This window comes from Wolbachia endosymbiont of Tettigetta isshikii (assembly GCF_041154185.1).
In the GTDB taxonomy this organism is placed as follows: domain Bacteria; phylum Pseudomonadota; class Alphaproteobacteria; order Rickettsiales; family Anaplasmataceae; genus Wolbachia.
This window is the reverse complement of the sequence record NZ_JBFTEN010000009.1, coordinates 1-40,763: the sequence shown is the minus strand read 5'-3', so window position 1 is coordinate 40,763 and position 40,763 is coordinate 1. Positions and strand designations below refer to the sequence as shown.

At 35.2% G+C, this 40,763-nt stretch carries 35 protein-coding genes, 1 tRNA gene, 2 other RNA genes and 7 pseudogenes; 15 read left to right on the top strand and 30 right to left on the bottom strand.

The window, feature by feature from the left end; translation table 11 throughout:
• The first annotated feature begins 136 nt into the window (after positions 1-136).
• The gene (locus AB6N09_RS02715; protein WP_411131416.1) at positions 137-1,540 is read left to right on the top strand and encodes an NAD(P)H-dependent flavin oxidoreductase; all 1,404 of its coding nucleotides are present in this window, start codon (positions 137-139) and stop codon (positions 1,538-1,540) included.
• Between the two features lie 240 nt (positions 1,541-1,780).
• Entirely contained in the window at positions 1,781-3,286 is a 1,506-nt protein-coding gene (locus AB6N09_RS02710; RefSeq protein WP_411131414.1) for a hypothetical protein, read from the top strand.
• Positions 3,287-3,352: 66 nt separating this feature from the next.
• On the opposite strand, the gene mnmA is transcribed toward AB6N09_RS02710, so the two are convergent.
• On the bottom strand, positions 3,353-4,459 hold the full coding sequence (gene mnmA, locus AB6N09_RS02705) for a tRNA 2-thiouridine(34) synthase MnmA (RefSeq protein WP_411131413.1): 1,107 nt from the start codon (positions 4,457-4,459) through the stop codon (positions 3,353-3,355).
• 954 nt (positions 4,460-5,413) lie between these two features.
• Here mnmA and AB6N09_RS02700 point away from each other — a divergent pair.
• Both AB6N09_RS02700 and AB6N09_RS02695 read left to right on the top strand, forming a co-directional pair.
• Positions 5,414-5,596 carry a hypothetical protein gene (locus AB6N09_RS02700; protein WP_411131412.1) on the top strand — a complete coding sequence of 61 codons (183 nt, stop codon included), beginning with the start codon at positions 5,414-5,416 and terminating at the stop codon, positions 5,594-5,596.
• Between the two features lie 258 nt (positions 5,597-5,854).
• The gene (locus AB6N09_RS02695; protein WP_411131410.1) at positions 5,855-6,418 is read left to right on the top strand and encodes a hypothetical protein; all 564 of its coding nucleotides are present in this window, start codon (positions 5,855-5,857) and stop codon (positions 6,416-6,418) included.
• Positions 6,419-6,638: 220 nt separating this feature from the next.
• Here AB6N09_RS02695 and AB6N09_RS02690 read toward each other — a convergent pair whose 3' ends face one another.
• Entirely contained in the window at positions 6,639-6,761 is a 123-nt protein-coding gene (locus tag AB6N09_RS02690; RefSeq protein ID WP_411131409.1) for a hypothetical protein, read from the bottom strand.
• Positions 6,762-7,014: 253 nt separating this feature from the next.
• On the opposite strand from AB6N09_RS02690, the gene AB6N09_RS02685 reads away from it, so the two are divergent.
• Positions 7,015-9,306: a coiled-coil domain-containing protein gene (locus AB6N09_RS02685; RefSeq protein ID WP_411131408.1), complete on the top strand. Its 2,292-nt coding sequence runs from the start codon at positions 7,015-7,017 to the stop codon at positions 9,304-9,306.
• Here the strand turns inward: AB6N09_RS02685 and AB6N09_RS02680 are convergent.
• Together AB6N09_RS02680 and gltX are read right to left on the bottom strand one after the other, a co-directional pair.
• A pseudogene (locus AB6N09_RS02680) lies at positions 9,205-9,927 on the bottom strand (16S rRNA (uracil(1498)-N(3))-methyltransferase). The gene AB6N09_RS02685 and the pseudogene AB6N09_RS02680 overlap by 102 nt on opposite strands.
• A 602-nt stretch (positions 9,928-10,529) precedes the next feature.
• Complete coding sequence (gene gltX / locus AB6N09_RS02675; protein WP_411131407.1) at positions 10,530-11,891, bottom strand: glutamate--tRNA ligase; 1,362 nt, start codon at positions 11,889-11,891, stop codon at positions 10,530-10,532.
• A 160-nt stretch (positions 11,892-12,051) separates the two neighbouring features.
• On the opposite strand from gltX, the gene AB6N09_RS02670 reads away from it, so the two are divergent.
• Positions 12,052-12,777, top strand: coding sequence for a hypothetical protein (locus AB6N09_RS02670; protein WP_411131406.1), 726 nt, complete (start codon positions 12,052-12,054; stop codon positions 12,775-12,777).
• An 80-nt stretch (positions 12,778-12,857) separates the two neighbouring features.
• Positions 12,858-14,846 (top strand): ATP-binding protein, encoded by a 1,989-nt coding sequence (locus AB6N09_RS02665; RefSeq protein WP_411131405.1) that lies wholly within the window; start codon positions 12,858-12,860, stop codon positions 14,844-14,846.
• On the opposite strand, the gene AB6N09_RS02660 is transcribed toward AB6N09_RS02665, so the two are convergent.
• From AB6N09_RS02660 to rsmA, 10 genes are all read right to left on the bottom strand, one after another.
• Positions 14,820-15,836 carry a COX15/CtaA family protein gene (locus AB6N09_RS02660; protein ID WP_411131403.1) on the bottom strand — a complete coding sequence of 339 codons (1,017 nt, stop codon included), beginning with the start codon at positions 15,834-15,836 and terminating at the stop codon, positions 14,820-14,822. The genes AB6N09_RS02665 and AB6N09_RS02660 overlap by 27 nt on opposite strands.
• Positions 15,809-16,114, bottom strand: coding sequence for a hypothetical protein (locus tag AB6N09_RS02655; RefSeq protein WP_411131402.1), 306 nt, complete (start codon positions 16,112-16,114; stop codon positions 15,809-15,811). The genes AB6N09_RS02660 and AB6N09_RS02655 overlap by 28 nt, the downstream gene beginning before the upstream one ends.
• 165 nt (positions 16,115-16,279) lie before the next feature.
• Complete coding sequence (locus tag AB6N09_RS02650) at positions 16,280-16,855, bottom strand: glycosyltransferase family 2 protein (RefSeq protein WP_411131401.1); 576 nt, start codon at positions 16,853-16,855, stop codon at positions 16,280-16,282.
• Between the two features lie 71 nt (positions 16,856-16,926).
• Positions 16,927-17,424: a hypothetical protein gene (locus tag AB6N09_RS02645; protein ID WP_411131400.1), complete on the bottom strand. Its 498-nt coding sequence runs from the start codon at positions 17,422-17,424 to the stop codon at positions 16,927-16,929.
• Between the two features lie 5 nt (positions 17,425-17,429).
• Positions 17,430-17,906, bottom strand: coding sequence for a hypothetical protein (locus AB6N09_RS02640; protein WP_411131399.1), 477 nt, complete (start codon positions 17,904-17,906; stop codon positions 17,430-17,432).
• Between the two features lie 7 nt (positions 17,907-17,913).
• The gene (locus AB6N09_RS02635; RefSeq protein ID WP_411131398.1) at positions 17,914-18,393 is read right to left on the bottom strand and encodes a F0F1 ATP synthase subunit B family protein; all 480 of its coding nucleotides are present in this window, start codon (positions 18,391-18,393) and stop codon (positions 17,914-17,916) included.
• Between the two features lie 3 nt (positions 18,394-18,396).
• Positions 18,397-18,624, bottom strand: a complete 228-nt coding sequence (locus tag AB6N09_RS02630) for a F0F1 ATP synthase subunit C (protein WP_411131397.1) — start codon at positions 18,622-18,624, stop codon at positions 18,397-18,399.
• 59 nt (positions 18,625-18,683) lie between these two features.
• A complete protein-coding gene (locus AB6N09_RS02625; RefSeq protein ID WP_411131396.1) occupies positions 18,684-19,409 on the bottom strand; it encodes a F0F1 ATP synthase subunit A in 726 nt (241 codons plus the stop codon).
• Between the two features lie 108 nt (positions 19,410-19,517).
• On the bottom strand, positions 19,518-19,754 hold the full coding sequence (locus AB6N09_RS02620; RefSeq protein WP_411131395.1) for a hypothetical protein: 237 nt from the start codon (positions 19,752-19,754) through the stop codon (positions 19,518-19,520).
• 253 nt (positions 19,755-20,007) lie between these two features.
• A complete protein-coding gene (gene rsmA, locus AB6N09_RS02615; protein ID WP_411131394.1) occupies positions 20,008-20,814 on the bottom strand; it encodes a 16S rRNA (adenine(1518)-N(6)/adenine(1519)-N(6))-dimethyltransferase RsmA in 807 nt (268 codons plus the stop codon).
• An 86-nt stretch (positions 20,815-20,900) separates the two neighbouring features.
• Between rsmA and AB6N09_RS02610 the strand changes: the two genes are divergently transcribed.
• Positions 20,901-20,973, top strand: a tRNA-Thr gene (locus AB6N09_RS02610).
• Between the two features lie 198 nt (positions 20,974-21,171).
• Here the strand turns inward: AB6N09_RS02610 and AB6N09_RS02605 are convergent.
• From AB6N09_RS02605 to ffs, 7 genes and pseudogenes are all read right to left on the bottom strand, one after another.
• Positions 21,172-22,012, bottom strand: a pseudogene (locus tag AB6N09_RS02605) (IS982 family transposase).
• 178 nt (positions 22,013-22,190) lie between these two features.
• A complete protein-coding gene (locus AB6N09_RS02600) occupies positions 22,191-22,688 on the bottom strand; it encodes an invasion associated locus B family protein (RefSeq protein ID WP_411131393.1) in 498 nt (165 codons plus the stop codon).
• Positions 22,681-23,574 (bottom strand): RNA polymerase factor sigma-32, encoded by an 894-nt coding sequence (locus AB6N09_RS02595; protein WP_411131392.1) that lies wholly within the window; start codon positions 23,572-23,574, stop codon positions 22,681-22,683. The genes AB6N09_RS02600 and AB6N09_RS02595 overlap by 8 nt, the downstream gene beginning before the upstream one ends.
• Before the next feature lie 273 nt (positions 23,575-23,847).
• Positions 23,848-24,558, bottom strand: coding sequence for a P44/Msp2 family outer membrane protein (locus AB6N09_RS02590; RefSeq protein ID WP_411131391.1), 711 nt, complete (start codon positions 24,556-24,558; stop codon positions 23,848-23,850).
• A gap of 325 nt (positions 24,559-24,883) precedes the next feature.
• Complete coding sequence (locus tag AB6N09_RS02585) at positions 24,884-25,198, bottom strand: YbaB/EbfC family nucleoid-associated protein (RefSeq protein WP_411131415.1); 315 nt, start codon at positions 25,196-25,198, stop codon at positions 24,884-24,886.
• Between the two features lie 21 nt (positions 25,199-25,219).
• A complete protein-coding gene (dnaX, locus tag AB6N09_RS02580; protein WP_411131390.1) occupies positions 25,220-26,704 on the bottom strand; it encodes a DNA polymerase III subunit gamma/tau in 1,485 nt (494 codons plus the stop codon).
• Positions 26,705-26,719: 15 nt separating this feature from the next.
• Positions 26,720-26,817, bottom strand: an RNA gene (gene ffs, locus AB6N09_RS02575) — signal recognition particle sRNA small type.
• Between the two features lie 89 nt (positions 26,818-26,906).
• Here ffs and AB6N09_RS02570 point away from each other — a divergent pair.
• Positions 26,907-27,560, top strand: coding sequence for a glutathione S-transferase family protein (locus AB6N09_RS02570; protein WP_411131389.1), 654 nt, complete (start codon positions 26,907-26,909; stop codon positions 27,558-27,560).
• A gap of 1 nt (position 27,561) precedes the next feature.
• On the opposite strand, the gene AB6N09_RS02565 is transcribed toward AB6N09_RS02570, so the two are convergent.
• The gene (locus AB6N09_RS02565; protein WP_411131388.1) at positions 27,562-28,212 is read right to left on the bottom strand and encodes an O-methyltransferase; all 651 of its coding nucleotides are present in this window, start codon (positions 28,210-28,212) and stop codon (positions 27,562-27,564) included.
• Between the two features lie 244 nt (positions 28,213-28,456).
• Between AB6N09_RS02565 and AB6N09_RS02560 the strand changes: the two genes are divergently transcribed.
• The gene (locus AB6N09_RS02560; RefSeq protein ID WP_411131387.1) at positions 28,457-28,735 is read left to right on the top strand and encodes a DUF2671 domain-containing protein; all 279 of its coding nucleotides are present in this window, start codon (positions 28,457-28,459) and stop codon (positions 28,733-28,735) included.
• 28 nt (positions 28,736-28,763) lie between these two features.
• Here AB6N09_RS02560 and AB6N09_RS02555 read toward each other — a convergent pair whose 3' ends face one another.
• The 3 genes from AB6N09_RS02555 to ssrS all read right to left on the bottom strand — a co-directional run bounded on the left by AB6N09_RS02555 (position 28,764) and on the right by ssrS (position 30,169).
• A complete protein-coding gene (locus AB6N09_RS02555; protein ID WP_411131386.1) occupies positions 28,764-29,474 on the bottom strand; it encodes a thioredoxin domain-containing protein in 711 nt (236 codons plus the stop codon).
• A 65-nt stretch (positions 29,475-29,539) separates the two neighbouring features.
• Entirely contained in the window at positions 29,540-29,989 is a 450-nt protein-coding gene (locus AB6N09_RS02550) for a type II toxin-antitoxin system RatA family toxin (RefSeq protein ID WP_411131385.1), read from the bottom strand.
• Between the two features lie 18 nt (positions 29,990-30,007).
• A non-coding RNA gene (gene ssrS / locus AB6N09_RS02545) (6S RNA) lies at positions 30,008-30,169 on the bottom strand.
• Between the two features lie 114 nt (positions 30,170-30,283).
• On the opposite strand from ssrS, the gene AB6N09_RS02540 reads away from it, so the two are divergent.
• From AB6N09_RS02540 to AB6N09_RS02525, 4 genes and pseudogenes are all read left to right on the top strand, one after another.
• Positions 30,284-30,874: an MlaC/ttg2D family ABC transporter substrate-binding protein gene (locus tag AB6N09_RS02540; RefSeq protein WP_411131384.1), complete on the top strand. Its 591-nt coding sequence runs from the start codon at positions 30,284-30,286 to the stop codon at positions 30,872-30,874.
• Entirely contained in the window at positions 30,871-32,229 is a 1,359-nt protein-coding gene (locus tag AB6N09_RS02535) for a bifunctional folylpolyglutamate synthase/dihydrofolate synthase (RefSeq protein WP_411131383.1), read from the top strand. The genes AB6N09_RS02540 and AB6N09_RS02535 overlap by 4 nt, the downstream gene beginning before the upstream one ends.
• Before the next feature lie 127 nt (positions 32,230-32,356).
• Positions 32,357-33,460, top strand: a pseudogene (locus AB6N09_RS02530) (aspartate kinase).
• 888 nt (positions 33,461-34,348) lie between these two features.
• Entirely contained in the window at positions 34,349-35,782 is a 1,434-nt protein-coding gene (locus AB6N09_RS02525; protein ID WP_411131382.1) for a TomO hydrophobic C-terminal domain-containing protein, read from the top strand.
• A gap of 40 nt (positions 35,783-35,822) precedes the next feature.
• On the opposite strand, the pseudogene AB6N09_RS02520 reads toward AB6N09_RS02525, so the two are convergent.
• The 5 genes and pseudogenes from AB6N09_RS02520 to AB6N09_RS02500 all read right to left on the bottom strand — a co-directional run.
• Positions 35,823-36,138: pseudogene (locus AB6N09_RS02520) on the bottom strand (IS982 family transposase); the annotation flags it as partial.
• 487 nt (positions 36,139-36,625) lie between these two features.
• Positions 36,626-36,997: a holo-[acyl-carrier-protein] synthase gene (locus tag AB6N09_RS02515; RefSeq protein WP_411131381.1), complete on the bottom strand. Its 372-nt coding sequence runs from the start codon at positions 36,995-36,997 to the stop codon at positions 36,626-36,628.
• Entirely contained in the window at positions 36,994-38,271 is a 1,278-nt protein-coding gene (gene proS, locus AB6N09_RS02510) for a proline--tRNA ligase (protein WP_411131380.1), read from the bottom strand. The genes AB6N09_RS02515 and proS overlap by 4 nt, the downstream gene beginning before the upstream one ends.
• Positions 38,238-39,299 (bottom strand): annotated as a pseudogene (locus tag AB6N09_RS02505) (penicillin-binding transpeptidase domain-containing protein). The gene proS and the pseudogene AB6N09_RS02505 overlap by 34 nt, the downstream one beginning before the upstream one ends.
• A gap of 87 nt (positions 39,300-39,386) precedes the next feature.
• Positions 39,387-39,648, bottom strand: a pseudogene (locus AB6N09_RS02500) (hypothetical protein).
• 990 nt (positions 39,649-40,638) lie between these two features.
• Between AB6N09_RS02500 and AB6N09_RS02495 the strand changes: the two are divergent.
• Positions 40,639-40,763 (top strand): annotated as a pseudogene (locus AB6N09_RS02495) (PD-(D/E)XK nuclease family transposase); the annotation flags it as partial.

Sequence of the window (40,763 nt, the reverse complement as noted above, 5' to 3'; positions counted from 1 at the left end):
GGTCGCACACGCCCATGATAACTCTATTCCTATAGTGAGTAGGGTTATCTTTCTCTCTTATCTCTTTTATATCACGTTTTTAACTTACAATTTTTTAGTAATTAAGTAAAATAGAATGAAAGATTATGAGGAAGCTTTGAAAAATAAGATAAAAAAAATAATGATTTCAGAAAAGGAAGTGTGGCCAATTATCGAGGGCGGTAAGGGTATTGCAATTAGTGACGGAAGATCAAGTGGAGCATTTGCTGCAGCAGATGCTGTGGGTACATTTTCTGGTGCAAATGCTAAGCTTATCGATGATAACGGCGAGTTAGTAACACTGATTTACAAAGGCAAAACAAGAAATGAAAAACATGAGGAATTGATTGAGTATAGTATCAAGGCTGGAGTTAGTCAGGCAAGAATAGCGAATGAAATATCACAAGGCCGTGGAAGAGTACATATGAATGTGCTTTGGGAGATGGGAGCAGCAGAACGTGTACTTCATGGTATATTAGAAAAGGCAAAAGGCTTAGTTCATGGTATTACCTGCGGTGCTGGCATGCCTTACAGGCTCGGAGAAATTGCAGCCAAATACCAGGTTTATTATTACCCTATTATTTCATCAGTACGCGCTTTTAAAGCATTATGGAAGCGTGCTTATCAAAAAGTATCTTCTTTTTTGCTTGGTGGAGTAGTGTATGAAGATCCATGGCTTGCTGGAGGACATAATGGACTCAGTAATAGTGAGGACCCAAAACTTCCACAAGCTCCATTTGAGAGGGTTGTAGAGCTTAGATCTTTCATGAACGAGATCGGTCTTTCGGAAACATCAATTGTTATGGCTGGGGGATTGTGGCATTTAAAAGATTGGGAACGTTGGTTTGACAATCCGCAAGTTGGACCAATAGCTTTTCAGTTTGGCACTCGTCCACTTTTGACGAAGGAAAGTCCAATTTCTACGGAATGGAAAAAGAAGCTACTCACTTTAGAAGAAGGTGACGTATTTTTGAATAAATTCAGTCCAACAGGATTTTACTCATCTGCAGTAAGAAATAACTTCATACGTGAATTACAGGAACGGAACTCACGTCAAGTAAAATTTTCAGAGAGTGCCAGCGAAGAATTCAATAGTGAATTTGCAATGGGTAGTAGAGGTAGAAAGATTTACCTTACTGCAAAAGATAAAGAACTTGCAAATACGTGGACTAGGACAGGATATACAGAAGCAATGAAAACTCCAGATACAACTGTGATTTTTGTGACACCAGACAAATTTGCGGAGATAAGACAAGATCAGATCAATTGCATGGGATGTTTGAGCCATTGTCTGTTTAGCAATTGGAAAGATCATGGTAGCCATTCAACAGGGCGAAAGCCAGATCCACGGAGTTTCTGTATACAAAAGACACTACAAAACATTATACACGATGGCGATATTGAGAATGACCTCATGTTTTCCGGACACAATGTGTATAAATTCAAGCAGGATCCGTTTTATGAGAATGGCTATGTGCCGACGGTAAAAGAGTTGGTGGAAAGAATATTGACTGGATATTAAGTCAGTGGCTATTGTAGAAATTTTCACCTTATAAAATTTCACTACCTGCTTTAACAAGTTTCTCTGTCATACCCTGATTTGGATTAGGTCCAAGCTGACAAGAAGGCATAAAACTACACAGAAAAATAAGCATCAGCGGTAGAGAACTGTTAAATTTCTATTGACTTGTTTATAGATTATGGTAACCCCTTAGGGATTAGTGAGTAATGATTATATAATACGCTAGGTGAGGTTAAACTAATGAATAAAGAAGTAAAACAGAATAGCTCGCCAAGTTCAGAGTGGCTAGAAGCTGATAACTACACAGGCGGAAGTTGTGATCAGGAACTAGGTAGCACAAATGCGTATAGTACAAAAATTAAGGAGAGTGGTGGATGGGGTTCATGTAACGTTAATCAAGAAACTAATTGGCTAACTAGTAGGCCAGGCGAAGATGGTGAGGCGACAGATGCTAGTTCTAATTCTGAAGGTCGTAGCCCGTCACCAAATACTGATCCTAGTGGTTTGAGGTTCGCTGCAGATGAAAATTCAATGAGCAGCTGGTCAAACGAAAGTACTGATCCAAGAAATTCTGGCTCAGAGGGAGACTCGAGTGGTAGCTCAGTTGATTCCTTTCTTTTAGAAGAAGACTCACCACTAGCAGAAATACCATTAACTGCTAAAGAAAAGAGGCTGGTCGAAAGGTTTTGTACAGAGATGGAAGGTGTACACAACGAAAATACCGAAGAGCATCAAAAAAGTTCAGGCAACTTTAGTTCAAATTATATAGAAAACGCCTCAAAACGCGTAGGGAACTTATTAGAACAATATTTGTCACAAGGAATAAGGTTAAATTTACCCTATAATGACGTGTCAAATTTAGTATTGGATGAAATAAAGGATATTCTGTACTACGCTGTAGACTTAACATCGGGACTCCGCAGGAGAGACTATCGTATAGATAAGGATCCAGGTAAAGGCGAGTTAGATAACCCAAATAATATAAAAGCTGTAGTTAATGTTGCTCGCGAGTTGTTTTTCAAAGGTGGAAAAGTAGAGCTGAATGACTACAATGATGAACCTGACTATGAAAGGTTTCATAAGATGGTGCGAAAGCCCATGCGTAAGTTTGTTAAAGAGCGTGAACAAATCTATGGTGTCCTCAAAAGTGCAGCATATGAGGGTATAATAAATAAGGATGCACAAGTTCAAAAAGGCGATTTAGTAGTAGATATAGACAATTGTTATTTTTATACGAAATATCCACAAGATAGCACCATTGAGGTTGCAAAAGTTGTAGATGGTCTAAAAAAAGTTACAAATGATCTCAAAATAGAAGGATTAAATTTTAAATACTATATATTTCGTATTGGAGAAAGTATAGTAAGGTTTGAAGAAGACAAAGATGAAAAAAGAAACTATACAGATGTCTTACAAGGTAGCACTGAAATGTCTTTTGCTACCAAGGTAGGAAAGATCAGTATCCATTTATACCCCAGCAGTACAGAAACAGAGAATAGGGGAATAAAAGTAGAGATTGATGAGGAGAGTAAAACAAGATTTTTCCAGTTAGAAGATGAAGAGAAAGAAAGCTTAGGCAAAAACTGTCTCCTCGAAGGAAAAAGCGTTGCGGATGTCATAGTCAAGAGTCTTGAGAAAAATGTCGATGTACCTACAAGTTCTGCAAAAGCATTAAGTAATTCCATTACCTATATGAAACAAATTTCCTTGGGCCGACCACCAGAAGCAGGTATAAGGTCTATGTGATGATGTTAGTGTTTATTCTTAGAAAGAATCTACAGCAAGCATTCTAACGCTAATGGGACCTTTGAGTTAAGAACATATCCACCCACCGCCGATAACTTGGTCATCTTTGTATGCTACGCAGGCTTGTCCGGGGCTGATGCCAAAGTAATCATTGTTTAAAATAATACAAGCTTTATTTTGTTCTGCGTCTGGGTATATTGTTGCTAAACTTCCCAAGTGTGATGACCGGAGCTTCACAGTGACTTCCATGCCTTCCTTTGGTTGCTCTAGCCAGTTCAGCTCCTTGACCAACACTTTTCTTTGCATTAGTGCGCTAACTGGACCTACTATGACCTCATTATTTTCTGTACTGATTTTTATCACATAGAGAGGTTCGCTGTGTGCAATGCCCAGACCTTTCCTTTGCCCCACTGTGAAATTTACTATGCCATTGTGCTCGCCCAGCACTTTTCCATGTGCATCCACAATTTTGCCTTTCTGCACAGATTGTGGAGCTAACTTAGCTATTGTTTCACTATAGCTTTCAGAAACGAAGCATATATCTTGACTGTCTGGCTTTTCAGAGATTAGTAAACCAAAATGCTTTGCTAATTTTCTTACATCACTTTTATAGAACTTACCAAGTGGAAATCTCAAAAGCTTCAACTGCTCCCTTGTTGTGGCAAACAGAAAATAACTTTGATCTTTACTTTTATCGATGCCCGTGCACAGTTTTACCTCGCCATTCTGTTCCAATCTTCTCACGTAATGTCCTGTAACCAGGACATCTGCACTGAGATTTTTTGCAACCTGCAATAGATCCCGAAATTTTACCGTTTGGTTACATTTTATACATGGTATAGGAGTTTCCCCACGCATATAGGTATTCGCAAAATCCTCTATCACTTCCTTTTTGAATATTTCTTCATAGTTTAAGATATAATGAGGAAAGCCAGTACTCTTAGCTACGCGCTTGGCATCATAAATATCCTGTCCGGCACAACATGCACCTTTTCTCGCGTTAGCATCACTACCATATAGCTGAAGAGTCACACCAATTACTTGGTACCCAAGGTGATGTAGCAATACTGCTGCAATAGAGCTATCAACTCCACCAGACATTGCAATCACAGCTTTGGTTTGATGTGGAGGTTTATCTTTTAGCAGAGGTTCAATTTCAAATTCTTTTAGCATAATCAACTTAATTTATAAACGCAAACCTTGTGTCATTCCAACATGTTACTGCGCAGATGTTTTAATTTAGTGGCAATTTACATAGCAGACAATGTTATGCAAGTAAATGACACTGAGATCGAGCAAAATTGATCGTAAACAAGTACATTATACAACATTTTTGATGAATTTGCCAAAAAATTGGATCTAGCGTTACGGGCTGGAATGACAACATTTGTTGTAAAAACAAATGTTCGTTCATAAATCGCAACTAGCTATAAATATTAAGAAGTTTACCAAGTAAAAAAAGGCAAAGAAACCCCAAGTGGCGAGTTTTGACTCTATAATACTTTAAATTGATGCTATAATAATTTACTGACGCTTAGTACAAGCGCGATTTGGCTGAATGTAGAAAAAATGAAAAAGACATGCAGCCGCTGTAATTTGATACAATCCACCAAAAAATACCCCCAGTTTTTACTGAATTTTGTCATTGAGCCTGCAGATCAAAAACAAGTTTTGAGTTAGAAATAGCCTTAATACTATTAAGGTAACGGCGAAGATTGTCAAGTAGTTTTTTATTGAATGACGCTATGGCTTTTTCTCCACTGTTGTCCACCCGTTCCTTGTGTAGTGGAATTGGTATTACATTAATTATGCTATAATATATATTGTTTATTAATAAATCTATACTATAATAATCATTTTTATTAAGGTAGTATTATGACATAATATTTAACATTTACATTCCCAAAGGAACAATATTCCATAGACAAGGGTAGTAATAAGTTCTCGGCAAAAGATAAAGAAGGCAACAGATTTATCATTACTGCAGACAGCAAACAAAAAGGAAAATTTTCTTTTTGTAAAGATGACGATAGTGAGTGTAAGTTTACTCAACGCTACACAGTTAAAGATCCAAAGATATGTAACAAGCTTTCTGATATTGACAGTGCTGACTATATAAACATTATTATGGAAGGCTATGGTGAAAAATATTTCCAAAGCAGAATACTAGGTGGGCTAAATAAGTGTAATATTGATTACACAGTAGTGGATGATGGCAAAACGCAGGATGTGCTGCACAGTCCCTCAGTGGATGACTATACAATACAGGAAGATGCCGATATACCTCCTTTAGAAGATCTTACAATCTAATCTTCATTATACTATTTGTATACGCAAGAGCTTTCCTGGTTCCAGTATCCGTTAACAGACGGTGTTATCCAAGTAGCGGATACTGGAATCTATATCTTTCTGGATCCTAGTTCGGTCACTTGGATAACACCGTCATAAATTGAACCAGCGTCACGTGCTGGAATAACAAGCCAAAGAAACTTATATAAAATCTAGCATTTAAGGAATTTATACTTTTTTCATGCATCTTATAGTTTTTTATAATTAATGGAAAGTGATATGACGGCTGGTTTAAAATTTGAAAGTGCTGCAGGAGCACAAACAACAGAGCTGGATAAGGTTAAAATTATAACTCTTGAAGATAAGACAGGTAATAAATACACTTTAAGCTTAGAAGGAACGGGAGCAAACATAGAGCTTAAATTGAAATATACACCAAAAACTGGTGATGAAATAGAACACACAGTAGATCGGTTAGTAAAAGCTCTAAAGGGTCTATTTAATGTAAAAAATGGCACAAAAACAGTTCTTGCAGAGGAGGTAGCAAAAAAGCCAGCTGCTGAGGCTATACTTGGTGCAACAGAAAGTACATCAGCAGGCCCAAAATCAATTTCAGTGCAGAAATTGGGAGACTTTCTCCCTGGGACTGATGAAGTGTATGGCGAAGGTAGTACTAAAATAATAGCAAAAGATTTCTTAAAAAGTAAAGGCCTGAGGTCGGCAAGTGCATCAGATGTAGCCACTCAACTACTCAGCAATGCAAACAAAGACCAATTAGGAACAGCGATTTTGGGTGTAAAAAAAAGATGGCACTCCTGTACTGGAAACAGGCCTTGCAGCTAACAAAACTTTATAAGATGCTGTAGCAGCTGATGCAGGTTTACAGACTGCAGTAAAAAATGCTTTATCAGCAAATGGAGATTTCAAAAGTGCTGTTAGAGTTGCTATTAATGCTGAAGAAATAAGAGAGGTAATGTCAAAACCAGTCTTTGAGATTCCAGCAGATGAAAATGCTCTACTTTCTTGGGATTGGACTTAAGTTATTTGAATGATACTCCACATGTCATTCCACACACCTTTCTTGTAAATGCCCTCTTCTTGTCATTCCAGCGTTACGCGCTGGAATGACTTTGTTGCATAGCAACTTATGCGCTAGATTTTTCGGTTGCTGCGCAACAAAGCTCATCAGGATTCACTTAAAAACAAAAGTAGTGGAATTTCTTTCAGGTTTTTGTCTGTTCGTTACTTATATCCAAGAAAATTCTTGCATAACTTAAGGTGTAACGCTATTACTAAAATAGTATTGTAGATATAGCAAGGTAAGTTCAGTGTGCAACAAAAGCGAAAGAGCCAAACTCGAGTTTAATGACAAAAGTTAATACAGAAAAAGCTTTAATAGTCTGGTTATTCTCAGGAGGATATAGTGGAGGAGGTGTACTATGCCAACAAATTTTCTGACGTTGAAAGAAATATTAGCAGAGCTAAAAGGAAAAAACAGCATTACTGCTTTAAGAAAATATTATCAGGATGAATGGGAATTTTACGATCTGTTAAGAGGCTTAATGAATGATGAAGATTTTAAGCAAGCGCGTATAGACAAATCTTTCAACGAAAGCTGTAAGAAAGACTTGGATCACTACATAGAACTAGCAAACCAGGCAAAAAAAGCTGTAAGTAAATATTTTGAAAGGAAAGACATAGAGCTTCAGGCTTATTATACAGGAGCTAATGATGCTGATAGAGTTTTAAAAATTAACCTTACTAACCATGATGAAAATGGACCAATAAGAATCAGCGATATTTTACAGCAAGAAAAAAATATTAGTGAATTGAATGTATATTGCAATAAAAAGCACGACATATGCGCTTATCGAGAAAACAAAAAAAGACACTATGAATTTAAAGAGAGTGCATATTATGAGATGACAAGCACTTGGCCTATAAAAGATGAGTCCGGGAAGGTGGTTTCAACTTGTATCATGGTTATGAACGTAAGTAGTGATGGCATCACTGAAATACTAAAATTTGATGGTAGAGATTTTGAGTCACCATCGAAGGAGTTTTGGGAATTAATAGGAGTGAATGAGGAATTATACATTCAAGGCCTCTCCTTATATGATGTCGTGAAAGCATTATTGGAAAAGAATAAGGCTGCACCATTGCCCGATATTGTGCCAACTGCTAATAATAGCATGCAAAATAATGCACCTATAAGGGTCGATCAAGACAAGGAATTAAATAGGCAAAGCTTAGAAAATAATGCTGGCAACAACCCTATTTCTCCTACTAATAGCGATGCATCAACTCAAACAGAGGTTAATCTACAGCGGGTTGCAACTCAGGTGGAAATTCACTCTCAACCAATTGCAACTCAGCAAGAAATTAAAGAGTTAAACAAGCAGAGAAATGACTTACAACGTGAGCTTGAAAAAGAGAGGCAAAAAAATACAAAATTGCAGGTTGAATTAAAACAAAAAAATAAAGAGTTAGCAAACACATCGGCAAACCTACAAGAAAAAACACAAGAACTTGAAAGTGTGTATAAAGAAAAGGAAGACCTAAAGAAAAGGTTGGAAGTTGCTAATATAGAAAAGAAAGAGTTGCTCAATAAATTAAGGGAATTGCAAGAGAAACTGTATCAACTAGAAAAGAAAAATTATAGACTAGAAGACGAGAACGACCAGTTAGAACGCTCTAACAAGAGACTAGAGAAAGAAAAAGAACAGCTTTTGCAAAAGATATTAGGTTTGGAAGAAGTGTCACTATCATTGGAAGAAGAAAGGCAAGCATTAAGCGATAGTGTAGAAAAACAAATAAAATTAAAACAGAAACTTATAAAAGCCATACAAGAAATTGAAAAATTAGGGAAAGAGAATAATAGTTTACAAGCTGAGCATGAAGAAAAAGAAATAGGCAAAATACGTGAGAGGATAATCCAAATTAATAAGGAGAAAAAGGAGAAAGAAGAGAAAGAAGAGAAAGAGCAGAAAGTTCAAGAGCTCTGTAAAGAAAATAAAAAACTAAAGGAAAAGTTAAAACTTGTTGACGTACAAAACATGAAGTTAAAGGATGAGCTGGGAAAATCAAAAAGAGCAAAGCAGCAAACATATGAAGACACAGAACTAGTAATAAGTGAAAATCTTAAAAATACGCAAGACTTGTATACTCAACTGCAGAAATTAAAACAGGAAAAACAAGAAGCAGAGGAGCGTTATATATGTGCAATAGAAAAACTAGTGTATGAAATTGAAAAGTTGGAAAACGAGCTAGAGAATGAGAGAGAAATGCGCAAAAAGTATCATACATTATTAAAAGAACGAGATATAGAGATTAATGATTTGAAAGAAATAATTAAAGATAAAGTTCAGGACATTGAAAATTTGAAGGGCGAACTACAAAACAAGAAAGAAGGGGAAGTTTTCCGTAATCAAGCAGAAGCGCTGGAAAAAGATATTCGTCTACTTGCCAGTAAACAAATTAGCTTCAATCAAGCATATACAATAACGGTAGGTGTTCTTAATGATCCTGATAATGTTCCACTAAAGAAAAGAAAACTATCTAGATCTTTAAGCACTAACAGTGAATATAATAGCGATAAGGAAAGTTATAATAATCATTGTCATTCACCTCTAAGTTTTGTCAGCAACCCTATACAGGTGAATAGTGCTTGCACTGGCCAAAGTGAGCGCAGCAACCACAGCAGTATCTACCCTCAAAATTCTCTTCCCTAGACTTAATTTCTGACAGAACTTATCAGCAAAGCTAAGTTCATTGTGTGAAAAACCACCTTCAGGACCAACAATAATAGCAATATTTTTTTGTTCTTCAGAACTTCATTAGGAGGCTTTCCCTGCCATGTCTCATCACATAAAATAAAACTTCTATCCTGAGAGTCAGGTAAATCACGGAAGTTAATAGGAGGCAAAATCTCTGGCACATTTGTTCTACCACATTGTTCTGCCGCTTCAATTGTTTGTAATTTTGTTCTACCCGGGTTAACACTTTTTACTACTGTATGCTCCGTCAAAATAAATTGGATGCAGGTTACCCACATTTCAGTTGCCTGCCTTATTATATTGCCTAAAGCGGCATTTTTACCATAGCACAATATAAATATAAGTTTTCTTCATATTGCTGTTGTTTGGTGCATTCTTTAAGTGTAGCTTTCGCTAATTTACGCGATGTATCAACTATTTCTCCTAACCACTCTCCATCCCTTCCATTAAAAAAGAAATATTGGCATTCTTTTTAAGTCGCATGATGTTGCAAACATAGTGATTTTGCCTTGGAATAAGCTCTAAACTAACGCCTTGTGATAACGCCTTCTCAACGTAAAGTCTAATTTTTTCCATTCAATATATACTTGTATTAACGATCAAACACCTGCAAACTGAAGCATTGTCTTATACCGCATTATTATACCAAATCTCAACGGTAAATTAAAAATTTTCCCTACGATTAGCGAACTTGTTATGTGTCTTGTTTGATAACGAAAGTTGATATAACCTTTATATTTAAGAGATTTACCAGGTGAGAAAAAAAGCAAAAGAAGCCCAGATCGGTATTTATTTTCAATATTGGCGTTTTTGTGTCTTAAACGCTGCAATTTAGCGACTTTTAAACTGCAACAGACCTTAGTTTAAATATTAAAAAATTTACTAAGCAAAAAAAAAGGCAAAAGAAACCCAGAGCAGCTAGTATTCAAATACTCCCTTGTTCTATTTGACGTTCTATACTGTCTTAAACGACTTATAAGCTCGTTTCAGCTTGTATAGGCAAAAACCTAGAAGTTTTATGAAGACGTGAAGTGCACATAGTGCGAAAAATTAAACATGAGACGCCAAATACAAAGTTTCCTTTGTCATTTTAATCTCCAGATTGCCAAGTTAAACAAATAGCTTCACTATTATGATAAGTGTAACGGCGAAGGTTGTCAAGTAGTTTTTTATTTCATTTAAATTGCTTGCAATCTCCTTATACACTCATCCTTACCAAGGATTACCATTATGTCGATAATTCCAGGTGCATCCATTATCCCAGTTATTGGAGCCCGTAATGAGTGGTAAACATCGCTTATTTTCACACTATGCAATTTTGAAAATTCCTTGATTTGAGAGGACAAAAAGCTCTTATTCCAGCTTTCATCACCGATATTTGAGAGAAATGACGCAAGTAACTTGATTATATCGAGGTTGGATTTGACAATTTGCTCAGCCTCTTCGCTTAAATCAAGTGGTGGATCTTTGATATAAAACTGCGCTAAATCGAGCAGTTCGGTCAGGTAATTTGCTCTTTTTTTTAGTTCCGTTAGTCCCTGCAGTAAATAGTTCTTTTTCTTCTCAACTGGAGTATTTCCTACAAGCATTAGAGGCAGAATATCTTCATTGCTCATGTTGTTGATATAATGATTATTTAAATGCTCCAATTTTTTAAAATCAAGCCGTGCAGGCGAACGACAGATGTTTTCTAAGTTAAACCACTCCATCGCTTGCTCATCGCTAATAATCTCATCATTGCCATGACTCCAGCCAAGTCTGAGCAGGTAATTACGCATTGCCTGAGGCAATATTCCCATCTTCTCGTAATCGCAAACACTTGTAGCACCATGCCTTTTGGACAGCTTATTTCCGTCTTCTCCATGGATAAGTGGTACATGCGCAAAACGTGGAATATCAAAATCAAGAGCTTGGTATATTAGTAATTGCTTAAAAGTATTGGTAAGATGGTCAGAACCGCGTATTATGTCAGTTATTCCAGCATCATGGTCGTCAACCACCACGGCGAAAATATATGTTGGAGTGTTGTCAGAGCGTAAAATCACTATATCATCAAACTGCTCACTATTTACTTTAATTTGGCCGTATATTTTATCATCAACAATAATATCTTGCGAGTCTGGCACTCTAAAGCGGACAACAGGTTTTATGCCTGGTGTCGCATTAGCACAATTATGCTTGTATATTTTTCCTTCTTCTCTTGCTTTTGCCTTCTTTGCTGCAACTTCATCCTCAGGGCAATAACAGTGATATGCTCTGCATTTCTGAGCAAGGAGATTTGCAACTTCAACGTGCCGCTCTATTCTTTGTGATTGGTATATTATTTCTCCATCATAGCTTATACCAAGCCATTTCAGTCCATCTATTATTGCATCGATTGCCTCCTGTGTTAAACGCTTTTTGTCGGTGTCCTCAATTCTCAGTAAAAATTTTCCGCGATGATGCTTTGCATAGAGCCAATTAAATAAAGCAGTACGAGCTCCACCAATGTGCAAAAACCCAGTTGGCGATGGAGCGAATCTAGTGACTACATCTAACATATTCGTTTGTTACAGCAATGTAAACGATAATAGCTAAAATTTATGCTTGCAACAATGCGGAATTACTGTAAATTACTGGTTCTACAAGGGTAAAATTGTGTTTATTTTTCATAATTTATGTTATATGATTTAATGTTGGTTAAATATAGCGTGGTATGTTATGGCTGAAGATATAGCAAAATTGCTCGAACAAGCTAATGTAAGCTGGAGCCACATTTTTCCATTCGATCAAACAGGACCAATAATGCATGCAGATAATCTTTTACATCTAGCTGCAAGAACAAAAAACATTGAAAGATTTTTGTTCATTTTCAAGCAAGGCGTTGAAAGTGATGTTCGTCTATTAGAATACAATAACGATCAAGAAAACCCATTTCATATAGCAGCAAAGATGAGGATATTACCGAATGTAGTAAAAGTAATATTTAAGTATTTGGAGTCTGAACAAACTAACCCAAACAGTGATTCTAAAAAATTAGAGAATGTCAAAAGCTATGTTAAAGATTCATTAGGCAATAGATGTGCGTTAGATAAATCTAAAAAGACTCCTCTCGATTGGGTTAGTAAAGCAGTTAGAAAGGAAGTAAGAGAAATTACAGGTATAAAAGAAAGTCTTATATGTAATAAGAAATTCCGCCTGTGCTTATATATAGTAGGAGCTGTAGCGTGCGTTGCTGCCTTATGTCTTTCTCTATATTTTCTGTATCTATGTTCTCAATCTCTTGCGCTGGCTTCGATGGCCACAATAGCTTCTGGTGGATTTGGATATCTGGCAAGCAAAGTATATAGTGAGATATCTGACTTGAATAGTGTAAGCACTCCAATGGAGGGTGTTAGTGATGGCAGCCTTTTCAGAAATAACAATGGGCCAAGAGCTATTGCTTAACGGAGCTAGAAATCATTTGCAGGCAACGATATAGAAATGTACTCACTTAAGAGTGATTCTTAAAAAAGTATACTTATACAATGACAGAAAAGAAGTATAATAAGATTTTAATAGCAAACAGAGGGGAAATTGCCTGCAGGATCATCAGAACTGCTCGCAGAATGGGCATATCTTGCGTGTGTGTATATTCGGATGCAGATATAAATTCTGTGCATGCAAGACAAGCAGATGAGTCAAGGCACATTGGCCCTTCGCCTGCTTATCTCAGTTACTTAAACATCGAAAAAATATGCGAAGTAGCAGTTGAAACAGGTGCACATGCAGTTCATCCTGGTTATGGCTTTTTAGCAGAAAATCCAGATTTTCCACGTGCTCTGCAAAAACACAATATAGATTTCATCGGCCCAAGTGCAGAAACAATAGAAGTTACAGCCAATAAAATAACAGCAAAGGAATCCGCAAGAAAAGCTGGAGTGAATGTAGTACCAGGATACATGGGCAAGATCGACGATGCCACTCATGCAGCCAGTGTTGCTGAGGAGATTGGTTTTCCCGTCATGCTGAAAGCCGCATCAGGCGGCGGTGGTAAAGGCATGCGAATTATAAACTCCAAAAAGGAGATTGAACTAGCATTTATATCAGCAACGAACGAAGCAGAGAAGAGTTTTAAGGATGGCAGTATCTTTATAGAAAAATATATAGAGTTACCGCGGCACATCGAAATACAAATCATAGCAGATAAATATGGCAATGTAGTGTATCTTGGAGAGAGGGAATGTTCAGTACAAAGAAATAATCAGAAGATAATAGAAGAAACGCCAAGCCCGTTTATCAGTGAAAAGGTAAGACAAGAAATGTATGCCCAATGTGTTTCTTTGGCAAAGCAAGTTGGCTATTTTTCAGCAGGCACTGTTGAGTTTGTTGTAGATCAGAACCAGAACTTCTATTTTCTTGAAGTAAATACGAGATTGCAAGTTGAGCATCCAGTAACAGAATTTGTAACTGGAATAGACATAGTAGAAGAAATGATTAGAACCTCCTGTGGAGAAAAATTAAGGTTCAGTCAGAATGATATTAAACTTGCTGGTTCTGCAATAGAAAGCAGAATTTGTGCTGAAGATCCATCAAAGAAATTTTTCCCTTCCAGCGGAAGGATAAAATATTACGACAAACCGAATGAAAGCGATTATGTCAGAATAGATGATGGAGTTGCTGCAGGTTCGGAAATCGGCATGTTTTATGATTCGATGATTGCAAAAGTTGTGACATATGGAAAAGATAGAATAGAAGCAATCAGCAGAATGCAAAAAGCTTTGTCTGAATGTTATATAGGGGGAGTGACAAACAATATAGAATTTCTAGAGTCCATCTTTCATCATCCAAATTTTGTTGCAGCAAAACTCCACACGAGATTCATTGCAGACCATTACCCAAGTGGATTTCACGGCGATTTTATTACAGAAGAGTATATTAAAATATTTATTTTCGCTGCGTTGTATGTTCATTTGGGAAACAAGAAGAAGTATTACAATAAATCGATAGATGAAGCGTTTGTAGTGAAAATGAATGACAATGAGTACCCCATAAACGCAAAGTATCAAGATAATACATTAACAACAGTATATAATCACAATACATACTCTATAGTAGGCAAGTGGAAATCAAGTTACAGGCTGCTATGTATCACAATTAACAATGATACCGATATAACACTTAAAGTAGAAAGACAAGGCAGTAAACACTTTATAAAACATGCTGGGATGCAAGCTGAGTGCTGTGTGTTTAAACCTTATGTAGCTGAATTAAGCAAGTTAATGCTGAATAATGAAACAGAGGGGATTTCAGTAGATGCCGTAAAATCTCCAATATCTGGTTTATTAGTCAAATTACACGTAAATGTTGGAGATCAGGTAGAGGTAGGGCAACCTTTATTTGTTGTAGAAGCGATGAAAATGGAAAATATCATATGCGCTGAATCAGAAATGGTGATAAAAAACATTCCTGTTCAGGAAGGGGAAAATGTGCAGATCGGCGATGTGGTATTAGCTTTGGATACAGCTCTTTCTTAAATAACATAAGAAATATAAACCTGATCCAAATAAGATGAATGAAAACACTTGGTGAGCTATAGCAATGGCTATTGGTATGTGCAACAATAAAGTGATTACTCCTAAAATTACCTGAGTTAGGACAGAGAACAGCATGACATATACCGGTTTTATACCGGCATTTTTTATTGTGAGTATTACTGTCAGAACTAATATCAGCAATGCCAGTACTCGGTGTATGAATTGCACTGTTGCTCTGTTCTCAAAGATATTTAGCAATGTAGGCTGTAAAAAAAATAAATCTTCCGGAATGATGTATCCGTCCATTAGTGGAAAGGTATTGTAAATTAAGCCAGCGTTTAATCCTGCAACAAATGCCCCGAAAGTTATTTGTATTACAATTAGAGTCAAGACTGTTCCTGTGTAATGTATAGTGTTGCCGCTAATCTTAAGTTTAGTCTGCTTTGGCCTGATTTGATGATCAAAAAATTGGTACAACAGTAATGCAAAAATAGCCAATGCAAGCAGCAAGTGAAGCGCGAGCCTATAGTGACTAACATGAGGTTCGGCTATCAGACCACTTTTAACCATATACCAACCAGTGAGAGCTTGTAACGCTCCAAATAATAGTGCCATGGATAGCCTTACTACTGCCTTTTTAGATATTTTCCTTTTTAGTATAAAATATACAAATGGTAGGACAAACACTAAACCTGTTAGCCTTGCAACCAATCTATGTATATATTCTATTAAATATATAGCGCGAAACTCCTCCATACCCATCCCATAATTAAATGTTTTATATTCAGGTGTAGTCTCATATTTTGATTTTTCTTGTAGCCAGTCTTGCTCACCCAGTGGTGGTAATGCCCCAGTAATGGGTTTCCACTCTGTGATAGACAATCCTGCTTTTGAAAGTCTGGTAAATCCGCCAATTCCTACCATAAGGATTACCATGACAGAGCAGAGGAAGAGCCAAATAACTACGGATTTTGATTGCTCTTGTTCCATAAACCATGCTGAGTTTTGTTCCATTGCTGAGGATGAATAATAAATTCCCACAAGGCGAAAAAAGCTGCAACGCTGTGTAGCAGATTATAGACAGGGAAGAATATTGATACTACATAAAAGTAAAAAGGCATCTTTTGCTGCTTGATCCCTACTGCCAAGAGAATTAGGTTAGTAACGTATATCACTACAAAGTAGCACAAAAACAATTCATTTAAAACTTTAGTGAACATTAATGAAAGCAATAAAAATGGAGTAGTGAAAAATATAAAGGCTGCCAAGCCAACAAAAAGATTCAATAACAAAATTCCTTTAAGTCCATTGTGTCTATAAAGTGATCTTACATTCCTTAGATGGACAACATAAGTTTGCACATAGCCTTTAATCCAACGCGCTCTTTGCTTGATCCAGGCAAACACAGTAGTTGGTGATTCTTCCAATGTTTCTTAGTCAATAATCCTAGTTTTATATCCTATTTGTGCAAGTCTCAAACCCATGTCAGCGTCTTCAGTGACATTATAAGCATCCCAGAGAAGCACTTTCCTTAAAATTTCTACTGAAAAATGATTACTGCTACCACCCAAAGGTATCGGCATGTCCATTCTTTGAAATCCAGGCAATAAGTACTGAAACCAGCTCATGTATTCTAAAGAGAAGGATTTCATCAGAAAGTTGTAATTATAATTGTAATAATTTAATCTTGCTTGCACACAGGCTAACTTATCGTTGCCCTTATTAAATTCAACCAATGCTTTTTTTAATTGCAGTGGATCTGGCTCGTCATCTGCATCATACATTACTACATACTTTCCTTTGGCAAAGCTCATGGCATAATTGCATGACTTAGCCTTCGTCTTAGGCAAAGAATGAGGCACTTTTATCACTTCAAAATATTGCGGTAAAGTATGTTTTTCTACAGCTAAAAGCATTTCCTGGTCATCACTTTCTATAAGGAGCTTTACATCTAATTTTGATTTTGGGTAATCCAAACTTTCAATGCTTTCAATCAATTGCTTTATCACTGTGCCTTCTTTAAAGGCGGGCAATAAAATTGTATATATAGGAAAATCTTCTTCGTTTATCTTATCATAATCTATTTTTCGGTTGTAGGTTTCATATAAGCCAAAACTGTAATTATAAATTTGAACAAATAGCTAGAACATCCAACTATAAATATCAACATTAAAGCAAAGTATGTATACTTCTCTGTTAGTATTAAAATTGAAGTTATAATAAAGAAAGAAGCAAAAAATATTGAACTTAGTTTAATATTCTTGGCTAAAAAATTATGGTTTTTATGGAATAAATAGTTGCTTGCAAATTCTGAAACATCAAAGTACGAGTTAAGAAAATCTAAAATCTGTTCACCATCTGCTTCTATTAGTATGCAACCATCACCGTAGTTAGCCTTGATCCAGTGGTTGATATCTTGACTTGCATCTTCAACCATAAAAAAAGTAGTATTATTTAATTTTTGCCAAGGAACTATATTAAACTTGTAGTAAAAAAACTTTTCTTGCTCTTTACACAAACTGGAGTCAAGCTTGATTTTTTCTATATCATTAATTTGAAGTATAGGCAGCTGTTGCATTAAATCTAATGCAATTTTTTATTTAAATCACGTGAAAGTGAAGATATGACCTCGCTGCTGCGCTTGTCATCCTTGTGTTCCTGCATTATTTTTTTTACAGCGTCAGCTGCTATACTTGCTGTATTAGCTTGTAAATCTCCAATGGTTTTTTCAACTTGGTCAGTAACTTTCTTTAAATGAGAACGGGTATTATCATCTAACGTCTGGTCCAGCTGCTTTCTACTGTGTTTAATGATACTATTAGCCTTATCAAGAGCTTCATTCATCATTTTATTAACTTCTGCATCTAATCTTTTGTATTTCTCAGAAGACTCTCTATAATACTCCAACATATCTCTTCTGAATTTTTCAACCTCTTCATTCGTAAGTTTGCTCTTGTTACGCTTATTATTAAGAGCGTTTTTTATCACCTTCTTTAGTAATTTATATGAAAGGATAAAACCTACGAAAAAAGCAAGACTGACAATCAGTGACGTAGACATAAAACCCCTAGAATTCTTTAGATACCAAGCTAGCAACAAACTCCTCTTCAATTTCAGAATTGGTCAATTTACTGTAGTAAATTAAGGCAATACCAGTAGCTATTCGCTTTAGTTCATCAATGTACTCAGATTTAAATCTTGCTACTTTTTCTTCAACAAGTTTGCTCATTTTTTTGTCTTCCTCTTCTAATATATCTTTCAGACTTGCTCTCATTTCTTCTACTTGGGTAAGTGCATTATCCACAATCTTTTTTGCTTGCGTTCTAGATTCGTTTAAAGCTGCGTTATATTTAACAGTCTGGTTTTCTATAAGTTTTAGAAGGTGGATGGAACTATTAAAAGAATCCAGTGCCTTCTTACTCCTAATGCTTATTATTTCATCTAACTTTGGTAGAAATAAACAACTTACTACAAAAAAAAGTAAAGAGAAAAGAATTAAAAACCAAAAAACTTGAGAAAAGAAAGTTGAAACATCAAGCTGTGGCATGTGTTAAGCAACAAACATCAATAACATTGCAAGGAGAAACGCGAGTAACCCCATAAATTCAACCATAGCAGCACCAATATAAACGTAAATTTTCATTTTACCTTCCGACTCAGGGTTTCTTGCAAGCCCACTTAGCAAAGTAGAAAATATATTTGCTACACCAAGACCTGCCCCGAACGTGCCAAGTACGCTTAAACCAATCGCTATAAACTTTAAAGCTACTAAATCCATATATCACCTTTAACTATTTCTTTATGTATTAATTATATAATGTTCTAAAGAAAAGTCAATTACTTTACTGCATCTGACAAATATACGCATGTTAATATAGTAAATATATAAGCCTGTAGAATTGCAACGAAGATTTCAAACCCTATTAATGTGATTATGAATAAAAACGGTATAGGGGTTAGAGTTACGTGCATATTCATAATAAACCCCGCTATCACTTTGATGATCGTATGACCCGCAATCATATTTGCTGCAAGCCTTATTGATAAACTTATAGGCCTTGCCAAGTAGGCAAATAGCTTAATGAAAACCATCATGGGTGCCAACCACAACGGAGTGCCCTCTGGCAACAATGTGCGTAAAAACTTTACTCCCCTTTCTTTGAACCCAACAATTGTTGTGTAAGTAAAAACTACCATCGATAAGGCAAAAGTAACTATCACATGACTTGTAACTGTAAAGCTATAAGGAAGAACGCCTACTAAATTACACGACAAAGTGAAAATAAATACTGTAAATATCAAAGGAATGTGCTCCAAGCCTTTCCTTCCAGTGTTACTTTCTATTATTGAAATCACAAAATCATATACACACTCAACTGCAGCTTGCAAATATCCTGGTATTAATGATCTTTTCCTTACTCCCAAGAGCAAGAAGAATATAGCTGATATTACCGAAATCATCATAAAAAGAGATGAGTTGGTAAAATTTATATCATGCCCAAATAGTTTGGGTAATTCTACTATTGTATGTATCTTAAACTGTTCTAGCGGATTTAACGCCATATTTCGACCCTATAAACTTAGACTACAACAGTAAATAAAGTATAAATTTTATAAGGTAAAGTCAAGAGTTAAGGTGATATAGACTCTGTGTTACAGAGTCCTTTTTACTCACTTCACTTTAAACCCACAATTTTTAATACTATCTTTGATAGCCTGGATATCTGTTTCGGCTTCGGCTTGAAACTTCACATTGATAGTAGGGTTATCACTTTCATGATCAAATTCAATTTTGTTGATAGACAAATCTTTTTGAAGGTTATCTTCAACACAGTTAGGAAATGTTAGCATTGTGTAATAAGTCATATCGTTTGGATCATGAGAACGACTATAGTCCAGCAAAGACACAGAGCCTTCCTCGTTGTATCCTCATATCCGTATAGATTCATAACCTTCACGATGATTGAAAGAAGACTCAATGTTATATTCATTTGCTGGTAGTTCAAATGTTATTGTGTTATCCATAGCATTACCTAATTAATTAAACCCGTTATTATAATATAAGCATATTAACAAAATATTTACTAGAGTGGCTAATTATAATTAGCGCTGTATTTCAAAAATTACTAAGTTGTTTAACATCCAGATTTAATCTGCTATCTTAACTATTGAACAATTCTTTTTGTATAACGTTTGCAAGCAAACAAAATTGTTCAATAGTTAAGTTTTCTGGACGTTCGTTACCATTTAATTTGGCGTTTTCAAGAATGGTTTCAGCATGACTTGTTATATTTTGCAAGCTATTCCTTAGCATCTTTCTTCTTTGAGCAAAAACAGCGCGCATTAATTTTGTCAAGGTTTCCAAATTTACTGCAAATCTTTCGGTAGGTAAAGGATTTACTGTAATTACTGAAGAACGCACTTTCGGCCTTGGAAAAAACTCTTTAGGTTCAATATCAAATTCCTTTCTTATATTGCACAGTAACTGGCTTAGCACCGATAGAGAACCATAGTCTTTGGAATTAGGTCTTGCTATAATGCGATCTGCTACCTCTTTCTGAAACATCAATGTCAAACTTGTAAAAAATTTTATGTTGTTTAACCACTTCAAAAATAATGCTACCGAGACATTGTAAGGTAGATTAGCAATGACTTTGACTGAACGTTCTATTAGCTTTTCTTCTATAACATGCAGTGCATCCGCTTCTACAATTCTATACCTTCCATGATACTCATTCAACAGTTGATTATGGTATTTCACTAAATTGCTATCTTTTTCTATAGCAAGCAGAGACCTTGGATTATGTGCCAATATTTCCCTTGTTAATGCACCATACCCAGGACCAATTTCAATAACGTTAAAATCTTCCAGATTACCAGCTAAAACGACTACTTTTTTCGTTATCTCACTCGATAAAATAAAATTTTGCCCTAGGCTCTTTTTTGGCTTCAATAAAAACTTTCCCATATTATTGTATTATACAGTATTTTGATAATTTTAAAAATTAGTTGACGAAAATTCATTGATAATTGTATATTGTTAACGTATTTAACGCCGGCTTAGCTCAATTGGTAGAGCAACTGACTTGTAATCAGTAGGTTGTCAGTTCAAGTCCGACAGCCGGCACGTGTAGTAATTCATACTTGATCTGACAAATAAGAATTAACATAGTTTAAACCACTATCAACACCTTCTTCTAACAAACTCTCTCTATTAGTTCATGTTTTTTATTAAAGTATAACCAAATTCCCGTGCCCTTTTGATCAAATTTTTCACAACTTTCTCCTTATAACGCTAACTATGGATGGCTTTGTTGCATAGCTGTCAGTAAGAGGTGGAAATGGAAGGTTTTTTGCGTAGTAAAGAATATGAAATAAGCGTAGAAAAAATGTGAACTAAAAAATTAATAGGAGATTTATGGCAAGTATGTTCAATTTCTAATCTGTTTTTCAGATAACCAAATACAGTTTCAATGATAGATCTTTTACTCAGAAAAATCTTCTTATTTAGCGAGATTAATGCATTTTTCATACCTTTTTTTACCTTGGTTATAAGTTTGAGATTTCTATCAAGTAGTTTTAAAAATAGATCCTTTTTAATATAGCCTTTATCCCCAAATAATAAACCTACTAACTTTTGTGTTAGATCTGGAAATGGTTTTCTATCATCAACGTTACCCTTTGTTAACCTTGAATTTTACCCTTTTCATTGATTACCATATGTAATTTAAAACCATAAAACCAATCATAAGAGCTCTTTCCTATTTTAGCAATTTTGGCAAAAACGTTGTTTTTTGAGATTCTCTTTCTTTGGCATACTGCAATAGGTGTTAGATCAATATAGAAAACACCTGGCCTGCTCACATAGCCATTGCAGCAGGATCATCAAGCACCATAGAACTCTCGGCTTTAACCCAATAAACCTATCATACGAAGGTAGTTTTAGAAAGTCTGACTTATGTAATAACTTTAGATAGTTTTGATAAAATGATTTAAAGTCATCATGCCTAGATTGATGGTATAATAGAATTATTGTTATAATTTCAGATTTCTGGCACTCTTGTGGGTTTTTTACCGTTTGGTAATAATTTACTTGCAAAATTTCCATCTATTATTTTACAACAATCGTCTACAAAACAGAATAATTCTGTTATATTTTTATTCATTGGGTAACCTCCTATTATCGCTAAAATACTGGAGTTTATCATATTTCCCTTCTTCTCTCTATTCTCTTTCTAATCCATAGTTAGCGTTTCTAGTATTCTGCGGTGCTAATCTACGTTGCTCCCAAAAATTCCTTACCATAATACAATAGATCTAGTGCAGAATAGACGCAAAAATAGCTTATTTTATGTGGCACAAATCGTGCATTTTCTGATATGCCTTTTGAAAACCAAGTAGGGAATAAGTGTCATCAACAGTTGCTGCTTTTGTTTTTCCATTGACCACCATTGATAATCCTTGTTTCATCTTGAGAATTAGTTCTTGGTCTGTTTTTGTGTGCTCTGCCCATGCAAGACTCCCCTGTATTATGGGCAATGTATATTTAACTTTTTTATCGACATTAAGAACTACAGGCTCCTTATCGTACTGAAAACCAGAGGTAACGCTGACCTCATCTGCTTTTTTATCGACATAACTGACCATTACATATGGCTTGCGATCAGTTGTATAATGCTCACTTTTTTTCTTAGGATAAGACACGACGTAGCACACTTTTTCTCCATCTTCTAATGTAGTATACACAAGCCAATCCTTATATTTTTCCTTCAACTGCACATCACTAACCGATGCGAGAGCGCCTACTGAAAAAAATATTAAAAGTACAAAAAATCTACGCATGCAAGCCAAATTTTAAACTCTCCGATTGTATATGCTGTCTTACCTTATTTATCGCCTGCTCAGCTAGCTGTCTTATTCTTTCTCTTGAAACACCATATTTTTTACTAAGCTCATCTAAAGTTTGAGTATTTTCAGACAAATATCTGCTGATAAAGATGTCTCTTGACCTTTCATTAAGACTTGCCAGTGCATTGTTTAAAATTGTTTCTTTTAATTCTTTTTCTTCATAATTTTGATAAGTTGTTTCTTGACTAGCCGAGTTACATGGAATCATATCTTGTAACTCCTTTTTAGAGTCATTACCTATATTTATACACTTATTTAGCGACTGGTCCTTACAAGCTAAACGGTAACTCATCTGTACAACATCTCCTTCAGATACAGAAAGTTCATTGGATATTGCTTTTATTTCCTCATTACTTAAAGTTTCTCTGTTTGTATACCATAAAATTCTTTTTTTTATTTTACGCAAACTAAAAAATAGCTTTCTTTGCGCTTGCGTTGTGCCTATTTTTACAAACGACCAAGATTTCAATATAAAGTCTTTTATTGAAGCTTCAATCCACCACACCGCATAAGTTGAAAAGCGAAACCCTAAATCAGGATTAAACTTTTTCACTGCATGCATTAAACCCATGTTTCCTTCCATGACCAGGTCCATAAGCAGCAGTCCATAGTTTTTGAATTTCATTGCAATTTTCACTACCAAATTCAAATGACTGGTAATCAGCTTATGAGCGGAAGAAATATCTTTGTATTGGTGCCAATTTTTTGCTAATCGCACCTCTTCTTCTTGAGATAGCATAGGAAACTTTTGCACTTCAGTAATATACTGCGTGAGACTAGTGCTACTGTTAATACATAAACTCGTTGTTGAGATTAACATAACAACTCAAATTAAAACTCCATACATATAATATATTGATTTTCTAGCAAAAATTCAAGGTTTAATTTAAAAAAGTATGTATATTTGTGCACCCAACTAGTACATCAGATGTCTTAGCACCGGCTGCCAGCATATAACTCCATAAACTAAAGTAGCCTACATATGTCATTCTAGCGCTTAAAAACAATAGAATCCACATTTCTTTTTTCTAGGTCCCAGCACCAGTTACTTGAATGACAAAACTGGGACAACAAGAAGAGCTGCTAAGATGGACTAGAAGTTAAATGCTACTCCAGCTTCTGCACCAATAGTGCTGTAAAGGACTTTGAGCCCGTCTTTAATAGGTTGCGAACTACTTCCATCTGCAGCAGCTGTAGCACCTAGTTTATCAAAGCTAGCGCCATAAGAGCCGAAATAGCGAGCCCCAGCAAAGAGTTTGATTTCTGGAGTTACTTCATAACTGACACCAGCTTTTGCTTGATAAGCAAAACCAAATCCATGCTTTTTATCTCCCATAGGGTCCTTTAAAGGATTGCTGAGATATGCTGCACCAACACCAACACCAACGTATGGAGTGATAGGCATATCTTCAATTGCTACATCGTAATAGACGTTAACTAACCCTGAAAATGCAGTTAAATTATCTGCAACTTTTGGTGTATCTGTTGCACCGTCAACCTCATTTTTGCTTAGCTGCGAATAGAGCCCCTCAGTGTCAACTCTGATATCGTCCATTTTGTAACCAAACGCAACACCACCAGCAATAAAAGAAGCTTTTAAAGGATCTTGGTCTTCATTACCTTTTTTATACTCAATACCCTTAATTTCTGTTTTAAAAGGTAAAAATTCACCATTGTATTGCAGGCGAATGTAGTAGCTAGTTTCTTCATCAGCTATTGGACCAACAGGATCTGAAAAAGCAGCGTTTGATAAACTTAGCAACGTCACTAAAGCGGTTGCTGAAAAAAACTTTTTATAATGCATAATTGCCCTCGTTAAAAAAAAATTAAAATTCCACTTTAGCAATTTAAGTAAAAACTAAAGTTAAGTCAAGTACTAACTTAATAACATAAAATATTTGACATTTAAACCAATTTTTAAGAGGAAGGTAAAAATTTTATTAATAAAAAGATAATAATATAACTTTTTATCTTTGATTTTTCGGTATTTTCTTACTGACTCTAGTATTTCTTTGCTTTCTGCATCATTACTGCGATTTCTTTTATCTTTGCATAATATTTCAGGTACATCATATGAAACAACTCTAGTATCAAAGATACAGAAACCTAGTTAGCAATACAGAGAATTTTTAAAAGGGGAGTTTAAACCCGGGTGGTAACCCCATCATGCCTGCAAGATCAGAGGTCGCATTTGCCATGTCTTCCTCTGCCTTTTTAATGGCATCGTTGAACGCCGCTGTTACTAAATCTTCTACTATATCTTTCTCCTCGTTTCTCATAAGCTCTAAATCTATGTTTACTTTCTTAGCTTTATAACTACCTATTTTTATAACTTCCACTAACACAGAAACTTCGCCACCCCCGGAAACACCTTGAAATTCTTTTCCAATGTACTTCTCTTGAGCTTTCGCAAGCTTTTTTTGCATCTCTTGTGCTTGCTTCATTATTTGACTAAAATCCACAACCTACTCCCTATTCTCTATATTAACTACCCTTGCACCTTTAAACGTATCAAGTATATTCTTGACTTCAGGTGCATAATTCAAATTACTTACTTCCCTGTTCATACAGCCTACATCAACTGTGACAACCCATTCTTGTTGAGTCACTTGATTTAAGTAATTTTTCAAGTCATTACAAAAACTGTTGTTCAACCGAGATGCGGCTCTTAATTTTAAATACCCAGGTTTGCAATCTACTAATTGTAGATTAGTACATAGCTGTTTGTAAAGATAAATTTGGTTATTCTGTTGTAAGAGTTGCAGAATTTTATCAAAATCGTAATTTTTTTGCTGTGCGCTCTCTGCGTTACGCATATTCCTTTGCTGTGTATTCTGCGTAAGAACTTTTTTGACCACTTGCTCGGGAGAAGGTAAATCAGAAAGATAACAGAGGCTAATTAACATCATTTCAGCAGCAATATCATTACATGTTGAAGTTTTTATATCCTGAACTCCCTTGAGCAACATCTTCCACAATCTCGAGAAAAATATTAAAGATTTCTTTGCACTTAAGTCTTTTATCCTGCTCTTTTCACATTCTATAACTGAACTATCAATTTCTTTCGTAATCAAATAACGGCATATTAATTGGATTGTTTGCAATAGACCTTCGAAGACACTGATTGGGTTTGCTGTCTTTATTGCCTTGTCGAATACTGACAGAGCCTTCTGTAAATCACCATCTAATATTGCTTCCAGTAGATCAAATATAATATCTTTATCTACCAGACCGAGTATTTCTATTACATTCTTGATGGATATTATACTATCTTTGCTATATAAAACTGCTTGATTTACTAAAAATAAAGCGTTACGCATCGAATTGCTACAGTGGTGTGCAATTAATTCTGATGCCCCATTTTCAATGAGATAATTTTCTTTTTGTGCAATGTCATTCAACCGCTCCACTATTTTAGCTGCAGGGATGTTATGCAAATCAAACCTTTGACAACGTGCAATAATAGTTATCGGTATCTTTTTTATCTCTGTGGTTGCCAGAATAAACTTTACGCTAGATGGTGGTTCTTCTAGGGTTTTAAGCAATGCATTAAATGCACTGCTGGATAACATGTGTACTTCATCTATAATGTAAACCTTGAATTTGGAGTTTATAGGTGAATAGCAAATATCTCCTAGGATTACTTTGATATCTTCAACGCTAGTGTGACTTGCTGCGTCAATCTCTATCACATCCGGGTGACTTGAATTCTTTATCGCTAGACAATTTTCACATGATCCACAGGGTTCAAAAGTTGGCCCTAAGGAACAATTTAAACATAAAGCTATTATTCTTGCTGTGGTAGTTTTACCAACTCCGCTGCTACCAGAGAGCAGTATGGATTGTGGGATTTTGTTGAGAGTAAAAGCGTTTTCTAATATACGTACTAATATATCTTGACCTACTAGATCTTTGAAGCTACTAGGACGATATTTTAATGCTATGTTCATAACTTACGATAAACAAACAGTTCAATAGGTATGCAACCCAAAAAGATTCTGATATGGCTGCTTCATCTCTGACCTTACCAAGTTACAGAGTTTTTGCCTGCATACCTTGTAAAATATTATACTTTTTTTTTATTTAGCAAAGCATATTCTATGGTAATCTATGATTAGTTTGGGTTGCATGAGTTACACATAGAAATTAATTATGATTTTATATCACTTCTCTCTTTGTCCGTTCTCACGAAAGGTTAGAGCTCTTCTCAAGGAGAAAAAGTTAGGTTGTGATTTAGTATACGAGAATCCGTGGGAGAAGAGGAATGAATTTATGGAGATTAATCCAACCGGACAAGTACCAGTACTTGTGGATAATAATTTTATTATAACAGACAGCACTGCTATTTGTGAGTATCTAGAAGATACTTACAGCAGTGATATCAAATTGCTCGATTTGTCTACTGTTGTTAAGTCTAAAATACGCGCTTTAGTTAACTGGTTTGATAACAAGTTTTACAACGAAGTTACTAAATATATTATAAACGAAAAAGTAATAATTAACCGCAGCCCTGACTCTAGGTTTCTTCATGCAGCTCAGCATAACCTGTCTTGCCATATAAAATACATTGAACACTTAATTAGCAAAAACGTTTGGCTTGCAACCGATAAGTTCACTTTGGCTGACATTACTTTAGCGTCACATATCTCTGTAATGGACTATGTAAATAGTTTTCCATGGGGAAAAAGTAGAATTTTAAAAGAATGGTACTCTATTATTAAGTCAAGGCCTTGTTTTCGTGAGATGTTATTAGAAAGGGTTTCTGGATTAACTCCTCCTAAGCATTATGCCGACTTTGATTTTTAACTCATGTTAGCTTTAAAGCTACAGTCATCCCTTCATCAGTTGGAATCAACATAGAGTAATATTTTTCTTCGTCTGATAATCTACGATTAAATTCTCTCATAGCCTGCCATGATTTTTTTGATACTTCCTTTTGAGGTGATTCTAAAAACACCGTGTTAAATAATAGAGTGTTATCTGCAACAATAAGTCCATCTTGTTTAATATAAAGCTCTGCCCAATCTAAATATTTATGATAGCCACCTTTATCGGCATCAATGAACATCATGTCAAACGGTGCTTTTGTTGACAACTCATTCAGTTTTTCCAATGCGTTGCCTTCTATTAAAGTAATTTTATTGCTCAGATTGAAAGCACTAAAATTTTTTTTTGCTATATTTAAGTGCTCAGGATTGTTCTCTATTGTGTATATATGGCCACATTCAGGTAGAGCTTTTGCCATACAAATTGACGAATATCCGTATAATGTACCAATTTCAACGATACTTTTTACTTTATGGATTTTTATAAATAAACTGAGCAGCTTTCCTTCTTCAGCGCTAATTTGGATGCGTTTCTTTTCTTCAAAAATACAGTATCCTTCTATTTTTTTGTATTCCTTTGCGAATAAATCTCTTATGTATGATAATTTCATGCTAGAGTTGTTGCGTGCCATGTCTTATATTAAAGGTTTAATTTATATAAAATAAATATATGTCAGCTTAAAAATGGTAAAAACATTTATTTTAGGTTAGTATTTTTTACAGCGTAAAATTTTAAGTGACAAAAATTATTATATATAATAGTATAATTAACTAGTATAATAATCGGTAGATTGTCATACTAGAATTTGAGGAAATGCTCATGAGCATTTCTCTTTAGTTAAAATATAATTTTCATAATCAATTACAGGAGGTTATATGTCTTATAATATTGCTAGTGAAGTTGAAACGTTAAGCAAAAAATCTAACAAAGATGAGGGGGTTACATTGTTACATAACCCAGCTTATCGCGAGAAATATAGGGAACGTTTTGATGAAGCCCAGAAAAAAGTTATGGATATGGTTCAGTTTTATGATGGAACAATAATATTAATAGAAAACAAAATTGCTATGTATTATTATGCTTGGCACAGTAAAAAAAGAGAATTTGAGCGTAAGAAACAACAAGCAGTGATAAAAAACGATAATTCAACATAGGGGTTTTTTATGATAAGCTACAGTGGTATCATTTCACTATAGCTTTTTCATATAGCTTATCTATTACATTAGTGAAGTATTCTAATGTTTTATATCCCTCGTGTTTAATTTTATTATGTTCTGTACATGATTTATCGTTGCTAAGCTTGATAAAAAATATTGGAGTAGCCGTAATACCAAGCTTATTTATTGCCAGTGATTTATCGTTTATAATTTTGTCAAACACTTCCTTGTTTTTCTTTTCATCGATGCATTGGTTAAACAGGTCTTGCTTTAAGTTACTTAGTGCAGCAATCCTTTGTAGTACAGTTAAATCGCTTAAATCAGAATAGTTCCACGAGTCTATTGAATTAAAAACAGCTTTGTTAAAATTAAAATAGTCTTCTTCTTTTTCATAGCAATAGCTTAGCATTGCAGCTTTTAATCCCCTATAATCCAGAGGAAAATGACGGAATATATATAACATTTTGCCCGTATCTATATATTTCTTTTTAATTGCAGGAAAAACCTCCTTATGAAAAAGGGAACAGTGATAACAAGTGAGCGAAGCATATTCTATCATTAAAATTGGCGCTTTTGGATCTCCTAGTGATTTGTCATCGGGCAATGGTGATAATAGTTCTTCTGCTGTTGTTTCACCAGTTTTTCGAGTGCACTGGCTGTTTGATAAGTCTTGTTTAATAACTGCATAAGAATTAACACTTATAAAAATTAGTAAAAGCAATAGTCTGAAAATCATTACAATATAAACATTAAAATTACTAAGAAAATTACGTATCTATATTAATAATATCAAGATAACTTTTACTTAGCAAGGCTCTCAACTCTTTCTTTGAATGCAGCAATTATTTTGCTTTGTGTATATTTGTACACTGAGTTTAATAGAGTTGAAAGCGAGCTAGATTTAAACTCAAATTCTATGTAAAACTTCACCATGGTCTTATTTTCACCTATAGGAATGAATTTCCATTTATTGTATAAATGTTTGAATATTCCATTTGATGATACAGCTTTTATCCAACCTTCATTTGTTCTGCTTGGAGAAAGAAAGTTTACTCCTGATGTATACTTTCCTTTAATACCATGAAAAGCTGCTAGAAGATCCACAACCATTTGACCATCAATTTTTTCTTTTATATAAATAGCTTTGCACCAAGGAACAAAATCAGGATACTTCTCAACATCAATTACAACCTGAAATATCTCATCGGGTGAACAGAAAAAAGCACCTTGTTCTTTGTGTCGGTAGAGCATAAATCTAAATCAACTGGAATAGGATCCGTATCTACCGTCAGTCTTAGTAGATTCCTGAGACCTAAAGTTAAAGTGGGCATCACGTATTAATTTCAATGAAATTAATAGAGGCAATTCCCTTGACTAGAAATTATCGCTCGGGAAATTTAACTTAACTCATAACGTATAGAACAGACCCTTATAATTATAGCTAGTTTACATGAGTTGTGTCTATATGTATATTGCAGTCAACAGTAAACTAACTATCTTTATTAAACTTTGTATTTTGAGTGCTGTGGTCAATAAGTGTACCTTATGAACATTACTAAAGCTTTAATCATTATTGTTTTTGTTATAATTTCTTCAGGTGCTTACACCAGCTGTGTAGATCACAAAATTTTTGTGCATGCTATGAAGCAACAAGTGGATAGCATATATACAAAGGAGAAGAAAAGAAATCTGGAATGTATATATATAAAGCTTCAGGAGATCATTCGAAACAATGTTAATCTCAAAGAAATATCCCGATTTGTAATGGGAAAACATTGGACTTTGACTACCCAAAAAGAAAGAGAAAGTTTCTTGAAAGAATATGAGATGTATCTTACGCATTTGTGCGTCAAAATTTTGTATCAGTACATGAATAACAGCGAAATGACCATAATGGGCTCAAAAGCAGGTGATGATGGAATTTGCTTGGTTAGTACAAGATTTTCCTACGGCGATGAAGAATTTACAAATATTGACTTTAAAGTTGCTAAAAGTAACAGTTCTTTCTTAATAAATGATGTTGTAATGAATGGAATAAGTATTTCTATTAGTCAACGTTCCCAATTCAGTGAAAAAATTGATACGTATGGTATAGCGAGTGTTATAGATGAATTAAAATGTAATAACAATCTATGATATACATGCCTCACTGGCCTAAGCCACTTGGTAGAAGACCAAAAGACTTTTCTCTTGAGCGCATAAAAAGCTTTCTAAGTAAGTTAGGCAGTCCAGAAAAAAAGATGCCTCAGGCAATTCACATAGCTGGAACTAATGGAAAAGGTTCAACATTATCTTTTATGAGGTACATAATGCAGTCAGCGGGATATAAGGTCCATGCATACACTTCTCCACATTTAGTTAATTTTAATGAGAGAATAGTCGTTGCAGGGAGTCATATCGACGATAATGAATTATATAGCTTATTAGAAGAATGCCGCACTGCAATCGCAGATCAGCCTATCACTTTGTTTGAAGCTGCAACAATTGCAGCATTCTTAGCTTTCTCTCGTCATAAAGCCGATGTAACTTTAGTCGAAGTAGGCGTTGGTGGAAGACTTGACGCAACAAATGTTATAGATAATCCGATCTTAACAATCATTACTTCCATTGCACTTGATCATATGGAATATCTTGGTCCAACTGTAGAGATTATAGCAGGTGAGAAGGCTGGAATAATGAAGCATAATGTTCCTTGCATAATAGCACCACAAGAAAAGTCCATAATGAATACGCTAGAGCAATATGCAATCAATAAGAGATCTCCTCTATATAGAGGTGGCTTTGAGTGGAATTGCAGTAAACAACTGTCTGTCATCCAAGTAGCTAACACTTGGATCCAGCAAAAAAATAAGTGGATTCCAGCGTCACACGCTGTAGCTCGAATTATTTTCCAATCGGCTATTCAATCAATAGAATTTCCTTTGCCTTCTTTGAAGGGCGATCATCAAATAATTAATGCAGGAAACGCTATCGCAGCATGTAGCATTTTGAGTGGAAAGTATGGATTTGATATTGGAGAAGAGGATATAGCTTCAGGTTTACAACATACCTACTGGCCTGCACGACTAGAGCTTATAAAAGAGGGCAGTTTAATTTCTTTGTTACCGAAAGATTGGCAATTATTTTTAGATGGTGCGCACAATAACGATGGTGCCAGAGTGTTAGCTGATTGGATGAAAGATAATTTTGCTGAAGGTATCTATATGATTTTTGGTGTTACTCGTAACAGAAACGTGGAAGAGTTTTTGGAACACTTAAAATCATATATCAAGTTATTATGTGCGGTTTGTGTTAAGTCTGAGCCCAAAGCAACAAATACAGGTCTAATCAAAGAGGGAGCGAATAATATAGGGATAAATGCTATTGAATGTGAATCGATCAGTGATGCCATATTAAACCACATACTAAAAGTTCCTATCCAGAATGTCAAAACCATACTGATTTGTGGTTCGCTATTCCTAGCTAGGGATTTTGCTATGGAGAATAACTGAGCCTTTTAAAGTTTATATCAACTAGCGCTATATTTTTTTCTGGAGGAAGGCTATATTGTAGCTATGGACAATATAATCATAAAAATTTGGTGGGACCTCATTAACTGACTTAAACCGAGTTGCAAATTTGATAAAAAAGGATGTTGAGAGAGGTTGTAATGTAATCGTCGTTGTATCCGCCGTTGCGGGATTTACTGATCAAATGGCTTTTCAGGCTAGACAAATCTCAGATTTAAGCTGCAAACGAGAGCTGTCGGAATATGACGTTATACTTTCAGCGGGAGAACAGATTTCTTGCGGCATGTTAGCAATCACTCTCCAATCTATTGGAATAAACGCTAAATCTTAGCTTGCCTGGCAGTTACCGATTATAACAGATGATCTTTATTCCAAGTCTAAAATAAAAACAATAGAGATTGATCATCTGAAAAGGCCTTTTACTGAATGGTATACTGTAGCGATCATTGCCTGCTTTCATGGTATACATGATGATAGAATTACTACTTTTGGAAGAGGAGGCTCTTATATATCAGCAGTTGCCTTATCGGTAGCTTTTAACGTCGAAGTTTGCGAGATTTTCGCTGATATTGATGGAGTATATACAACTGATCAGAAAATTGTTCCAAAAGCACGCAAGCTCAAATCTATCTCTTACGATGAAATGTTGGAGATGTCGTCATCTGGTGCTAAAATACTACATAATCGTTCAGTACAGCTTGCAATGAAACATAACATTAAAGTACAAGTGCTGTCCACCTTTAAAGAGGTGGAAGGAACTGTAGTACTGGACAAAAAAGATATACTGGAGAGATATACAATTACTGGAATAACTTATAGCACTAATGAGGCTCTTGTAACTTTTGCTAACCTTACAGATACCTTGCATATTTTAAGGGATATTGCAGGGGCAAACATTAAAATTGATATGATACACGGATCAAGTATTGTAATTTCCGAATTTGATATTGATTTAATGAAAAAGTTACTGAATGGGAGCTATATCATAAACAATAACGTAGCTAAAATTTCAATAATTGGTATTGGCGTTATGTCCAACGCTGAAGTGATGCACCGCATACTCAAGGTCTTGAGCGAAAAAAAAATAGAAATGCTCGCTATCACAGCATCTGAAACCAAGATCAGCATAATCGTTCAAAGAGAATATGCTGAAGTTCTAGTTAGAGATTTACATACAGAATTGGTACAGATAACCTTATGTCATACAACTTAGACCTCTCGCATATCAAACCAGTTTTGAAATATGCGAAAAAACTACTTGACAACCTTCGCCTTCACCACTATCATAGTAGTGAAGCTATTTATTTAACTTCCCAATCTCTATAGGTTAAAATGACAAGAAAGCTTGTATTTGGCGTACTATTGTTTAATTTTTCGCACTATGTGCACTGCATGTCTTTTTAAAACTTCGGGTTTTTACCCATACAAGCTGAAACGCGCTTATAAGTCGTTTAAGACATCACCCAACGCCGGATTTTAAAATAGAGAGTGGAATAACTAGCTACCTCGTGGTTTTATTGTCTTTTTTCTCTGTCTGATAAATTTCTTAAATATTATAGCTTAGACTAGTTGCATTTAAAAGCAGCTAAATTGCTGCGTTTAAGACACAAAAACGCCAATACTGAAAGTAGACAATGGTCAGGGCTTCTTTTGCTTTTTTTCTCGTTTGATAAATTTCTTAAATATTTATTACTAAAGTAGCATCCTAGATGAGCTACTTGGGTAACACTCTTCCTGTGGTCTGTACCACTTGGGCAAAGGTAGGTAATAAATTTTATTTACTCGATGTATACCGCTAGTTCCTTGCGAACTTTTGCTTATTGTAACTTTGCTATTCGCTGAAATTGGCTATATTGGCTTACTTTTACTAAATATACATATGAACTAGCTTGCCTAACTTTGTTGCAATAATTTCAAGCCTATATTTTCACAACCCTATTTTTACCAAACAAGCTCTCACAAAGGTACGTACTTTTTGTGGTTTTGGCAAAAGTAAATAATTGAAATTTTTGTAGCGCTATAGAATACGGTACTTTCTATTATTATTTGACAATTGCTGAAATATTGGTTAAAATGTTTATGTAGCTTATAAGGAAAAGATATGGATTTCGAAAAATACGTAAACAAAAAAGATAACTCTCTTTGTATCACTCCAGATAAAATTGATGAGTCTTCAAGTGATAATGATGTCATTCTTGTCTCTGAGGTTATACCGGATATAAACATAAAACATCTAGTAGAATTTTTAAAAGATAACCCAAGCATTACAAAACTTAGTATAGCAAATTGTAAAGTTAGTGATGAATATGTAAGAGAATTGGCTAAGCTTACTAACCTTACTAGCCTTAATTTATCTAATAACGATATTAGTAGTGAAGGTGTAAGAGAATTGGCTAAACTTACCAGCCTTACTAGCCTTAATTTATCTAATAACGGTATTGGTGATAAAAGCGCAATGGAATTGGCTAAGCTTACTAAGCTTACTAACCTTGATTTAAGAAGCAACTACATTGGTTATGAGTGGGCAGCAGAATTACTTAAGAAACTTACAAAGCTTGAGGAACTTGATCTCAGTGATAATGATATCAGCTATAACGATGCAAAGAAACTAGATAAGCACATATCTTCTGGTGTACTTCTGTTGAATAAACGTCCTGTTGGCACTATTATTAATTGCAATAAGTTTATTGATCAAACCATCAACAAAGGCAACTACAGCAAGTGGATCTCTAATTCTGACTTAGCAGCGTTAGCAAAACACTATTATAAATGGAATAAAGATAATGGTGTAATTTTTGTGGATCCTGTAAAACCTGCATTTCAACAGAAACATTTGGATATGTTGAAGAACAATCGAGATAAAATATTAATATCGATTGTTAATAATGGTGGAAATCACTGGGTATTGTTAGTTGCATACAAAAATCAAGTTTCCTTTGTTGATTCTCTTGGAGGATCAATAAGCGCTAAAGATAAAGAACAATATAATTACTTACGTGATTTACAAGAACAAAAGGAGCAACCAAATATTGAATTTCATGAATTATCATTTCGCCAGCAGCGAGAAGGTGATTATTGCAATTGTGGAGTATTTGCTTTAGAAAACGCAAGGATTATTCAGGAGAATATTGATAAAGATGTAAGTGTCATTAAGAAAAAGTTGAAGGAAGCATACCCGCATGATAAAGATTACTATGAAAGATTAAATGGAAAAAGGAAAGAATTTGCATCAGCATTAAAAGAGTTCTCAACTGGTAAGGCAGTGCAGTCAAGCATTTTAAACTCAAGTAAAAAGGTAAGTACTAAGAATAGAAAACATGGTAAATATGCTGCTGCTTCTTTTGTGTTAACTGTAGCATTTGCAGTTTGTGCAAGCTTAACAGCACCTTATTTAGCAATATGTATCACACTTACTGTAGCTGCATTTGCTGCTCTTGCAATAGGATGTTACTGTTCATATAAAGCAAATACAGCACTTGGTGATGTCAAAGCTGATCAAATTAAAAAAGATGAAGAAGTTATACTGTACTATTAATATTTATCATACCATCACACTCTAGGAGCATACAGAAACACCTGGCCTGCTCACATAACCATTGCAGCAGAATTGCTAAATACCATAAAACTCTTGGCTTCAACGCAATAAACCTATCATATAAAGGTAGTGTTGGAAAGTCTGACTTATGTAATAACTTTAGATAGTTTTGATAAAATGATTTAAAGTCATCATACCTAGATTGATGGTATAATAGAATTATTGTTATAATTTCAGATTTCTGGCACTCTTGTGTGTTTTTTACCGTTGGGTAATAATTTACTTGCAAAATTTCCATCTATTATTTTACAACAATTGTCTACAAAACATAATAATTCTGTTATATTTTTATTCATAGGGTAACCTCCTATTGTTGCCAAAATACTGGAGTTTACCCTATTTCTCTTCTTTCCTACATTCTCTTTCTAAGCCATAGTTAGCATTAGGAGGGTGTTATGCCAGTGCTTGACACTTGGATCTGGGATACTACTTTAGTAATAAATATTTAAGAAATTTACCAAGCAGAAAAAAAGACAAAAGAAATCCCGTGGTAGAAGTTGCTCACTCTCTAATCCTGCAAATTGGCGTACTATACTGTCTTGAACGACTTATAAGCGCGTTTCAGCTTATATAGGGAAAAACCTAGAAGTCTAGGTAAAATTAATAAAGACATGAGGTGCACATAGTGCAAAAAATTAAACATAAGACGCCAACTGTGATACTTTCGTCGTTTAATCTGCACAGATTGAAGCTAAATGAATAGCTCCAATACTATTGGAAGGGTAACAGCGGAGGTTGTCAAGTAGTTTTTTTTGGCTAGTTTAAATCACAATAGTTGTAAAACTAGCTGCAGATTACAACAAATGCAGTAGCGTAATCCCCGTCATCGCTTAGGGAGAGGTGAATTATGTGGTCCTTGGAGATAGAATCCTTGCCAATGGCTAGATGTGGCTTTCCTCTTATATCACTGTATATTTCTATATCTTTCATTGTAATGCCAAGGCTGAATCCACTGCCAAGTGCTTTAACAAAAGCCTCTTTTGCTGCAAAACGTTTAGCAAAATATTTTGCCCGTATTTCTTGACTGTTGTACTTTCTGCTTATCTCTATTTCCCGCTCAGTGTAGACTTTATTGAGGAATTTTTCACCGTACTTCTGCAGTATTTTCAATATCCTTGGTACATATACTATGTCAGTGCCGATACCGCGTATCATTCTGCACTGAAGCGATTTATTGCTTCTTCAATCTGCATTTCCTCAATTTCTCCAGTTGTCCTATTTTTTATTTCGACTATATTTTCACTTACTGCTTTCTTTCCCACAATTATTTGCCACGGTAAGCCTATTAGGTCCATTCTAGCAAATTTCACTCCTACACTTCCCTCCGTATCATCGTAAAGTACTTCATCGCTTTTTAAAGCTTTGTATATTTTGTCTGCAATCTCCACGCATTCGCTAGTTTTTGTTTGTAAATTGATTAAACCAATCCTAAAAGGAGCCACTGCTTCTGGCCAGATAATTCCTTTATCATCATGAAAAGCTTCTATTATTGCACCAACAAGCCTTGAAACTCCAATGCCATACGAACCCATATGTATATTGACATTCTTTCCATCGTGTGAGGTGACTTTTGCATTCATTGGCTTTGAATATTTATCGCCAAAATAAAAAATGTGCCCTATTTCAATACCCTTGCTAATGCTTAACTGTTCTTGCGGTATAGGGCAAGTTTTGAGGTCGTGCATATCGTCTGCAACTGCGTATATGCTCTTCAAACTTTCAATATCTTCACTTTCTAGCAACTCAGAAAATTTGTTGTCGTAATATAAAGTGCTTTCACCAGTGCTTGCCAATATGTGAAATTCATGGCTTAAATTTCCTCCAATTGGCCCTGTGTCTGCTTTTACTCCAATTGGAGTAAGTCCCATGCGTTTGAAGATTTTTATGTAGGTTTTGTGCATTAAATTATATGCACTCAGTGCACTTTCGTAGTCTATATCGAAGCTATACGCATCATTCATCAAAAATTCCCTACCTCTCATAACACCATAACGCGGCCTTACTTCATCACGAAATTTCCATTGAATCTGATATAAACAAAGTGGCAAATCCTTGTAACTCTTTACTGTACCCCTGATTAGGTCAGTTGCTACCTCCTCATGCGTTGGTCCGAAAAGCATATCACTCTCATGCCTATCCTTAATGCGCAGCATCTCTTTGCCGTAATCATCATAACGCCCTGACTCTCGCCAAAGGCTTGCTGGTTGTACACAAGGCATTAATACCTCAATCGCACCAGCTTTATTCATTTCATCTCTGATGATGTCTTCAATATTCCTAAGCATGCGCAAACCGAGCGATAACCAAGAGTAAATGCCAGATGCTGTCTGCTTGATTAAGCCCGCACGTAACATATATTGATGAGAAGCAATTTCAGCACCAGCTGGGATCTCTTTCAAAGTTGGTAGGTAATATTTAGATAGGTGCATTTAATAAATCTGATTGTACTGAGTAATTTTAGTACAATCAGATCTATAGGCAAATTTATTTTGAAAGTAGAAAAAAAGTACCGGCGTCTTTCCAGATAAGCAAGCACATATCGCAATATCTTACTCGCTATAGCAACATCTTGACGTGGAGTTTTGCCGTGTTCTATGAACACAGAGATTGCATAGCGCGGGCCATGGTAGGGGCCATAAGCAATAAATAACTTATGGCTTTCACCCATGGAGTTTATCTCTGGAGTGCCGGTTTTGCGGGCAATTTGCATAAACTCAAGCCCATTTCTATAGGTTCCAGCCTTAGAATTTACCGCATCAAACATAGCTTTTCGAACTATGTCAAGATGCTCATGATTCACGTCGATTTCAGAAAAATCTTGTGTAGTTTTGCTCATCTCAATGTGGGGAATTACTTCTTTTCCTGTTGTAACCCTTGCCGCAAGAACTGCAAGCTGTAGTGGTGTTGTAAGCAAATATCCCTGTCCTATAACCAAGTTGATAGTGTCACACAAATACCAATGTGAATATAGCTTCCGTGCGCGCCAATCTCTATCAGGCAATAACCATGGAGCTTCCTCCTTAAACGTTCCAATTAGTGGCCCACTGCTAATACCAAATTTTCTGGCCATTTCTACTAGAGAGTCTATACTTATTTTTTCCTATGTTATAAAAGTAAGTGTTACATGAGAGAGCCATTGCCTCGTTTAAAGATACATATCCATGGGCTTTGCTTTTCAGGCAACGAACTTCCGTTCTCCTATTGTCATATAGCCCCTACACGAAAATTTTTCTTCTGGTGTGATTATTCCATCTTTTAAGCCTGCAAGTGCAACTATTACTTTAAATATCGAACCAGGTGGAATTTGATACGATAATGCCCGATTTACAAGCGGTAATGAGGGAGCATTTAGATTTTCCCAAGTCTCATTCGATAGTCTGCTAGTAAAGAGATTACTATCGTAGGAAGGTGAATTGTATAACGCTAAATTTCGCCCATTATTTACATCAATGACCACTGTAGAGCCTTTGTAAACCTGAAATACCACACCTGCAACTTTCTTCTGCAGATCAATATCAATTGTTAGTTGCACATCTTGCCCATCTTACTGTGGTATGTTCAATAATTCTCTTATAACACGCTTCTTAGAATTTATTTCCTGCTCAGATTTTCCTGGTTCACCTTTTAATATATGATCATACGTATACTCAATACCACTTACTCCTAACTCGCTTATTTCCTGCTGTTTTTTTTGTATACCCAAGTACATGAGAACACATCGAACCGTATGGATAGTAACGTTTATAAAGAGCAGTTATTTCTGCTTTTGACAGTCTTGCTACACTAGATTCAATTTTCGATAACATCTCCAAATCAGCTTCTTTAACAGAAATTTTCTGCTCATCAAACACGATTTTGTTTACCGCAAGTTCAACGCCATTTCTATCTAAAATTCTGTCTCGCTTAGGCACAATATTGGCAATCCGTATCCTATTATTGTTAGAAAGCGCTTCGTATTTTTGTCTATTCCGTATTTGTAAATTATATAGCCTATAACTAAAAATTGTAGAAATGGTAAGCTGAATACCACCTAATATAAATGCTCTGCGGTTAAAGACTTTGTTTTTGTCCACATAGAACTCCTTCAAATATAGCTCTGTGGCTTATCATACGAATATAAGAGACCGAAAAACTTCGACACATGAATTGCAAAGGCAGTATGTTAAATGTTATAGCAGTTAAATACAAATAAGTACACTTGTACAAACATTGTCAGCCGTAAGCTAAATAATTTACAGAAACAAAAAAACTACTTGACAACCTCCGACGTTACCCTCATCATAGTAATGAAGTTATTATTTATCTTCAGTCTGTGCAGATTAAATGACAAAGAAACTTAGCATATTTGGCGTCTCATGTTTAATTTTTCGCACTATGTGTACTACATCTCTTTTTAAAACTTCTGTTTTTCAAGCTGAAACGCGCTTATAAGTCGTTTAAGACATCAAAAACGCCAATGTTATAAGATAGGTAGTAAATAACTAGCTACTCGTGGTTTCTTTTGCCCTTTTTTCTGCTTAGTGAATTTCTTAAACGTTTATGGCTAAGGTTAGTTGCATTAAAAATGCATCTAGATTACAGCGTTTAGGATAAAGAAACGCCAACATTTCAACACAAAAGTAAATAATTAGCCACCACAGGGCTTCTTTTGCTTTTTTCTTCGTTTAGTAAATTTTTTAATATAATTACAATTCAAGATGAGGCTTGGGTTCGCAGACCGATGCATCCGAAACAAAAAGATTGAATATTTCTACAGAATTGTGTATAATTATTAATACTTTTTAAGTTAATTTCCTATGGCTTTTGCTAAATTTCTCGACCCAAAAAATGATGTAGCGTTTCGTCGTATCTTTGGTACAGAAAAAAAATAAGGATATTCTTATTCACTTTCTTAATGATATCCTGGGCTTCACTGGCAAAG

Bases quoted from the DNA above. Each gene is read 5' to 3' on its own strand.
- AB6N09_RS02710 (WP_411131414.1), top strand. From the start codon at position 1,781: ATGAATAAAGAAGTAAAACAGAATAGCTCGCCAAGTTCAGAGTGGCTA.
- mnmA (WP_411131413.1), bottom strand. From the start codon at position 4,459: ATGCTAAAAGAATTTGAAATTGAACCTCTGCTAAAAGATAAACCTCCA.
- AB6N09_RS02700 (WP_411131412.1), top strand. From the start codon at position 5,414: ATGGAAGGCTATGGTGAAAAATATTTCCAAAGCAGAATACTAGGTGGG.
- AB6N09_RS02695 (WP_411131410.1), top strand. From the start codon at position 5,855: ATGACGGCTGGTTTAAAATTTGAAAGTGCTGCAGGAGCACAAACAACA.
- AB6N09_RS02690 (WP_411131409.1), bottom strand. From the start codon at position 6,761: ATGAGCTTTGTTGCGCAGCAACCGAAAAATCTAGCGCATAAGTTGCTA.
- AB6N09_RS02685 (WP_411131408.1), top strand. From the start codon at position 7,015: ATGCCAACAAATTTTCTGACGTTGAAAGAAATATTAGCAGAGCTAAAA.
- gltX (WP_411131407.1), bottom strand. From the start codon at position 11,891: ATGTTAGATGTAGTCACTAGATTCGCTCCATCGCCAACTGGGTTTTTG.
- AB6N09_RS02670 (WP_411131406.1), top strand. From the start codon at position 12,052: ATGGCTGAAGATATAGCAAAATTGCTCGAACAAGCTAATGTAAGCTGG.
- AB6N09_RS02665 (WP_411131405.1), top strand. From the start codon at position 12,858: ATGACAGAAAAGAAGTATAATAAGATTTTAATAGCAAACAGAGGGGAA.
- AB6N09_RS02660 (WP_411131403.1), bottom strand. From the start codon at position 15,836: ATGGAACAAGAGCAATCAAAATCCGTAGTTATTTGGCTCTTCCTCTGC.
- AB6N09_RS02645 (WP_411131400.1), bottom strand. From the start codon at position 17,424: ATGCAACAGCTGCCTATACTTCAAATTAATGATATAGAAAAAATCAAG.
- AB6N09_RS02640 (WP_411131399.1), bottom strand. From the start codon at position 17,906: ATGTCTACGTCACTGATTGTCAGTCTTGCTTTTTTCGTAGGTTTTATC.
- AB6N09_RS02635 (WP_411131398.1), bottom strand. From the start codon at position 18,393: ATGCCACAGCTTGATGTTTCAACTTTCTTTTCTCAAGTTTTTTGGTTT.
- AB6N09_RS02630 (WP_411131397.1), bottom strand. From the start codon at position 18,624: ATGGATTTAGTAGCTTTAAAGTTTATAGCGATTGGTTTAAGCGTACTT.
- AB6N09_RS02625 (WP_411131396.1), bottom strand. From the start codon at position 19,409: ATGGCGTTAAATCCGCTAGAACAGTTTAAGATACATACAATAGTAGAA.
- rsmA (WP_411131394.1), bottom strand. From the start codon at position 20,814: ATGGGAAAGTTTTTATTGAAGCCAAAAAAGAGCCTAGGGCAAAATTTT.
- AB6N09_RS02600 (WP_411131393.1), bottom strand. From the start codon at position 22,688: ATGCGTAGATTTTTTGTACTTTTAATATTTTTTTCAGTAGGCGCTCTC.
- AB6N09_RS02595 (WP_411131392.1), bottom strand. From the start codon at position 23,574: ATGTTAATCTCAACAACGAGTTTATGTATTAACAGTAGCACTAGTCTC.
- AB6N09_RS02590 (WP_411131391.1), bottom strand. From the start codon at position 24,558: ATGCATTATAAAAAGTTTTTTTCAGCAACCGCTTTAGTGACGTTGCTA.
- AB6N09_RS02585 (WP_411131415.1), bottom strand. From the start codon at position 25,198: ATGAAGCAAGCACAAGAGATGCAAAAAAAGCTTGCGAAAGCTCAAGAG.
- dnaX (WP_411131390.1), bottom strand. From the start codon at position 26,704: ATGAACATAGCATTAAAATATCGTCCTAGTAGCTTCAAAGATCTAGTA.
- AB6N09_RS02570 (WP_411131389.1), top strand. From the start codon at position 26,907: ATGATTTTATATCACTTCTCTCTTTGTCCGTTCTCACGAAAGGTTAGA.
- AB6N09_RS02565 (WP_411131388.1), bottom strand. From the start codon at position 28,212: ATGGCACGCAACAACTCTAGCATGAAATTATCATACATAAGAGATTTA.
- AB6N09_RS02560 (WP_411131387.1), top strand. From the start codon at position 28,457: ATGTCTTATAATATTGCTAGTGAAGTTGAAACGTTAAGCAAAAAATCT.
- AB6N09_RS02555 (WP_411131386.1), bottom strand. From the start codon at position 29,474: ATGATTTTCAGACTATTGCTTTTACTAATTTTTATAAGTGTTAATTCT.
- AB6N09_RS02550 (WP_411131385.1), bottom strand. From the start codon at position 29,989: ATGCTCTACCGACACAAAGAACAAGGTGCTTTTTTCTGTTCACCCGAT.
- AB6N09_RS02540 (WP_411131384.1), top strand. From the start codon at position 30,284: ATGAACATTACTAAAGCTTTAATCATTATTGTTTTTGTTATAATTTCT.
- AB6N09_RS02535 (WP_411131383.1), top strand. From the start codon at position 30,871: ATGATATACATGCCTCACTGGCCTAAGCCACTTGGTAGAAGACCAAAA.
- AB6N09_RS02525 (WP_411131382.1), top strand. From the start codon at position 34,349: ATGGATTTCGAAAAATACGTAAACAAAAAAGATAACTCTCTTTGTATC.
- AB6N09_RS02515 (WP_411131381.1), bottom strand. From the start codon at position 36,997: ATGATACGCGGTATCGGCACTGACATAGTATATGTACCAAGGATATTG.
- proS (WP_411131380.1), bottom strand. From the start codon at position 38,271: ATGCACCTATCTAAATATTACCTACCAACTTTGAAAGAGATCCCAGCT.